Source organism: Proteus sp. NMG38-2, assembly GCF_020640995.1.
Classification (GTDB): domain Bacteria; phylum Pseudomonadota; class Gammaproteobacteria; order Enterobacterales; family Enterobacteriaceae; genus Proteus.
This window is the reverse complement of sequence record NZ_CP085481.1, coordinates 865,074-922,744: the sequence shown is the minus strand read 5'-3', so window position 1 is coordinate 922,744 and position 57,671 is coordinate 865,074. Positions and strand designations below refer to the sequence as shown.

52 protein-coding genes and 2 pseudogenes (2 of these 54 cut by a window edge) are annotated in these 57,671 nt (G+C 36.5%); 19 read left to right on the top strand and 35 right to left on the bottom strand.

The window, feature by feature from the left end; all coding sequences use genetic code 11:
• Positions 1-1,156: the 5' portion of a glutamine hydrolyzing CTP synthase gene (gene pyrG / locus LG402_RS04305; RefSeq protein WP_166540222.1), read on the bottom strand. Its footprint begins 482 nt before the window's first position; 1,156 of the gene's 1,638 nt are visible here — the first part of the coding sequence; it begins with the start codon at positions 1,154-1,156; its stop codon lies beyond the left edge, outside the window.
• A 511-nt stretch (positions 1,157-1,667) separates the two neighbouring features.
• Positions 1,668-2,465 carry a nucleoside triphosphate pyrophosphohydrolase gene (gene mazG, locus LG402_RS04300; RefSeq protein WP_166540223.1) on the bottom strand — a complete coding sequence of 266 codons (798 nt, stop codon included), beginning with the start codon at positions 2,463-2,465 and terminating at the stop codon, positions 1,668-1,670.
• Positions 2,466-2,525: 60 nt separating this feature from the next.
• Between mazG and LG402_RS04295 the strand changes: the two genes are divergently transcribed.
• The gene (locus tag LG402_RS04295; protein WP_166540224.1) at positions 2,526-3,092 is read left to right on the top strand and encodes a colicin-like pore-forming protein; all 567 of its coding nucleotides are present in this window, start codon (positions 2,526-2,528) and stop codon (positions 3,090-3,092) included.
• A 23-nt stretch (positions 3,093-3,115) separates the two neighbouring features.
• Here LG402_RS04295 and LG402_RS04290 read toward each other — a convergent pair whose 3' ends face one another.
• The 4 genes from LG402_RS04290 to dgt form a co-directional block, all read right to left on the bottom strand.
• Positions 3,116-3,454 (bottom strand): colicin E1 family microcin immunity protein, encoded by a 339-nt coding sequence (locus LG402_RS04290; RefSeq protein WP_103005062.1) that lies wholly within the window; start codon positions 3,452-3,454, stop codon positions 3,116-3,118.
• 149 nt (positions 3,455-3,603) lie between these two features.
• Positions 3,604-5,841 (bottom strand): GTP diphosphokinase, encoded by a 2,238-nt coding sequence (gene relA, locus LG402_RS04285; protein ID WP_227336489.1) that lies wholly within the window; start codon positions 5,839-5,841, stop codon positions 3,604-3,606.
• 47 nt (positions 5,842-5,888) lie between these two features.
• On the bottom strand, positions 5,889-7,238 hold the full coding sequence (gene rlmD, locus LG402_RS04280) for a 23S rRNA (uracil(1939)-C(5))-methyltransferase RlmD (RefSeq protein WP_227336488.1): 1,350 nt from the start codon (positions 7,236-7,238) through the stop codon (positions 5,889-5,891).
• A gap of 389 nt (positions 7,239-7,627) precedes the next feature.
• Positions 7,628-9,136: a dGTPase gene (dgt, locus tag LG402_RS04275; protein ID WP_166540227.1), complete on the bottom strand. Its 1,509-nt coding sequence runs from the start codon at positions 9,134-9,136 to the stop codon at positions 7,628-7,630.
• Between the two features lie 127 nt (positions 9,137-9,263).
• Here dgt and mtnN point away from each other — a divergent pair, with 127 nt between their 5' ends.
• Together mtnN and btuF are read left to right on the top strand one after the other, a co-directional pair.
• On the top strand, positions 9,264-9,959 hold the full coding sequence (gene mtnN / locus LG402_RS04270; protein ID WP_166540228.1) for a 5'-methylthioadenosine/S-adenosylhomocysteine nucleosidase: 696 nt from the start codon (positions 9,264-9,266) through the stop codon (positions 9,957-9,959).
• A gap of 104 nt (positions 9,960-10,063) precedes the next feature.
• The gene (btuF, locus tag LG402_RS04265) at positions 10,064-10,891 is read left to right on the top strand and encodes a vitamin B12 ABC transporter substrate-binding protein BtuF (RefSeq protein ID WP_227336487.1); all 828 of its coding nucleotides are present in this window, start codon (positions 10,064-10,066) and stop codon (positions 10,889-10,891) included.
• Between the two features lie 12 nt (positions 10,892-10,903).
• On the opposite strand, the pseudogene LG402_RS04260 reads toward btuF, so the two are convergent.
• The 25 genes and pseudogenes from LG402_RS04260 to erpA form a co-directional block, all read right to left on the bottom strand.
• Positions 10,904-11,047 (bottom strand): annotated as a pseudogene (locus tag LG402_RS04260) (PAAR domain-containing protein); the annotation flags it as partial.
• A 230-nt stretch (positions 11,048-11,277) separates the two neighbouring features.
• The gene (locus LG402_RS04255) at positions 11,278-11,535 is read right to left on the bottom strand and encodes a hypothetical protein (RefSeq protein ID WP_227336486.1); all 258 of its coding nucleotides are present in this window, start codon (positions 11,533-11,535) and stop codon (positions 11,278-11,280) included.
• On the bottom strand, positions 11,532-11,984 hold the full coding sequence (locus LG402_RS04250) for a hypothetical protein (protein WP_227336485.1): 453 nt from the start codon (positions 11,982-11,984) through the stop codon (positions 11,532-11,534). The genes LG402_RS04255 and LG402_RS04250 overlap by 4 nt, the downstream gene beginning before the upstream one ends.
• 213 nt (positions 11,985-12,197) lie before the next feature.
• Positions 12,198-13,160 (bottom strand): hypothetical protein, encoded by a 963-nt coding sequence (locus LG402_RS04245; RefSeq protein ID WP_227336484.1) that lies wholly within the window; start codon positions 13,158-13,160, stop codon positions 12,198-12,200.
• A complete protein-coding gene (locus LG402_RS04240) occupies positions 13,153-13,752 on the bottom strand; it encodes a hypothetical protein (RefSeq protein ID WP_227336483.1) in 600 nt (199 codons plus the stop codon). Before LG402_RS04240 ends, LG402_RS04245 begins: the two co-directional genes overlap by 8 nt.
• Positions 13,753-13,831: 79 nt before the next feature.
• A complete protein-coding gene (locus LG402_RS04235; protein WP_227336482.1) occupies positions 13,832-14,770 on the bottom strand; it encodes a hypothetical protein in 939 nt (312 codons plus the stop codon).
• A 45-nt stretch (positions 14,771-14,815) separates the two neighbouring features.
• Positions 14,816-15,742: a hypothetical protein gene (locus LG402_RS04230; protein ID WP_227336481.1), complete on the bottom strand. Its 927-nt coding sequence runs from the start codon at positions 15,740-15,742 to the stop codon at positions 14,816-14,818.
• A 23-nt stretch (positions 15,743-15,765) separates the two neighbouring features.
• Entirely contained in the window at positions 15,766-16,035 is a 270-nt protein-coding gene (locus LG402_RS04225; protein ID WP_227336480.1) for a PAAR domain-containing protein, read from the bottom strand.
• A gap of 49 nt (positions 16,036-16,084) precedes the next feature.
• A complete protein-coding gene (locus tag LG402_RS04220) occupies positions 16,085-17,032 on the bottom strand; it encodes a hypothetical protein (RefSeq protein ID WP_166539020.1) in 948 nt (315 codons plus the stop codon).
• 137 nt (positions 17,033-17,169) lie between these two features.
• Entirely contained in the window at positions 17,170-17,961 is a 792-nt protein-coding gene (locus LG402_RS04215) for a hypothetical protein (protein WP_167395470.1), read from the bottom strand.
• Positions 17,961-18,230: a PAAR domain-containing protein gene (locus LG402_RS04210; RefSeq protein ID WP_227336479.1), complete on the bottom strand. Its 270-nt coding sequence runs from the start codon at positions 18,228-18,230 to the stop codon at positions 17,961-17,963. Before LG402_RS04210 ends, LG402_RS04215 begins: the two co-directional genes overlap by 1 nt.
• The gene (locus LG402_RS04205) at positions 18,223-19,149 is read right to left on the bottom strand and encodes a hypothetical protein (protein ID WP_227336478.1); all 927 of its coding nucleotides are present in this window, start codon (positions 19,147-19,149) and stop codon (positions 18,223-18,225) included. The genes LG402_RS04210 and LG402_RS04205 overlap by 8 nt, the downstream gene beginning before the upstream one ends.
• A 23-nt stretch (positions 19,150-19,172) precedes the next feature.
• The gene (locus LG402_RS04200; protein ID WP_227336939.1) at positions 19,173-19,442 is read right to left on the bottom strand and encodes a PAAR domain-containing protein; all 270 of its coding nucleotides are present in this window, start codon (positions 19,440-19,442) and stop codon (positions 19,173-19,175) included.
• A gap of 24 nt (positions 19,443-19,466) precedes the next feature.
• A complete protein-coding gene (locus LG402_RS04195) occupies positions 19,467-20,258 on the bottom strand; it encodes a hypothetical protein (protein ID WP_227336477.1) in 792 nt (263 codons plus the stop codon).
• Positions 20,258-20,527 carry a PAAR domain-containing protein gene (locus LG402_RS04190; protein WP_227336475.1) on the bottom strand — a complete coding sequence of 90 codons (270 nt, stop codon included), beginning with the start codon at positions 20,525-20,527 and terminating at the stop codon, positions 20,258-20,260. Before LG402_RS04190 ends, LG402_RS04195 begins: the two co-directional genes overlap by 1 nt.
• Positions 20,520-21,446: a hypothetical protein gene (locus LG402_RS04185; protein WP_227336476.1), complete on the bottom strand. Its 927-nt coding sequence runs from the start codon at positions 21,444-21,446 to the stop codon at positions 20,520-20,522. Before LG402_RS04185 ends, LG402_RS04190 begins: the two co-directional genes overlap by 8 nt.
• Before the next feature lie 23 nt (positions 21,447-21,469).
• Positions 21,470-21,739 (bottom strand): PAAR domain-containing protein, encoded by a 270-nt coding sequence (locus LG402_RS04180; protein WP_109407908.1) that lies wholly within the window; start codon positions 21,737-21,739, stop codon positions 21,470-21,472.
• 25 nt (positions 21,740-21,764) lie between these two features.
• The gene (locus LG402_RS04175) at positions 21,765-22,556 is read right to left on the bottom strand and encodes a hypothetical protein (RefSeq protein WP_167395470.1); all 792 of its coding nucleotides are present in this window, start codon (positions 22,554-22,556) and stop codon (positions 21,765-21,767) included.
• Entirely contained in the window at positions 22,556-22,825 is a 270-nt protein-coding gene (locus LG402_RS04170; protein ID WP_227336475.1) for a PAAR domain-containing protein, read from the bottom strand. Before LG402_RS04170 ends, LG402_RS04175 begins: the two co-directional genes overlap by 1 nt.
• Complete coding sequence (locus tag LG402_RS04165; protein ID WP_227336474.1) at positions 22,818-23,744, bottom strand: hypothetical protein; 927 nt, start codon at positions 23,742-23,744, stop codon at positions 22,818-22,820. The genes LG402_RS04170 and LG402_RS04165 overlap by 8 nt, the downstream gene beginning before the upstream one ends.
• Positions 23,744-26,974 (bottom strand): toxin VasX, encoded by a 3,231-nt coding sequence (locus LG402_RS04160; protein WP_227336473.1) that lies wholly within the window; start codon positions 26,972-26,974, stop codon positions 23,744-23,746. Before LG402_RS04160 ends, LG402_RS04165 begins: the two co-directional genes overlap by 1 nt.
• Entirely contained in the window at positions 26,971-28,191 is a 1,221-nt protein-coding gene (locus LG402_RS04155; RefSeq protein WP_227336472.1) for a DUF4123 domain-containing protein, read from the bottom strand. Before LG402_RS04155 ends, LG402_RS04160 begins: the two co-directional genes overlap by 4 nt.
• Entirely contained in the window at positions 28,191-30,353 is a 2,163-nt protein-coding gene (locus LG402_RS04150) for a type VI secretion system Vgr family protein (RefSeq protein WP_227336471.1), read from the bottom strand. Before LG402_RS04150 ends, LG402_RS04155 begins: the two co-directional genes overlap by 1 nt.
• Positions 30,354-30,452: 99 nt before the next feature.
• A complete protein-coding gene (locus LG402_RS04145; protein WP_036933014.1) occupies positions 30,453-30,971 on the bottom strand; it encodes an Hcp family type VI secretion system effector in 519 nt (172 codons plus the stop codon).
• A gap of 730 nt (positions 30,972-31,701) precedes the next feature.
• Complete coding sequence (gene erpA, locus LG402_RS04140) at positions 31,702-32,046, bottom strand: iron-sulfur cluster insertion protein ErpA (protein WP_006534944.1); 345 nt, start codon at positions 32,044-32,046, stop codon at positions 31,702-31,704.
• A gap of 275 nt (positions 32,047-32,321) precedes the next feature.
• On the opposite strand from erpA, the gene hemL reads away from it, so the two are divergent.
• Positions 32,322-33,608 carry a glutamate-1-semialdehyde 2,1-aminomutase gene (hemL, locus tag LG402_RS04135; protein WP_166539540.1) on the top strand — a complete coding sequence of 429 codons (1,287 nt, stop codon included), beginning with the start codon at positions 32,322-32,324 and terminating at the stop codon, positions 33,606-33,608.
• 93 nt (positions 33,609-33,701) lie between these two features.
• On the opposite strand, the pseudogene mrcB reads toward hemL, so the two are convergent.
• Positions 33,702-36,020, bottom strand: a pseudogene (mrcB, locus tag LG402_RS04130) (bifunctional glycosyl transferase/transpeptidase); the annotation flags it as partial.
• Positions 36,021-36,136: 116 nt separating this feature from the next.
• Entirely contained in the window at positions 36,137-38,569 is a 2,433-nt protein-coding gene (gene hrpB, locus LG402_RS04125) for an ATP-dependent helicase HrpB (RefSeq protein WP_319800756.1), read from the bottom strand.
• Positions 38,570-38,654: 85 nt separating this feature from the next.
• On the opposite strand from hrpB, the gene sfsA reads away from it, so the two are divergent.
• From sfsA to fbpC, 14 genes are all read left to right on the top strand, one after another.
• Complete coding sequence (gene sfsA / locus LG402_RS04120; protein ID WP_227336468.1) at positions 38,655-39,365, top strand: DNA/RNA nuclease SfsA; 711 nt, start codon at positions 38,655-38,657, stop codon at positions 39,363-39,365.
• A gap of 196 nt (positions 39,366-39,561) precedes the next feature.
• Entirely contained in the window at positions 39,562-40,017 is a 456-nt protein-coding gene (gene dksA / locus LG402_RS04115; RefSeq protein WP_023580786.1) for an RNA polymerase-binding protein DksA, read from the top strand.
• A gap of 54 nt (positions 40,018-40,071) precedes the next feature.
• A complete protein-coding gene (gene gluQRS / locus LG402_RS04110; RefSeq protein ID WP_227336467.1) occupies positions 40,072-40,983 on the top strand; it encodes a tRNA glutamyl-Q(34) synthetase GluQRS in 912 nt (303 codons plus the stop codon).
• A 310-nt stretch (positions 40,984-41,293) separates the two neighbouring features.
• On the top strand, positions 41,294-42,631 hold the full coding sequence (pcnB, locus tag LG402_RS04105) for a polynucleotide adenylyltransferase PcnB (protein WP_264484599.1): 1,338 nt from the start codon (positions 41,294-41,296) through the stop codon (positions 42,629-42,631).
• Positions 42,624-43,118: a 2-amino-4-hydroxy-6-hydroxymethyldihydropteridine diphosphokinase gene (gene folK / locus LG402_RS04100; RefSeq protein WP_227336465.1), complete on the top strand. Its 495-nt coding sequence runs from the start codon at positions 42,624-42,626 to the stop codon at positions 43,116-43,118. The genes pcnB and folK overlap by 8 nt, the downstream gene beginning before the upstream one ends.
• Positions 43,119-43,480: 362 nt before the next feature.
• On the top strand, positions 43,481-44,272 hold the full coding sequence (gene panB, locus LG402_RS04095; RefSeq protein WP_227336464.1) for a 3-methyl-2-oxobutanoate hydroxymethyltransferase: 792 nt from the start codon (positions 43,481-43,483) through the stop codon (positions 44,270-44,272).
• Positions 44,273-44,315: 43 nt separating this feature from the next.
• Positions 44,316-45,167 carry a pantoate--beta-alanine ligase gene (panC, locus tag LG402_RS04090; RefSeq protein ID WP_227336463.1) on the top strand — a complete coding sequence of 284 codons (852 nt, stop codon included), beginning with the start codon at positions 44,316-44,318 and terminating at the stop codon, positions 45,165-45,167.
• 32 nt (positions 45,168-45,199) lie between these two features.
• Complete coding sequence (gene panD, locus LG402_RS04085) at positions 45,200-45,580, top strand: aspartate 1-decarboxylase (RefSeq protein WP_036932765.1); 381 nt, start codon at positions 45,200-45,202, stop codon at positions 45,578-45,580.
• A 226-nt stretch (positions 45,581-45,806) separates the two neighbouring features.
• On the top strand, positions 45,807-46,439 hold the full coding sequence (locus LG402_RS04080; RefSeq protein ID WP_166539533.1) for a response regulator transcription factor: 633 nt from the start codon (positions 45,807-45,809) through the stop codon (positions 46,437-46,439).
• A 1-nt stretch (position 46,440) separates the two neighbouring features.
• Positions 46,441-47,997 (top strand): MASE1 domain-containing protein, encoded by a 1,557-nt coding sequence (locus LG402_RS04075; RefSeq protein WP_166539532.1) that lies wholly within the window; start codon positions 46,441-46,443, stop codon positions 47,995-47,997.
• Between the two features lie 82 nt (positions 47,998-48,079).
• The gene (uhpC, locus tag LG402_RS04070) at positions 48,080-49,417 is read left to right on the top strand and encodes an MFS transporter family glucose-6-phosphate receptor UhpC (RefSeq protein WP_166539531.1); all 1,338 of its coding nucleotides are present in this window, start codon (positions 48,080-48,082) and stop codon (positions 49,415-49,417) included.
• 2 nt (positions 49,418-49,419) lie between these two features.
• On the top strand, positions 49,420-50,451 hold the full coding sequence (locus LG402_RS04065) for an ABC transporter substrate-binding protein (protein ID WP_109392034.1): 1,032 nt from the start codon (positions 49,420-49,422) through the stop codon (positions 50,449-50,451).
• Positions 50,452-50,525: 74 nt separating this feature from the next.
• Positions 50,526-52,604, top strand: coding sequence for an ABC transporter permease (locus LG402_RS04060; RefSeq protein WP_227336462.1), 2,079 nt, complete (start codon positions 50,526-50,528; stop codon positions 52,602-52,604).
• 15 nt (positions 52,605-52,619) lie between these two features.
• Positions 52,620-53,660 (top strand): ferric ABC transporter ATP-binding protein, encoded by a 1,041-nt coding sequence (gene fbpC, locus LG402_RS04055; RefSeq protein WP_166539529.1) that lies wholly within the window; start codon positions 52,620-52,622, stop codon positions 53,658-53,660.
• Positions 53,661-53,903: 243 nt separating this feature from the next.
• Here the strand turns inward: fbpC and LG402_RS04050 are convergent, their stop codons facing one another.
• Both LG402_RS04050 and dsdX read right to left on the bottom strand, forming a co-directional pair.
• A complete protein-coding gene (locus tag LG402_RS04050) occupies positions 53,904-55,232 on the bottom strand; it encodes a D-serine ammonia-lyase (RefSeq protein WP_109407931.1) in 1,329 nt (442 codons plus the stop codon).
• A gap of 12 nt (positions 55,233-55,244) precedes the next feature.
• Complete coding sequence (gene dsdX / locus LG402_RS04045; RefSeq protein WP_109407932.1) at positions 55,245-56,582, bottom strand: D-serine transporter DsdX; 1,338 nt, start codon at positions 56,580-56,582, stop codon at positions 55,245-55,247.
• Positions 56,583-56,805: 223 nt separating this feature from the next.
• Between dsdX and dsdC the strand changes: the two genes are divergently transcribed.
• Positions 56,806-57,671 carry the 5' portion of a DNA-binding transcriptional regulator DsdC gene (dsdC, locus tag LG402_RS04040; protein ID WP_109407933.1) on the top strand. 79 nt of this gene lie beyond the right edge of the window, so 866 of the gene's 945 nt are visible here — the first part of the coding sequence; the start codon lies at positions 56,806-56,808; the stop codon falls past the right edge of the window.

The following is a 57,671-nucleotide window of genomic DNA, read 5'->3' as shown; positions in this document are numbered from 1 at the left end:
TAGCAACCTGCATACCTAAGCAAATGCCTAAGTAAGGGATTTTATTTTCACGCGCATATTGAGCAGCCATAATCTTGCCCTCAATACCACGTTCACCAAAACCGCCCGGTACTAAAATTGCATCTAACCCTTTAAGCATTTCTACGCCACGGGTTTCAACATCTTGTGAATCAATTAGTTTGATATTTACAGTAACACGGCTTTTGAAACCACCATGTTTTAATGCTTCAATCACTGATTTATAGGCATCTGGTAATTCAACATATTTACCAACCATACCAATGGTGACTTCGCCTTCAGGATTAGCTTCTTCGTAAATAACTTGTTCCCACTCTGCAAGATTTGCAACTGGGCAATCCAAGCTGAATCGTTTACAGATATAATCATCTAATCCCTGTGATTTCAATAGTGCAGGGATTTTATAAATGGAATCGACGTCTTTTAATGAAATAACCGCTTTCTCTGGCACATTACAAAACAGTGCAATTTTGGCACGTTCGTTTGCAGGAATAACGCGGTCTGAACGACAAATCAACGCATCAGGTTGAATACCGATTGACAGTAGTTCTTTTACAGAATGCTGTGTTGGTTTAGTTTTCACTTCACCTGAAGCAGCTAAATAAGGCACTAATGTTAAATGCAGATAGAAGGTATGCTCACGACCCACTTCTGCTGCCATTTGGCGAATCGCTTCTAAGAATGGTAAAGATTCGATATCACCAACTGTCCCGCCGATTTCAACTAAAACGACATCATGGCCTTCACCGCCACGGATGATGCGTTCTTTGATTTCATTAGTGATATGAGGAATAACTTGAATTGTAGCCCCAAGATAGTCACCACGACGCTCTTTGCGTAACACTTCAGAGTATACGCGACCTGTCGTAAAGTTATTACGACGGGTCATTTTCGTGCGAATGAAGCGCTCATAGTGTCCTAAGTCGAGATCAGTTTCAGCACCATCGTCAGTGACGAAGACTTCCCCGTGCTGAATTGGGCTCATAGTACCTGGATCGACGTTGATATACGGATCCAACTTCATCATGGTGACATTGAGTCCACGGGCTTCGAGTATAGCCGCCAGAGAGGCTGCGGCAATGCCTTTACCCAGAGAGGATACGACCCCGCCGGTCACAAAAATATAATTCGTTTTCATGCTGAACCTGAAAGTTTAGGTGTATTAGGATGATGGATATAACTGGACGGGAACACAGTATACCCGAACCTTATTTTCGCTACAAACATTCTTAGTAGTATAAAGTTCTTTTTCATCACGCCACTTATCCGTTTAAACACGAAAAAACAGTAAAAATTCAATAAACTAAACCCGTGAAAATATTTCTCAAGCATTTTAGCTTAATCCTTTCAGCTAAGATACCACTTTTAGAAAAGAGATGCTTTATTTTTTTCACGACATTAAGTGTAGCAGGTTTATAGCGAGATCTTTTGCTTATGATCATGCTTTTAATTTTTTTGAGGTTAATCACATTTTTAATGCAATAGAATGTAACTGCAATATTTAAAATTACCTAAAAACAAAAAAACGAAATTACCTTTTATAATTTCTATCTTTAAGAGTTTTTATAAAAATAGCTGAAAAAACGAGATGTTACAGGCTATTTTTATCGCATTTTATGTCACGCTGGCGTTAATTTGCGTGTCACAATTCACTCAATCTGTTGTTTCTTTGCTTTCTGCCAACAGATCTCCATCTCTTCCAATGAAGCATTTTCTATGCCTACACCTTTTTCTGAGAGCGTTTTTTCAACAAAACGAAAACGTTGTTCAAATTTTCGGCAAGCACGATTTAAGGCTTGTTCTGGTTTTTGTTTTAAGTGCCGAGATAAATTTACAACTGAAAATAGTAAATCCCCCAATTCATCTTCGATTTTAGACGCATCTTGGGGCGTTTTTTTCACTTCAGCCATCACTTCATCGATTTCCTCAAACACTTTACCTAAAACAGGTTCAAGTTCATTCCAATCAAACCCAACAGAAGCACATCGCTTTTGAATTTTTTCTGCTTTCATTAAAGCAGGTAATGTAGTGGGAATATCATCTAATAATGAAAATTGTGCTTTTGCCTCACGCTCTTGCGCTTTAAGTTTTTCCCAGCGATGTTTTTCTGTTGATAAATTGTTTTCGCTTTCAGAGGCAAAAATATGAGGATGACGACGTTCTAACTTATTACTAATGGCGTCACAAACATCATTAAAATCAAATAACTTTTGCTCTTGCGCCATACGTGAATAAAAAACAACTTGATAAAGTAAGTCGCCTAACTCTTCTTTTAAATCAGCAAAATCTTTACGAGTAATAGCATCTAACACCTCATACGTTTCTTCTAAGGTATAAGGTGCGATAGTGTCAAAAGTCTGCACTTTATCCCATTCGCATCCCGTATCAGGATCACGTAACTGCGCCATAATTTCTAATAAACGAAAGATTTCACGATTTTCTGACATCATATTGCCTTTTAAATAAGAGTGAGCTTTATCCTGTTTAACACATTTTTAGATAAAAAAATGCCGAGAACAGTTGTCTCAGCATCTTATCATTTCAAGCTCAAGATCTTAAAAATAACTTTTTTGAAAGAAGTGTTTAATGCTTATGGTGATAAAGCAAGGAAATTAGCGGAATCTTTAGCACAACAAACCAGAGGAAAAACTATCCGTAACGTTGATGATGCGCTAAAAGCTTACGAAAAATACAAAGCGGATATCAATAGAAGAATTAATGCCAAAGATCGTAAAGCTATTGCAACCGCATTGGAATCGATCAAACTCGATGATATAGCTCAAAAATTAAAAAAATTTAGTAAAGGTATGTTTTTTGTAAGTAAAGCCCTTGACGTCAAAGATTTATGGATAGAGTTAATAAAAGCAACAGAGACAGATAATTGGCGTCCATTTTTTGTTAAAGCTGAGACTATATTTGCAGGAATGGCGGCTACATCTGTAGCAGGATTTACATTTAGTGTGCTTCTAGGTGGTCCCATAGGGATATTAGGATATGGATTGCTCATAGCAAGTATTGGAGCATTGATTGATAACGACTTAATTGAAAAAGCCAATAATTTGATTGGTATTTAATTAATACTTTAAAGGTTGTTTATTTAGAAAAGCAACCTTTTCACTAACACGAATAATATAAAAATTATTGTAATTGGTATAGATAATAAAAACACAATGAAACTATATAAAGCCAAGCCACCAGCTTTACCTGCTGTATCTGAAAATAGTCCTCGATTCCAAAATTCTTTGGTAGTAAATTGAAGAAAAAAACATTCAATCCCCCATTTAGCCAACGGATATAGTCCAATACCAGCAATACTAATTAACAACATCAGACTTTCATACTTCAACTCATATTCTAAGCAAGAGTATAAAAATAGAGCACCAATAAACCACCCCCAACACATATTTTTAATATAATATTGTTTAGTTATCTTCATATTTATCTACTAGATCCCTTTTATTTAAAACCATATTTATTTTAAATAAACCATAACAATTTAATTACTAACTAAATATACAGTTTTTCTGATTTTTAGATAAAAAAATGCCGAGAACAGTTGTCTCGGCATCTTATCATTTTCATATTTTAGTGAGAAAAGCGTTTCGCTTCTATCACATCAGGCAACTGATTAAGTTTTGCCAAAATACGACCTAATACTTGGAGATTATAAATCTCAATATTCATGTCAATTGTCGCAATTTGTTGCTTCACATCACTACGGCTACTGACACCTAGCACATTAACTTTTTCATTTGCTAAAATAGTGGTGATATCACGCAATAATCCACTACGATCATTAGCAACAACACGAACGACTAATGAATAACCACTAGAGTAATTTTCTCCCCATACCGCATCAACGATACGTTCTGGTGCATGAGAAAGCAGTTCAGCAAGTTGTTCACAGTCTGCTCGGTGAATCGAAATACCTCGGCCTTTAGTAATAAAACCAACAATATTGTCACCTGGAATAGGTTGGCAACAGCGTGCTATATGGTGCATTAAGTTACCCACGCCTTCGACAACAATACTTCCACCAGATCCTGTGGCTCTTGGTGCTGGCGTTTTGTTCTCGAGTGTTCGCAGCGCTTCTTTATCTTCGTCTTCCGCAGTAGCTTTATTCAATCTACTTTGAATAAAATTCACCAACTGGTTGATTCGAATATCACCAACACCAATACCTGCTAATACTTCATCAACACTATGAACGTTATAACGTGCAATCAGCAGTTTCTCTGCTTCTTTCATGTTGATATCCATATGTGCCAATTCGTTATCTAAAATTTGGCGACCTGCAAGAATATTTTTATCGCGATCTTGCTTACGGAACCAGTTATGAATTTTCGCACGCCCACGACTTGTAGTGACATAGCCTAAGTTAGGATTTAACCAATCACGACTTGGATTAGGGTGTTTTTGCGTGATAACTTCAATTTGATCACCCATCTGTAATTGATAGCTAAACGGCACAATACGTCCGCCAATTTTTGCCCCAATACAGCGGTGTCCCACATCACTATGAATATGATAAGCAAAATCAAGTGGTGTTGAGCCTGCTGGTAAATCAACTACATCACCTTTTGGTGTAAAGACGTAAACCCGATCATCAAAGACTTGGCTACGGACTTCATCCAACATTTCGCCAGAATCTGCCATCTCCTCTTGCCATGCAATCAGTTTACGTAACCATGCAATACGGTTTTCATAACTGCCTGTACCGCCTTTCGTCGCAGCACCAGTTGCACCTTCTTTATATTTCCAGTGCGCAGCCACACCTAATTCTGCATCTTCATGCATTTGGCGAGTACGTATTTGGATTTCAACTGTTTTGCCTTCAGGCCCTAACACAACAGTATGAATAGATTGATAGCCATTAGGTTTTGGATTTGCGACATAATCATCGAATTCATCAGGTAAATGACGGAAATGAGTATGCACAATCCCTAATGCCGCATAGCAATCTTGAAGCCGTTCCACGACGATACGTACCGCTCTCACATCAAATAACTCATCGAATGCGAGATTCTTTTTCTTCATTTTGCGCCAAATACTATAGATGTGTTTGGGACGTCCATAGATATCTACATCGACATTCTCTTCTTTCATATAACCGCGTACTGTACTGACAAAATTATCAATATACTGTTCGCGATCGATACGACGCTCATGAAGCAAGCTTGCTATTTTTTTATATTCATCAGGATGAAGATAGCGGAAACAAAAATCTTCTAATTCCCATTTTAATTGACCAATACCCAATCGGTTGGCTAATGGTGCATAAATATTAAAACACTCTTTAGCAGCCAGTACGCGCTCATCTTCAGTGGCATCTTTCACTTCTCGTAAATGGGCAATACGCTCTGAAAGTTTGATGACCACACAACGGAAATCTTCCACCATGGATAACAACATACGACGCACGTTATCCACCTGAACTGAGCTTGTTTCATTGGTATGTGTCGCTTTTAATTGGCGTATGGCGTCCATCTCCATAACACCACGCACTAAGCTCCAAATAGCATCACCAAAGTGTTCAGTTACGATTTCCTGATCAATAAGATTTTCTTCAACAAGCGGGAAAAGAAGCGCTGCCCTCATGCTGTCTTTATCCATGCTTAGTGTCGAAAGAAGCTCAACCATTTCAACACCACGCCATAATAACAGTTCGGCATCTTCACGCCCTTGAACAGTACGATGGCAGTATTCCCAGGTTTGCATGATTTCACTACCTGCATTGACATGGGTTAAGTTCAAGCTGTTGACCCATTTATCAACAGCAAACTCTCCTGCAGGTGTTAAGTGAGCACTTCTTACTGCAACCATATTCTCTCCCTACACGGTATAAATCTTATTTGCGACTTATTTACTGGCTAACTGTTCATTTTCAAATAAATTGACTTTCGACTAAACAGTGCCATTGATTCCAGATGACCTGTTTGTGGAAACATATCCAACATTTTTAAACCGGTTAACTGATATCCAGAATCTAATAATATCTTACTATCTCTGGCTAACGTGGTCGGATTACAGGAGACATACACGATTTTTTCTGCGGATAACTTCACAATATGTGACATTACCTCCAAAGCCCCTGCTCTTGCAGGATCTAACAACACTTTGTTAAATCCTTCTTTCGACCACGACATCGCAGAAAAATCGGCCGATAAATCTGCATGCCAAAAATGAGCATTACCTAATTGGTTTAGTTCTGCATTCTTTTTCGCCATTTCAACCAGCGCAGGTACACCTTCAATACCCACCACTTCACTGACACGTTTTGCGATAGGTAAAGTGAAGTTTCCCATACCACAAAACAGATCTAACACGCGATCTTCTGGTGATAAATCAAGCCATTCAATAGCTTGAGCAACCATCTTAGGATTTATTTCATCGTTTACTTGAATAAAATCAGTAGGTGCAAAACGTAAATTTAGACCTTCTATTTGATAGAAGGGTTCCTTCTCAATTGAAGTTAATCGTGCTATCTCGCTATTATCACCTGCAAGATACATCGTAACTTGATGAGTTTGAGAGAAATCACGCAAACTCTGTTTATCACTCTCTGGCAATGGTGATAAATGACGTAAAATCACCAACGGCCCATTATCAGCCAGCACCATTTCAACATGTCCTAAATCACGTACTGATGCTAATTGTTTAAGACATGCCCAAAGAGGAGACAATAAATCATTTAACTGAGGTTTTAATACTGGGCATTTTTTTATCATAACCAAATCATTAGAGCGTTCTTGGCGAAAGCCCATTACCAAGCCCTTTTCAGGCTGATAACGCAAACCCAATCTTGCCCTACGACGATAACCATATTCAGCGCCCGCAATAACAGGCTCTGCTGAAATCACCACACCCGTTTCACGTTTAATAAGATGCGATAACACACCTGCTTTTGTTGTACGTTGTAGCGCAATAGGTACATGTTGCTGCTGGCACCCACCACAACGCTCATAATATTCACAATGAGGCGTTATACGCTGTTCACTGGTAGTTAAACGCTTAATAACTTCGCCTTTAGCAAACTGGCGCTTTTCTTCTGTTAAACGAATACGAGCAGTTTCTTGTGGGAGTAATCCTTTTACAAAAATCGTTTTGCCCTCAGCATGAGCAATACCTTGACCATTTGCATCCAATGCACTGGCGGTCACTTCCAGAGTTGTCGCCTGTTTTTTCGCAGGACGTTTTTTAGGGGAATAAAACTGCACCATAGTATTAAATTAAGTATCAATGACGGATTAACAGTGAAATGACATCGTTTTAGAATACGCTGTATGTTTTTCAGCGTTACATGAATGACTATGCATTTCAGAAGAAAACATGGGAAGAGTATAACATCGAACAAGTTATTTACTTAACTGATATAAGCAATATTTTTGTTAAATTGAGAAAACTTTTAATGATAACAACCTAAGACATTCGTTTTATGGATTTTATATTGTTCTATAACTAACAAATATTATATATAACTTTTATATTGAATATATTTACAATTAATAACATTAATTTTCTGTTATTTTAATAAATCTTTATTATCTCTAAGAAAAGTCTAAAAATTATCACCAATCAATTAGATAGCATTTTTCTTAATGATTACAAATTAATCACAAACCATTAATTTTCTATATTCTTCATAAGCATAATGATCCGTCATTCCACTGATATAATCTTGAATTAATCTGGTACGATAATAAAACTCTAAAATTTTTCCTCTTTCAGTATTTATATCATTTAGCTTTTCTAACATTTCGTTATAAGCCAGTTTATGTTTAACAGAAAGCTTATGATATAAACGCGTCTCAATGACATATTTAGGATGTTCGTTATATTTATGCAATCTTAAAAAATCTTCAGTTGATAATAAAAGCAAGGGCTTATAGATATCGAGTAATCCACTGATCACGCGATATCCTTTCATTTCAAGCTCTTCAACTTCAGGATGGCTAAACACCCATTTTTTAGCAACACTTTTTAAGGTTGTTAATAAACGATGCTCGGCACTATTTCCTTCCAATAAAGCATGGTTAAAACTTCCTTCATAAACTTGAGGAAGATTTTTTATAAATCGATATGCCGTATAAGGGACTAATTTCCCTGTAATATAAACTCGTAAATACATAAAGAATTGATCTTGCATACTGCGTTTGGCTTCATTTTGATCGACTTTTTTATAAGCACGATTCACAGTAATATCAAATAAATCACCTTCGGTCACATCACCATTTTCACGCCATGCATCTCGTAAAAGCTGAACAAGACGGTTGATATCAAAAATCCCCTTTTCTACCGCATCATCTAAATCCGCAATGCAATACGAGATATCGTCGGCAGCTTCCATAATATATGTGAGAGGAAAGCGACAAAATTCCCCCATATCTAATTTTTCTTGTACTTCTTTTACGAATGCTAATTCGGACCAGTAATACCCCGGTTTCTTCATTAAATAGCTATATTCTTTAGGGACTTCACCTTGCCAATAAGCGGGACGGGTATATTTTAATACACAGCCAATTTGAGCATAAGTTAAATTCAATTTAAGAAGATGATGCGCCATTCGAATAGCTTGAGCATTACCCTCAAATTGACATAAATCTTGGCGTAAAGTTTGTCGCAATTCATTTAATTGCACTTTAGCTGAATACTGCATAGGGATAAACGGACAACTATCAAATTCGGCTGTCGCCTCTGGTGATAATACTTTTTGAAACCAATGCTTAATCGCAGCCTCACCAAAATGACCAAAAGGGGGATTACCAATATCGTGCATTAAGCACGCCATCTCAATTAAACTTTCAAGGCTATCGATGCGATCAATTAAGCCATACACTTCAAGCTTATTTTGTTTTTTTAATTCACCGATAATTTGTTTAGCGATATAACGACCAATTTGCTGAACTTCAAGAGAATGAGTAAGACGGCTACGTACTGCGGAATTTTGCTCTAAAGGAAAGACTTGTGTTTTCTGTTGTAAACGCCGAATAGCTGCTGAGTTAATAATACGGCCACGATCACTTTCAAATTGACGAGAAACCTGTATTTCATCGTTAATATCGATATCACTGCTGTTATATTTGCGTTGATAATTTAACTTCAGCTTAAAATCGATCATTTCTGTCCTCTTTCTGGTTTCGATGAAACGAATTCTCTATTCTTTGTGTTATATCGTGTTTTTCCGATAGATGCTAAACTCTATTTAAATTTCTATTTATTATTAACCTACAAGTGAGTATGACACAATGAGAGTTGGCGTAATAGGTGCAATGGAGCAAGAAGTCACACTTCTACGTGAGAAAATTGAAGATTGCCAAATCTTATCTCGTGGCGGTTGTGAAATTTATACAGGCACAATCAATGGTGTTGATGTTGCATTATTAAAATCAGGTATTGGTAAAGTTGCGGCTGCGATTGGTACAACCTTATTGCTTGAGCATTTTCGCCCTGATGTCGTTATCAATACTGGCTCTGCGGGTGGTTTAGACTCAAGATTAAATGTCGGTGATATCGTTGTTTCAACAGAAGTTCGCTATCACGATGCAGATGTGACTGCGTTTGGTTATGAACCAGGTCAAATGGCACAATGCCCTCCTGCTTTTATTGCAGATCCTAAACTTATTAGCATTGCAGAAGAGTGTATTGAATCGCTAAAATTAAATGCTGTTCGTGGTTTAATTTGTAGTGGTGATGCATTTATTAATGGTGCAGAGCCTTTAGCGCGCATTCGTCGTACATTCCCAGATGTTGCTGCCGTAGAAATGGAATCCACTGCGATTGGTCATGTTTGCCATCAATTCAGCACACCATTCGTTGTGGTTCGTGCTATTTCTGATGTAGCTGATAAAGAATCGCATTTAAGCTTTGATGAGTTTTTATCTGTTGCTGCAGAACAATCAAGCTTAATGGTGACAGCGATGTTGGATAAATTAAAAGACTAATTAAGTCGAGATAATCCTAATATCGTTTTATCAAAACCCCACCTTTATTTTTTGTTTATTCTAAGATAAAAAATAGGTGGGTATTTTTTATTATCGGAAAAGTAATGCGTTTATTTATCAATCTTGGATTATTACTCTGTTCATTATTTTGGCTAAACTTTGCTATTGCTACCACGCCTGCTGATCGTGTTATTACGTTATCGCCATCAGCCACTGAAATGGCTTACGCCGCAGGTATGGGTGATAATATTGTCGGAGTTAGTGCTTACTCTGATTATCCAGAGGCTGCTAAAAATATTGAACAAGTCGCTAATTGGCAGGGTATTAATATCGAACGCATTCTATTATTAAAACCTGATTTAGTGATTGCATGGCAAGGCGGTAATCCACAACGCCCATTAGATCAGTTAAAAGCTTTGGGTATTCCTATCATTTATTCTGATCCACAAAGTATTGAGGAAATCGCAGACGATCTCGTTACTCTTTCCAGCTATAGCCATCATCCTGATATTGCGATAAGAAATGCACAACAATTACGCCAGCAATATCAAATATTACAGCAACAATATGCATCAACTATATCGAATCAACCCAACAAAAAAGTGTTTATTCAATTTGGGATGCAGCCGTTATTTACTACATCAAACAGTACATTACAAAGCCATATTACCGAACTTTGTGGCGGTGAAAATATCTTCGCTAATAGCCCTGTGGCATGGCCTCAAGTAAGTCGTGAGCAAGTACTTACAAAGCAACCTGATTTAATTATATTCAGTGGTAAAGCAGATCAAATACCTACAGTACGAGCATTTTGGCAACCTCAGCTTACTGTACCGATTATTGCTATTGATGAAGACAGTTTTAGCCGACCTGCACCGCGTATTATTAATGCGGCACAGCAAATTTGTGAAGCAATAGCAACGAACCATTAGCAAAATAATTAATTACTCAATAGCCACTAATACACAACCCTTTAAACAACCGCATTGCACTTTATGCCCTTCTAATGCGACGGGGGTAGTGTTTATTTTCATCATGGAATCCCCCTCAATAATTTTGCCTTTTTGCTGACAAGCAGGGCAATAAACTTCGCCATCAAAAATATTCAAATAATCTTTATTTAATGAACTTACTTTTTAAATATTTACTCATTTCTTTCTCTATTAATTTTAATGGTGTTTCATAATGAATAATATATCCATCATCATTAAATTGGATCACTTTATTTTTATCAATTAAAATAAAGAAAACATTTCCATTGAAAAAACAAACTCCATTCTCATTAAAGTAACCCCTAACATAGTTATAAATAGAAGTTTCATTTATTTTTAGTGTTTTTTTTATAATATAAATCATCAATTAGAATAAAAATATATTTACCTCCCCTCTCAGGGAGAGAAAACTCTTTTAAAATTGATAGATCATCAAGCGTTTCCCGATTATTTATAACTTTCTTAATATTAAATGTATTTTCTTCTGCATAGAAGATAAATTCAAAAACAGTTATATCCATTCCTAACATGGAGAGTATTTCTTTATTTATACTTTCAATAAGTAAAATTTCTTGAATTTTCATAAGATTAACTTTTTATTTTTATAATTGTTTTCAAAATTATAATGTAAATCATTATAAGCGATTGGACCAAATTGAGGCATATTCTCAGCTATATATTGATCCACAGAGTAAGTTGTTTTATTTATTTTTTTCATTTTCTCTTTTTTATCTTGTACATACTTAGTTAAAATACAGTAGTTTATGCCTTTACAATATTCTCTTTTTTTTGAAATTAAAACCCAATCGACATCGCCTTGATAACTACTTATAGCTTGAGTTAACATTTCTATAATTTTTGTATTTTTATTTTTAAATCTAAAACTTGTAAACGGAGGATAAGATGAATGATCTATTATTTCGAGTTTATTACTTATTAATATATATGGATATCTGTGTTGAAATTTCTTCCATTCAAGCTCATCCAGTTTAGATATAAATTTTAATAATATTGATCCATCATTGACACCCATTATATTTTTGTTTTCCTTTAACAACATACTTAAATAAAAATATTAATATAGTTTATTTATATTACAATAATCCAATACTAATTTATGCTCATCTTCAAGGAATTCTATTGCTTCCATATAGAATTCCTGAAGAATGTTGTCCTTAATTATCTGTTTGCTTTTTGCTGTCAGTATCATTTTATAACAAAAGCCTTCGTTTAATTTTAATTAAGACTAAAATAATGTATGAATGACTTTTAGCTCTGGGTTTATTTTAATTAAATCATCTGTAATTTGATGATAAATTTCAGGCATAGTCTCTAACCAACCCACCATATCAGGTCGATGGTCGATAGCCATCGGAGTTTTTAATAATGGATGTTCGATTATGGGGGTACTTAAGCCATGACGAGCACGAAAATTTTTCACGGCTTGATATTCAAAAGGCCAAGCAATGAGTATTTCCATATCAACTTCATAACCTGTTGCACTTTGCTCATTTTCATTATTTCGAAATAATGCTGACCACTGAATATGCTTGTCGCATAATTCTATTAACCATGGGATTAGAATTTCATCATTTTCACAATAGAGAGCCTCTTGGCAAAAGCGTTGATAAAAAGGATCAATCGGAATGCCCGCACTTTCCCAATCAATAGTTTCCTTTTTTTCACTGGCTAACATTTCAATCGCCAATACGCCTAATTTTTGAGGGCGTGTATACATAGGGAGCGAGTTTGCCATTTTACCTGATTGAATATTTTCTATTATTTTATCGTAACAAATTTCACTGGGCTTAAAATAATTACAGGCAAAATTCATTAATAAGATTTCACCTTGCGAAGCAAGATTTAAAAAACTTTTTTTCCTATTAAAACAATTAAAATAATTAAAATAATTAAAATAATCCAGAATAAAACATATATTCTTATGATAAAAAAATCTCTCAAAAGAATATGGTACTTTATTTATATTTTTATACAATTGATATATATATATATTGGATATAGTTTCAGAATCGAAGTTTAAAGCTGACATATAATCAATATATTTATCTTCATTATTTTTATTTGATTTTAATTTTTCAATATTTACATTAAGATCTTCATTAATTAACTCTTCAATATCAGAGACATCTCTAATTGTTTTACTAACAATCTTTTCAATATATTTTATAACTTTACTAGCTCTATTCACCGTTAAGCCTCTCTATTATATAGAATTGATTATACTTATTGTTATTAGAAACATTAAATTTATTATCAATACCGACCGTCAATTTAAACCCAACTAAATTTACTTTATTAATATCTTTATATATATCAAGTAAAATATCTCTTTCTTTTTTTCCTAAATTATACTCATTATCACCGTGTTTAAAAGAGTTTTGAGCTAATAAAGAATGTTTACTTATATTACCTATATAGTCTTTTTGGAAATCACTAGCTTTTCCTCCTGTGGGCGTTGAATTAGCACCAAATTTCTCTTTCATCACTGTTTTGATTTCAAAAGTCACCCAATCTGGCGGAGGTGGAGTCGGTTCTATCTTACAAATCAGATCTATTCCTTGTCCTTTTTTATTTTGTAATGCTATCATTTTTTCAGGATCAAAGCTTTTACCATATAAAAGGTTTGATATATCTGTATTGCCATTTTTAATCCTAGATTCTTTGTTAGCAAGTGGTGCCTTCCCACTTCTGGTTTTTAAAAATAGCTTATCAAATAAGGTTCCCTTTTTAATCTCATTAATAACGTGGCTTTCACCTACATACCCAACAAAGTGAGCCAACTTTAATGATGCGACGCCATCATAAAAAAGATTGGACTGTAATATCTTATTAAGATCATGATGTGATTTTAAATTAATACTAAAATAATGTATGAATGACTTTTAGCTCTGGGTTTATTTTAATTAAATCATCTGTAATTTGATGATAAATTTCAGGCATAGTCTCTAACCAACCCACCATATCAGGACGATGATCAATAGCCATCGGTGTTTTTAATAATGGATGCTCGATTATGGGAGTACTTAAGCCATGACGAGCACGAAAATTTTTCACGGCTTGATATTCAAAAGGCCAAGCAATGAGTATTTCCATATCAATTTCATAGCCTGTTGCACTTTTCTCATTAACATAATCACTAAATAATGCCGACCATTGAATATGCTTATCGCATAATTCCATCAGCCATGGGATTAAAATTTCATCATTTTCACAATAGAGAGCCTCTTGGCAAAAGCGTTGATAAAAAGGATCAATCGGAATGTCCGCACTTTCCCAATCAATAGTTTCCTTTTTTTCACTGGCTAACATTTCAATCGCTAATACGCCTAATTTTTGAGGTCGCGTATACATAGGAAGTGAGTTTGCCATTTTACCTGATTGAATATTTTCTATTATTTTATCGTAACAAATTTCACTGGGCTTAAAATAATTACAAGCAAAATTCATTAATAAGATTTCACCTTGTTCTGCAAGATCAAAAAAATTCTTATCTCTTTCAAATTGATCAAAATAATCTGATACAAAGCATAGATTTTTATGATATAGAAAACGTTCTAGAGAATAAGAAATCTCATTTTTCCTTCTATAAGTTTGAATGATGTAAATAAGGGCAATACCCGATGAATTAAAGTTAATAGTAGATATATAATCAATATACCTATCTTTATTATTTGAATCTAACTCACTAATAATTTCATAAAAGTCTTCATTAATAAGGTTGTTAATACCAATCACATCACGAATAGTTTCACTGACTATTTTTTCAACATATTTTATAGCTTTATTAGCTCTATTCATTTTAAATCCTTCTATATATTTATCATTTTTCTTTAGTCAAATGTGCTACGTATTTTTTACTTTCTTTTTATCGATCTCAGCTAAAATACGACTTATTTGTTGCTCAAAATCAGCAGGGAGTGGATTTTTATTAAACCAAACAAGCGGTTTTCTTCGACTATAATTAGTCTGACTAATTGCATCTCGACCTTCTTTCATGAACGTATTAATAAAAGTCACAAAATGCTTATTTTCAGCCGTTCTACTCACTAAAAGACCTGTTGAGTATGAAATATTGGGTTTAAAATAACCTTCTATTAATTTTCCTGTTTTTTTATCAAGACAATAAAGTTTTAAGAACATTAATGTATCTGCATAACCAAATTCAGCATTACAATAACGTGTCACTAATAACTGTCTGGAATTCCAGACATAAAGAATTTGCCGTTTTCTATCTACTTTTAATACCACCCAAGGCATATAAAAAATAATCAGCCCCATTAGTATCATTCCAATTAATGGCATAGAAAATAATGCAAGATCTTGATAGATGGCATTTTTTGTTCCTTGATAAAAATCACCAGAATAATACGCTTTTAGGTAATCCCAATAAGTAACTTTTTGGTTAAAATATGGCTTGTATGCATCATATATTTCTTTCCAACTATTGCTAACTACAGAATATTCTTTATCATAATCTTTCTCATATATTTTCACACTTTCTTCAAATCTTATTGTTCCATAATAAATTTTTTCATATTTATCATGTAATAAATAAATAAGACTAAAAAAAAGCACAATAAAAATAGGAATAGCCATATTCTTGATAATATTTCTATTAGGAGAATCAATTTCACATTTATCTTCAGTTAACTCATTTAAAAAATCAAAGTCTTTTAACTTAACACTTGAGTTATAATTATCATTATCTGCCTTAAAAAGATTCATTTCTATCTTATGAGGATGATTTGTACCACTAAATAAACTTGCCATTATCTTTCCATAAAAATGATTAATTACTCAATAGCCACCAATACACAACCCTTTAAACAACCGCATTGCACTTTATGCCCCTCTAACGCGACGGGAGTATTGTTTATTTTCATCATAGTATCCCCCTCGATTATTTTGCCTTTTTGCTGACAAGCAGGGCAATAGACTTCATCACCTAAACAGGCAATTTCATATGTTTGCTTTGCTAATAAAGAACCGTTTAACACGGTTCCTTTAGTATTAGTAGTATCATTTTTTAAAATGATTTTTCGTCCTTGAATTGTGCTACGCATGTTTATATATCCTTTTATAAACTATTAACAGTAAACTTAGCTAAAAAATCTAAATAGAATGCTTAATTGCTTCCGATAATTTATCTTCGATTTCTTTACAAGGTGGCAGCTCTTTATCAACCAAAACAACTTGTTGTTCTATTTGTTTATCAAGATCTTTGGGAATAGGCGCTTCTCTAAAAATAGAATATTTTTTTCTTGTGTACTTGCCTTCAATCAAAGGTGCTAATCCATAAAATAAATATTTGGTAATATATCCTAATCCCCATGCTTTATCATTACTACTTCCGCCTCCTAAAAAACTAAACACCGTTAAGTTTGGATAATATTTATGTTCTATCAACTTATTATTTTCATCAACTCGATATAAAATAAGTGCTAATGTTGGTTTCATATCTGCAAAATTAATTTGAGAATACTTAGCAACATAAACATTCATTTTCATGTCCCAAGTATAAAATAATTGTTTTTCTCGATCGCATATTAGATAAGGTCGATTTCTAGCAATAAAACCAAAATAGATCATTGGTAAAGAACATAATAATGGAGCTAATAGTAAAAACAAATCTAAAATAATGCTTTTCTCTCTTATAAATGAATTGCTATAGTAATAATAGTCCCAATAATTTATAAAAGAAAGTTTTCCATTCTGAATATATTTTTTTTCTAATTCATCATTATCCCTATGCTGGGGTAATATAAATATATTATTCTTATTATCTTTCTTATCTAATATTCTAAGGAAAAGAGATTCTGTATTTTTCCAAGGATCAATATAAATTGTTTTAACACCATAGCTAAAAGCCCAAAGTAAGCCGATAACAAAAGGGATCGCTAACATAGTCCTGCCATTAGAAAAAGCATGGCGTATGACTAATCGTAAATTATCTATTTTTTCCACAAAATCAAGCGCACCAGCTTGATATTGAGTCATTTTTGGTGTTTCTGTTTGTAATAGTGATTCACAATGATCACTGAGTTTATGTTTTTGTTCCATCGGGATATCAATCTATATTAATTATCAATAAAGAACCGCTTAATACGGTTCCTTTAGTATTGGTAGTATCATTTTTTAAAATGATTTTTCGTCCTTGAATTGTGCTACGCATGTTTTCAACATTTTAATTTATAGAATCATGATTGAATTAGAGATAATAACTTTTTATAATTTGGTTTTGACTCATTATTAACTTCTTTTGTACTATCAGAGTAATAAAATGTTCGTTGGATACCTTTTGTTTTACGCTCTGCAGGATATTCAGAATAAACGGTCACATCAGTATGTATAATTGGCCTCCAAGTAATTTCTTTAGCACCACGTGATTTATAATAAAAATATAGTTTTTCTCCATATAGCCACAAAATATTTCCTTTATCATTTTCATATTGTTTATTGACCCAAGGAAAATAATGAGAAGAAATATAAAAATCACCTTCTTTATTAATAGGTTTTTCGCCTATTCTTTGAGGCTGATTATTATCAAATATAATAATAACTCCAGCACCTACTACATCAATGATACTATTAGAAAAATATTCATTGTTTTTTAAATTTAGATTTAAAGTAATGTTACTTAATTGCCAATCACATTTCCCACCTCCTCTATAAGGGATTACTGCACTATATAATGAACTATTACCTTCTTTTTCTAACAAAACCATTTCACTATTAAAACCAGAAACAGTATATGTAGGTACTTCATTATTATTATATGTTTTTCGGCAAAGGTTTGAACGATACATAACCTTCATTGGTGAAAGCTCAGCGACATCGGGTACGTCGACGGTAATTTTTACTGTTCTACCATTTTCAGGAGGGGAGAATGTCCTGTCTATTTGGGGCGTTAATATATTGCATCCAGTTAAAAGTAAACCCATCACCGCGATAGATAAAAGAAATAGCTTATCGATAACGTATTTATTCATTATTCTATTGCCACTAATACACAGCCCTTTAAACAACCGCATTGCACTTTATGCCCTTCTAATGCGACGGGGATATTGTTTATTTTCATCATAGTATCCCCTTCTATTATTTTGCCTTTTTGCTGACAAACAGAGCAATAAACTTCATCGCCTAAACAGGCAATTTCATGTGTTTGCTTTGCTAATAAAGAACCGCTTAATACGGTTCCTTTAGTATTGGTGATATCATTTTTTAAGATGATTCTTCGTCCTTGGATTGTGCTACGCATTTTTTACTTTCTTTTTATCGATTTCGGCTAAAATACAGCTTACTTGTTGTTCAAAATCAGCAGGGAGTGGGTTTTTATTAAACCAAAATAGCGGTTTTCTTCGACTATAATTAGTCTGGCTAATTGCATCTCGACCATCTTTCATGAACGTATTAATAAAAGTCACAAAATGCTTATTTTCAGCCGTTCTACTCACTAAAAGACCGGTTGAGTATGAAATATTGGGTTTAAAATAACCTTCTATTAATTGTCCTGTTTTTTTATCAAGACAATAAAGTTTTAAGAACATTAATGTACCTGCATAACCAAATTCAGCATCACAATAACGTGTCACTAATAACTGTCTGGAATTCCAGACATAAAGAATTTGCCGTTTTCTATCTACTTTTAATACCACCCAAGGCATATAAAAAATAATTAGCCCCATTAATATCATTCCAATTAATGGCATGGAAAATAACGCAAACTCTTGATAAATAGCATTTTTTGTTCCTTGATAAAAATCACCAGAATAATATGCTTTTAGGTAATCCCAATAAGCAACCTCTCGATTAAAATAAGGATAATATTTATCATAAACTTTTTTCCGTTTTTCACTGAGATTTAAATATTCTTTGTTGTAATTCTTTTCAAAAATAGCAACTGTTTGTTGAAAATCTTCTCTTCCATAGTAAATACTTTCAGCTTTATTATATATCAAATAAAAAAAACTAAAAAAAAGCACAATAAAAATAGGAATAGCTATATTCTTGATAAGATTTCGATTAGGTGAATCAATTTCACATTCATCTTCAGTCAATTCGTTTAAAAACTCAAAGTCTTTTAATTTAATATTGGAATTATAATTATCATTATCTCTCTTAAAAAAATTCATTTCTATTTTATGAGGATTATTTGTACCACTAAATAAACTTGCCATTATCTTTCCATAAAAATGATTAATTACTCAATAGCTACTAATACACAACCCTTTAAACAACCGCATTGCACTTTATGTCCTTCTAACGCGACAGGGATATTGTTTATTTTCATCATAGTATCCCCTTCTATTATTTTGCCTTTTTGCTGACAAGCAGGGCAATAGACTTCATCACCTAAACAGGCAATTTCATGTGTTTGCTTTGCTAATAAAGAACCGCTTAATACGGTTCCTTTTGTATTGTTGGTATCATTTTTTAATATAATTTTTCGTCCTTGAATTATGCTACATATTTTTTCTATTTTTAATTTTAAAAATTATTCTTTAATTAAGGAAAGTAATTTTTTATAATCTGGCTTTCCATCTCTATTTGATTTTTTTGTGCCATCTGGATAAGAATATATTGTACTTATGCCTTCAGTTCTACGCTCTGCTGGGTATTCAGAGTAAACGACTATATCGCTATGAATGATGGGTTTCCAGGTGATTTTCTGAGCATCGCGAGATTTATAATAAAGATAAAGCTCTTCGCCATATAACCATAAGCTAATGTTCTTATCATTTTTAAAAGGTGTATCAATCCAAGGAAAATAATCAGATATAATATCAAAATCACCTTTTTTATTAACAGGTTTCTTTCCTATTCGTTGAGGTTGATTATTATCAAAAATGATAATAACACCACTTCCTACTATCTTGTTAATATCTTTATAAAAATTATCATTATGTTTTAATGCCATTCTTAACGTGACATTACTTAATTGCCAATCACATTTCCCACCTCCTCTATAAGGGATTTCTGCACTATATAATGAGCTATTACCTTCTTTTCCTAACAAAACTATCTCACTATTAAAACCAGAAACAGTATATGTAGGCACTTCATTATTATTATATGTTTTTCGGCAAAGATTTGAACGGTACATAACCTTCATCGGTGAAAGTTCCGCAACATCGGGTACGTCGACGGTAATTTTTACTGTTCTACCATTTTCAGGAGGGGAGAATGTCCTGTCTATTTGGGGTGTTAATATATTACAGCCAGTTAAAAGTAACCCCATCACCGCGATAGATAAAAGAAATAGCTTATCGATAACGTATTTATTCATTATTCTATTGCCACTAATACACAACCCTTTAAACAACCACATTGCACTTTATGCCCCTCTAATGCGACGGGAATAGTGTTTATTTTCATCATAGTATCCCCTTCTATTATTTTGCCTTTTTGCTGACAAGCAGGGCAATAGACTTCATCACCAAGGCAAGCTATTTCATAAAGTTGTTTCACTAATAAAGAACCGCTTAATACGGTTCCTTTTGTATTGGTGGTATCATTTTTTAAAATGATTTTTCGTCCTTGGATTGTGCTACGCATTTTTAGCTTTCTTTTTATCGATTTCGGCTAAAATACAGCTTACTTGCTGCTCAAAATCAGCAGGCAGTGGATTTTTATTAAACCAAAATAGCGGTTTTCTTCGACTATAATTAGTCTGGCTAATTGCATCTCGACCTTCTTTCATGAACGTATTAATAAAAGTCACAAAATGCTTATTTTCAGCCGTTCTACTCACTAAAAGACCTGTTGAGTATGAAATATTGGGTTTAAAATAGCCTTCTATTAATTTTCCTGTTTTTTTATCAAGACAATAAAGTTTTAAGAACATTAATGTACCCGCATAACCAAATTCCGCATCACAATAACGCGTTACTAATAACTGTTTGGAATTCCAGACATAAAGAATTTGCCGTTTTCTATCTACTTTTAATACCACCCAAGGCATATAGAAAATAATCAGCCCCATTAATATCATTCCAATTAATGGCATAGAAAATAATGCAAGATCTTGATAGATGGCATTTTTTGTTCCTTGATAAAAATCACCAGAATAATACGCTTTTAGGTAATCCCAATAAGTAACTTTTTGGTTAAAATATGGCTTGTATGCATCATATATTTCTTTCCAACTATTGCTAACTACAGAATATTCTTTATCATAATCTTTCTCATATATTTTCACACTTTCTTCAAATCTTATTGTTCCATAATAAATTCGTTCACATTTATCATGTAATAAGTAAATAAAACTAAAAAAAAGTACAATAAAAATGGGAATAGCCATATTCTTGATAATATTTCTATTAGGAGAATCAATTTCACATTCATCTTCATTCAATTCATTTAAAAAATCAAAGTCTTTTAACTTAACACTTGAGTTATAATTATCATTATCTTCCTTAAAAAGATTCATTTCTATCTTATGAGGATTATTTGTACCACTAAATAAATTTGTCATTATATTCCCATAAAAATAATTAGTTATTCAATAGCCACCAATATACAACCCGTTAAACAGCCGCATTGCACTTTATGCCCTTCTAACGCGACTGGAATATTGCTTATTTTCATCATGGAATCCCCTTCAATTATCTTGCCTTTTTGCTGACAAGCAGGGCAATAGACTTCATCGCCTAAACAGGCAATTTCATGTGTTTGTTTTGCTAATAAAGAACCGCTTAATACGGTTCCTTTAGTATTGGTAGTATCATTTTTTAAAATGATTTTTCGTCCTTGAATTGTGCTACGCATGTTTTCAACATTTTAATTTATAGAATCATGATTGAATTAGAGATAATAACTTTTTATAATTTGGTTTTGACTCATTATTAACTTCTTTTGTACTATCAGAGTAATAAAATGTTCGTTGGATACCTTTTGTTTTACGCTCTGCAGGATATTCAGAATAAACGGTCACATCAGTATGTATAATTGGTCTCCAAGTAATTTCTTTAGCACCACGTGATTTATAATAAAAATATAGTTTTTCTCCATATAGCCACAAAATATTTCCTTTATCATTTTCATATTGTTTATTGACCCAAGGAAAATAATGAGAAGAAATATAAAAATCACCTTCTTTATTAATAGGTTTTTCGCCTATTCTTTGAGGCTGATTATTATCAAATATAATAATAACTCCAGCACCTACTACATCAATGATACTATTAGAAAAATATTCATTGTTTTTTAAATTTAGATTTAAAGTAATGTTACTTAATTGCCAATCACATTTCCCACCTCCTCTATAAGGGATTACTGCACTATATAATGAACTATTACCTTCTTTTTCTAACAAAACCATTTCACTATTAAAACCAGAAACAGTATATGTAGGTACTTCATTATTATTATATGTTTTTCGGCAAAGGTTTGAACGATACATAACCTTCATTGGTGAAAGCTCAGCGACATCGGGTACGTCGACGGTAATTTTTACTGTTCTACCATTTTCAGGAGGGGAGAATGTCCTGTCTATTTGGGGTGTTAATATATTACAGCCAGTTAAAAGTAACCCCATCACCGCGATAGATAAAAGAAATAGCTTATCGATAACGTATTTATTCATTATTCTATTGCCACTAATACACAACCCTTTAAACAACCACATTGCACTTTATGCCCCTCTAATGCGACGGGAATAGTGTTTATTTTCATCATAGTATCCCCTTCTATTATTTTGCCTTTTTGCTGACAAGCAGGGCAATAGACTTCATCACCAAGGCAAGCTATTTCATAAAGTTGTTTCACTAATAAAGAACCGCTTAATACGGTTCCTTTTGTATTGGTGGTATCATTTTTTAAAATGATTTTTCGTCCTTGGATTGTGCTACGCATTTTTAGCTTTCTTTTTATCGATTTCGGCTAAAATACAGCTTACTTGCTGCTCAAAATCAGCAGGCAGTGGATTTTTATTAAACCAAAATAGCGGTTTTCTTCGACTATAATTAGTCTGGCTAATTGCATCTCGACCTTCTTTCATGAACGTATTAATAAAAGTCACAAAATGCTTATTTTCAGCCGTTCTACTCACTAAAAGACCTGTTGAGTATGAAATATTGGGTTTAAAATAACCTTCTATTAATTTTCCTGTTTTTTTATCAAGACAATAAAGTTTTAAGAACATTAATGTACCTGCATAACCAAATTCAGCATTACAATAACGTGTCACTAATAACTGTCTGGAATTCCAGACATAAAGAATTTGCCGTTTTCTATCTACTTTTAATACCACCCAAGGCATATAAAAAATAATCAGCCCCATTAGTATCATTCCAATTAATGGCATAGAAAATAATGCAATATCTTGATAGATGGCATTTTTAGTTCCTTGATAAAAATCACCAGAATAATACGCTTTCAGGTAATCCCAATAAGTAATTTTTTGGTTAAAATATGGCTTGTATTTATTAAATACAATTACCCAATCTTCACTTAATTCTAAGTTATTCTTATTATATTTATTCTCAACCAAAATAACATCATCAATAAACCCCCTCTTCCCATAATAAATTTTTTCATATTTATCATGTAATAAATAAATAAGACTAAAAAAAAGCACAATAAAAATAGGAATAGCCATATTCTTGATAATATTTCTATTAGGAGAATCAATTTCACATTTATCTTCAGTTAACTCATTTAAAAAATCAAAGTCTTTTAACTTAACACTTGAGTTATAATTATCATTATCTGCCTTAAAAAGATTCATTTCTATCTTATGAGGATGATTTGTACCAATAAATAAACTTGCCATTAATTTACCTTATCATTAATAAAACCAATTAATTCCTTGTTAAGTTCAAAATCTTTATATCTCCTTGGAGAGATAATATTTTTCCCCTCATCAACCTTATAATACCAATAAATTGATGGAATAGACTCTGTTGGATTATAAATATCATATTTATATTCAACATTAAAAGTAACAATAAAATTACCATCTTTATCAAAGCTATTTTTTTCTATAGAACTAGCTACTGCAGTTTCTAGTGACTTTTTAAAAATCTCATTATACTTTTTATTATTTGACAAATAATATCTTCTAGAATTAAATTCCATAAAAAAAGAAAGATCTTTATAATACTCAGAAAAATGATACTTCTCTGAATCATAGTCATCTGCATTAGAAATATAAATATTTTCAACTAGCTTGTATTCTATATCAGAAATACCAAATTTAAAATTTGGCAATATAAATTTATAAGATAAATTACGTTTATAATAATTATTATTAGAAACAATATTTTTCATTTCCATTTTAATTTTAGGAGAGAAAAAAAGATTATAGAACTCTTGTAATTCTATTTGAAAATAATGATAATTTTTATCAAAATTATTTATGAATTTCTCCAATTGTAAACTAATATCATTCCTCTTACTATTTTCATCTTTTTTACCATAAGCAATATATTGATTACCTTTACCCCAAAAACAATTTTGTAATAATTTCTCCAATGCTCCCCATTCATATTTTTTACTATAAATATAACTTCCAATGAGTCCTAATATGCCAATAATAATTAAAGGCCACCCAATAGGATTTAAAATAGCCAGAACTCCAGCTTCAGCACCTAAAGCCATTATACCTAAAGATAATGCCAGTGAGCTAAAAGCTTCTGTAACTTTAGCCCAAGCAAACCCATCATTACCTATTGTAAAAGCTGAATTAGATTCAAATAATGGAAGTGCAAAACCAAGAATTATTACAGCCCATGAAATTCCTTTTAAGGCAACCTTACTAAATCGAGCATTAACTTCAGGTAATGTCATTCTTTTTAAAAATATACTATATCTAGGATTCATAACAAGGCTTGCATATTTTTGCATAGTACTTTGAATATCAAAAATAGCTTGTATACTTGCAAATAAATGATATCCCATTTGCAATGAATATATACTTCGTGCTTGTAAAGCTAATGGATTATTTTTTTCAAATTCAGTTGGATATTTAGTTGTAGCAAGCCCAATAATTCCACTAACAAGCCAAAAAACATCTTTTGCAATAAGAGCTGTTGCACTTACATCATAAAAATTAAAATTTGAATTTTTATTTGACTTTGAATTCTTGTTTGTGTTTATTTTTTCTGATATCCATTTAAAATTTGGCAAATTTATTACTACATTATTACCGGCACCTTTAATTCTTTCTTTCCAATTAAACATTTTATCCATTATTTTTTTATTATTTATTGAAACCGAAGGTTGTTGTTTTAACTTGTTTATTAATTTATTAAATTGCTCCCCAGTCATTTCACTAAAATTAGTGTAACTTACATAAATACCAAAGTAGGATAAAATTACAGGAAGGATCTTATTGGCTATTATATCTACTCCTTTTAAACTGATCCCTCTTGAATGAGTAGAAATATTCTTTAATTTATTATGAGTATGTGTAAAAGCATAACCTAATGAATCCCAAAAAATAAAAATTGCAGATTTTACTACTGGAAGTATTTTTTCACTTAACTTCTCATTACTTTTATCTCTAACCTTATCTTGAGATAAGATATAAAATATCACTTTTGCAAAGCCTGCTAGAAAATCATCATCTTCCTTGAAGGAATATAATGAATCAAGTAATTCTTTTCCTGCTTTTGAACTATGTAATGGATGTAATAATGTAGAATGAAGTTCACAATAGCTAACAAGATCTCTTAAAAAATCACTATGCCAAACATTACTTTCTTCTAGTTGTTCTTTTATTAAAAAAACATGATCTACATAGTTTTGAATTCCGCCTATTTTAGGTGCTATCATAGAACTCGTTAGAAATTCTTGATAGAGATTAACAATGTTTAATTGGATTTTTTGAAAATCTAAATAGCAATTTTCAATTTGTGCCGTATATTTATTTAAATCATCAAATTTTATACTTTTCTCAAGGATTTCTTTTAGCTCTTTCCCTGCTTCAGGAGACATACTTTCACTTTTTGTCTGTTCATCAAGTTTCTTAATAAATGTTCCTATTGTATTAGGATAACTCCAATGCCCTTGAAATAAAGTATAAATACCAGTAACAAAGAGATAAAGTGATAATATATCTTTTTGATAACCAACAGGATCATAAAGAATTACTAGAGTAGCATTTTCATTCTCATCTAATGTTTTCTGAAGTTGATTAACAAGCTTCTTTGAATTTTGAGTAACACTTATATTACCTGTTACTTCTGAAAAGTACTCACCTGGTAGATCCCGTTTTATTTTCTTAGCTTCATCAATAAATATTTCAAATTTTTTCTCCTCATTTTTATAGTCCTCGATAAGTGCAGAAATATTTTCTTCCGTTGGTTTAATACAATAATCATTTTTTTCTAAAGATATCAAGTTAATGAATTGCATGAAAGATTTTCTATATTTTTTATTTTTGATAATCTTTTTTAAGATATAAGGAGATAGTTCTATATCACTAAATAAAAAAGATGCATTAATGACATCTTTTTTTATTGTCAAATAAGGATATTGTTTTTTATCTTCGCTGGTAATTAATTCACCTGATTTTTCATCGATAAAAACAGTATTCTTAATGAATTTTTCTTCCGCTACTCCATTTTTTTTCGCAGATAAACCTTCAGAACTATCATCCCCCTCATTATATAATTTTTCATTATAAGAATAATTTATTTGATGTTCAAAAATAATTAAATTACCAATCTTATTATTTCTTGTTGGAAACGATCCCTCTTCAAAAATATAGATCCAGCCTTGTCGTAATAAACGAGCTGAAAATCCTCGATTCTCATCAACACTACTTGCATTAAGTAATGTATCTATAGGAGGTGGTAATGCAGCTTTTGCGTTTTCATTACCATATAAATTCGAATACGCATACCTTACTGGGTACACTGCTCTATGATCATCTTCACATGGGCATACAACTGCATCTGCTTGTAAATTACGAGGACTCATTTCATTTATTTTTTGAACAACATCAGCTGTATTAGTCGTTTTTTCAGTTTCTGTTGTAATTTTATTTTTTTCCGTCATGAGTTCACTCCTTGATTATTTGAACAATATGTATAACGATGATAGCTAAAAAGAACTTGATTATGTTTATAAGGCATTGCATATTCAGTCGCCTCTTTCCATTTTTGAAAATCATCGCGACTGATATAACGAGCCAATAAAGTGTATAAAATAGCTTGTGTCTGTGTGATATCTTCTAAAAAACTTTGATTAGCTAATTTTAGACAATAGTTATCTAATTCAATCACATTATTTTCATTAGCATCTGGCGAAAATTGAATAATTAACTGTTTTGCTTTTGTTATATTCTGTATTAATGTTAGGTTTGAATAATATCTATACAACCTCTCATTAATAAATAATGATTCTCTTACCCCATCATCATTCAAATAGTGAGGATCAAATGTAATTTTAACACCATCAATATATTCTTTATTATAACCATAGAACGCATTGATACCACTAACAACATTAAGAAGTTGTCCTTCCTTTAATGATTCAATAAAAGGAATAAAATGTGTAACATCATAAAATCGGAAAAAATTCCACGTATTTAACTTTTGGTTATATAAATAAGTTAATTTTCTTAATTGACGATGTAATTCAAAAAATGGTTTAGTACTATTTAAAAATAGTCCTAATGTTCCTTTATTTGGCATACACATATAGTCATCTAATAATTGTTGCCCTGCTTTATTAGATAAAACTTGTACTAAATAGGGTGCATTATCTTCTAAACTGGTTTGAGTCTCTCCTTGATAAAGAGGTTGCCAAGGTAAACAAGAGCCATATAACATAGGAATAAGTGATCGCCCTGTTTGACGTAGATATTCTCCGCTATCAATCACTAAATATAATGTACAACCATTAATAAACTCAGGAGAACCTGACTGATAATAAATATCGCCTTTTTCCGAAGGAAGTGGATTTGTTAGGTTTTTTTCATCAATAAGAATAGCATTTATATGTTCACTATTTTGTTTACGCAATTGACGAATTAAAGGTAATTCAAGTTTATTACTTCTTTTAATAAACGTTATTGCAGGAACAATATCATCATATATTGCGGCACTGTACTGATCTTTATACTGGCTAAAATAATGGCGCATTTCATTAATAGCTTGATCTTCACTTTCCCCTAATAATGTCATATAGCCACAGAACTCTTCACCCTCTCTAGTATAGTGGCATTGCGCTACCCAATAATTTTGATAGATTTCATTTATTGTCGAAGTCATTATGGCGTATCCTGCTTTAACGCTTTTGCTCGACAATCTTCCGATAACGGAAGCCCTTCATTTACAGCAGCTTCCAATGAAGGTACAACTTCAGGAGCTCCGCCTACAATAGAAACATTCCCTCTTAGCGTAATATTTCCAGTAATAGTGACACCTTGAGCATCCAGTTGAATGCTTCCTGATTTCCCTTTAATTATCATCGTTTCGCTGGCTTGTAGAGTATGTACTTTAGTATGAGAATGAATACCACCAGCAACTGTTAATTTATAATCATTTTGTATATCACACTGTTTATTTTCACCTACTTCTTGAAAATGACTGGCATGGATCACTTCTTTCCAATGATTATCAATCCGAGTAATGCGATCTTTACCAATTTGCTCGAATTGATTGACACCCACGTTAAGGGTTTGCTCATTAACTATACGAATAAATTCATTATGACAAACCTCATGTTTGCGATCATTTGCAACTTCATGAGATTCATTTTTACCAATATATTGAAATTTATTATGGTTAATATGCGTATTTTGATCCCTCTGCGCATGTAAATACACTTCTTCGCGTCCGCCGGCATCCTCAAATCGCAGTTCATTAAATCCTGTGCCTTTATGCGTCTTGGTACGAAATGTGGTTTGGGTTTTTTCTTTGGGTAAATCCAATGGTGGGGCATTGCGACCGTTATAGGTGCAACCGGTGATAATTGGTCTATCAATATCGCCATTTAAATAAGACACAATCACCTCTTGCCCAATGCGAGGGATCGCCATAAAACCGAAGCCATCACCATTCCAACCCTGTGCCACTCGCAACCAACACGAACCACTATGATCAGGCTTTCCGCGTCTATCCCAATGAAAGTAAACTTTTACCGCGCCTTGTTCATTGGTGTAAATTTCCTCACCTTCTGGACCAACGACTGTCGCCAATTCATCACCATCCGCCAGCGGTTTATAATGAAAAGGCGGTCGCCATTCCTGCGTGCCGGGAATAAAAGTGACATTATTTGAAAGTTGAGTTCCCTCACCACCACCGTTATCCGCAGAGGGCTGTACGCCATGATGCGAAACACTGATCACCTGCCAACGCGAATTCATACGCACACTTGGGTGATTGGTTAAGGTAAACACTTTGCCCGGCATTAACGCAAAACAGTTAGTGCTTGCTGAGCCTGTTTGACGATAATTTTGAGATTGCTCATAGCGCAATTGATTTAGCGGCTGCGCTTCTGCCTCTTCTTGAAAACGGCCATAGCTTTCAAAAACAGGGTGTTGTTGATGGACGTCACCCGTTGTGTTTTGTGATAACGGGTAAGAAGGACGTATTGGGTTATAATCTTTGTCAATACGCACATCACTGCATAAACGTTCGGTATAGCGCCATGTGGTGGCAGTGGTATCCGTAATATCGGTTTCTGCTTGTGGGTTATAGGTTAGCGTGATCCCCGCCGTCATCCCTAAATGATTGTCGCTATAAAATAATTTTGGCCCTTCTTCAAACCAAAAATTGATCCCTTCTTCAAACGCTAAACGACACCAGAAGGCATAAGCGGATTCGCGCTTTTGCGTGATATAGCGGCGAGTTTGATGCAGTTCGGGTTGATAGAGCTGGTTGTCATATTTGATATGCGCTTCATCTAGCAATTGCTGAAGAATTTGAGGTACCGTTTTATGTTGGAAAATACGGCTATCTTGATTAAGCGTCATCACCCACATTTCAGGGCGAATAACAAATTGATACCACGTTTTAACGCCGTCGGTGTTGCCTTGTTCAGCACTCGCCAGTAAGCCTTGAACCGTGCGGATTGTTTTACCGTCACGACTGACAGTTAATGATGAAGCCACACCTAATTGGTTGGCAAAATCAATATCACGTTGCTCACTCACCGCGTGTATCGAAAGCGTGAAAAGCTCTGATAATCCTTCGTTTAAATCAAACTGAGTGACTTGAAAAGTGCTTTTAGGTAAATCGCCAATTTGGCAAGTAAACACTAACCCTGTATGAAGTAATCCCTTTCCTAGGGTGTCGAGTAATTCGCTGTATTTTTTAATGCGAGCTTGCTGTTCAGAGAATGTCATCCCTATTTCAAAAGGGCGAGATGATGCCGGATCATCTAATACCAAACGAGGTTTAGGGGTATTGTTAGCGTCATTCGTTGACATAAAAGCTCCCATTTAAATGTGACAAACACGCAATAAAAAAGACAAAAAATGCAGAGAACAATGGGCTCATGACAGAGCCCATAAATAAAGTGTGAAGAATTAACCTTCGAGTGGCGCACGCCAGTCGTCAGAGCCTGATGTCCCTGCAACGGTGTGTTCCCAATCAATTTTGCGATAAGAAAGAGACACTTCGATCAGTTGAGTGAAGTCAGACTTAGTCGGATCTTGGCAATGTGGCATTTGGCAATCGATATTCACGATGGTGGCATCAGTTAATGTGGTGGTGAAGAAATGCTCTTGCTTCCCTTCAACCGAGGTGCGATACCATTTTAATGTGATTTTTGGCAACATTTCGCCCGAGGCTAATGCGTTATACAGCAGAGGAACCGCTTTGTTTAACGCCACCGTAAAACGGAAAGGTTTATGCGCACGTTGACCTGAAGGCTGACCTGATTGTGGGTCAGTGGGCACAGTCACTACATGAGAGAATGCTTGCACCAGCATTTCATCTTCGTGGCCTTGAACATAAATATTTCCTACTGATTCAGCCGTAAATGCACCCGCAGTAATATTGCCTTGGGTTTTTCCTTCAATGGAGATATAGCATGGAGTTGGCATGGCAAGTCCTTAATTAACTATCAGTTATTGTTTCTCAACAAAACTATTATTGTTGATGTCCTTTTCAAAAAATCAGCCAGTGCGCACCGCGATTTGATTAGAGTAGCTTAAGTAATTTTAAGGGGAAGTAAAGGGGGTGACGGAAAAGAAGGACGTTGTATCCTCGTAGGATAAGTGACTTAGCGTAAAATAATTGTTCACACGTTATTTACTGCTTTCGTTTCTTAAAATAAGTGTATTTACTTATACAATTACCTTTCGTAAATGTCCGAAATCTCGCTAAAGCCAGTCAGTTCTAATGTACATGGATTTTTAATATGTAACAAAGTGTGTATTTTGTTTCAATTTGTAACAATGTTGATTTATAAGGAAAAAATAACCCTATTTTCAAAATAATAAGCAAACTACGATTTTTATTCTCAAAGGACAAAAAATCCGCACCTAAAATTTAGCGTATCGCAGAAGATATATTTAAATAGAGGAAAAAATATCACCCATAGAGTGATTTTATGAAATAAGCTCAGAAAGAATAAATAACGAAAAGAAGAGAAGAGAAGAGAAGATAAGAAAAGAGTAACCAATAAACTCTCACAAACAAAAGTCGTGAGCGAGCAAGCAGTGCAACAAGGCAGACAGCGCACAGTAAGCGGAGCATACATTAGTATGTGAGCATTACGAGCACTGCTCTAACGCCGTGGCACTACTGCACAGCCACGACGCCAAAGAAGGATCAGATACTGAAAGAGGAACCGCAACCACACGTACTCTTAGCATTAGGATTCGTCACAATAAAACGCGACCCCTCCAATCCCTCAGTATAATCCACACAGCCGCCCACTAAATACTGCAAACTCATCGGATCAACCACTAAGGCAACGCCTTGTTTTTCTATGGTCATATCACCTTCATTCATTGCATCATCAAAGGTAAAACCATACTGGAATCCGCTACAACCGCCGCCCGTGATATAAACACGTAAACGCAGATTTGGATTTTCTTCATCCGCAATCAAATCTTTTACTTTATTTGCAGCCGCGTCAGTAAATTGTAACGGCAGAGCCATATCATCACTCATTGTTCACTCCAGACTGGGTATTCCAGCAAAAAAACAGCCAGCAAAAATTTATATTTCTTGCTGATATAATGTGATGATTATCTAATACCTGCTCATAACCTTCAAGTTTGTTGTGGACAAAATACACTTTTTGCTACCTATCGCTTTTTACGATAAATCACGCACCCACAATAACAGTGATAAATCAAAATGTTGTTGTCGTGTATTTGGCTTCATCTGCGCGGTGCTTTAGAATACGCCTTAATCTTACGCTCACCCATCATTAGGAGTCTGACATGAGCAAGTCTGAAACGCTTTATAATCTCGCACAACAAGTGATCCCCGGCGGTGTCAACTCACCTGTTAGAGCATTTAACGGTGTAGGTGGAACCCCTCTTTTTATTGAACGTGCTAATGGTGCGTATATTTATGATGTTGATGGACGAGCTTACCTTGACTATGTCGGCTCATGGGGACCGATGGTTTTAGGTCACAACCACCCTTCCATTCGTCATGCTGTTACTGACGCGGTACAAAAAGGCCTAAGCTTTGGCGCACCAACGGCTGCTGAAGTTGAAATGGCAAACCTAGTCACTGAACTGGTACCTTCTATGGACATGGTTCGCATGGTGAACTCAGGTACAGAAGCGACAATGAGCGCTATTCGCCTTGCTCGTGGTTACACGGGTCGTGACAAAATCATTAAATTTGAAGGTTGCTACCACGGTCATGCAGATTGCCTATTAGTTAAAGCGGGCTCTGGCGCGCTAACGATGGGACAACCAAATTCACCAGGTGTACCCGCTGATTTTGTAAAACACACCTTAACCTGTACTTACAACGATTTAAATTCTGTACGCCAAGCATTTGAAAATTACCCTGAAGAAGTCGCTTGTATCATTGTTGAGCCTGTTGCGGGCAATATGAACTGCGTACCACCAAAAGCAGACTTCTTACCGGGCTTACGTGCATTATGTGATGAGTTTGGTGCATTGCTGATTATTGATGAAGTTATGACAGGTTTTCGCGTGGCATTAGGTGGCGCACAAGCTTATTACGATGTTGATCCTGACTTAACATGCTTAGGTAAAATCATTGGTGGTGGTATGCCAGTGGGTGCATTTGGTGGACATATGGAAGTGATGTCTAAACTCGCACCAATTGGTCCTGTTTATCAAGCAGGTACTTTATCAGGCAACCCAATTGCGATGGCGGCAGGTCTCGCGTGTTTACACGAAGTATCACAACCGGGTGTTCATCAAACATTAAATGAACTAACAACGATGCTGGCTGATGGTTTACTTGAAAAAGCACAACAAGCGGGCATCCCAATGGTTATCAATCATGTGGGCGGTATGTTTGGTCTGTTCTTTACAGATGCAAAAGAAGTCACTTGCTATCAAGATGTGATGAATTGCGATGTTGAACGCTTTAAACAATTCTTCCATTTAATGCTAGAAAAACGCATCTACCTTGCACCTTCTGCATTTGAAGCTGGCTTTATGTCTATTGCTCATACCAAAGAAGATATTCAACGCACTATTGAGGCAGCGGAATATGCTTTTGCTCAGATGAAGGGCTAATATTCGATTCATTTTTTAATAAAAATAAGATGCGAATAAACAAAAAACGGCACTTATGTGCCGTTTTTTATTTTAGCTAATCTATGTGATTACTTACTCAGAAAATAGATCTTGTAACCATTTTGGTGCGCCACTTTCATCAGTATCTTGCTGAATAGGTGTACACAATCCATCTGGATTTGCTGTCCATACAGGTAGTGTACGAACACCACCACCATAACAAGCAAAGTTACCTTGAGCATCAACAGACATCTCTGCGATATCTTCTGGCACTGGTGGATTTAATTTCAGCGGTGCTTGATTCTCTAAATAATTACGATACAGCAACAATGCCCCTGTTGAACCCGTTAAGTTTGTTGGGCCATTATTATCACGCCCCATCCATGCGATGGTGACTTCTTTGCCATCAATTCCCGCAAACCAGCTATCACGCAAATCGTTAGTGGTACCGGTTTTACCTGCAAGGTTGTAATTACCAAATTTTGGTTTTAATACGCGCCATGCTGTCCCTGAATTAACCACTTGTTGCATACCAAATAACGTCATATAAGCCGCTTGAGGCGAAACCGTCGTTTCAGCTTGAGGATAACTTTGGTAAAGCACAGTACCATCTTGAGTAATAACCGAACGTAATGACGATATTTTTGCTCTGTTACCTAAACTACCAATTGTTTGGAAAGTTTGAGCGACTTCCATTGGTGTTAAGTTTAACGCCCCAAGAAGCATCGCTGGTACTTTTTCCAGATTCTCCGCAGGTGCTCCCAAGTTAATCCATGTTTTGATCACATGGTCTAATCCCACTTCTAAACCAAGATTTACTGTAGGTATATTACGTGAGGTTGCTAACGCATCCACCAGCATTAATTTGCCTTTATAACCACGATCGTAGTTACGAGGTTGCCAAGGTTTGCCTCCTGGAATAGGCACAGAAATAGGTTCATCCGCAAGCCATGTATTTAAGCGAAAACGTTCTGGCTCACTTAATGCCGTTAAGTAGGTAGCAGGTTTAGCTAAAGAACCAATTGAACGACGAGCTGATAATGCACGGTTAAAGCCTGCATATTGTGGTTGAGATCCCCCCACTAAAGCTCGAACTTCACCACTTAAGCGATCCACAACAACCATCGCCCCTTCAAGATCGTCAATTTTACGAACTTTACGGATATCCGCGACACCCACTTCAACCGCTTTTTCAGCCGCATCTTGTGAGACTGGATCTAATGTGGTGAAAATTTTTGTACCTGATAAATCTTTTACTTTATCGCCTAAAGTTGTTTGTAACTCTTGGCGAACCAGTTGCATAAATGCAGGTTGAGGTGTTAACGCTTCACTGCGAGGTTTTACACCTAAAGGACGTGCACTTAATACGTTATAAAGCTCTTGGTCGATTATTTCTTGGGTTTGCAGTAGTTTTAATACCACATTACGACGCTCTAATGCTGCCTTTGGATTACGCCATGGATTATAAGCAGATGCACCTTTTACCATACCCACTAAAAGTGCTTGCTGATCAAGGCTTAATTCATCAACGGGGCGACCAAAATAGTAGAGGCTAGCTAAAGGAAAACCTCTAATTTGTTCATCACCACTTTGTCCTAAAAAGACTTCATTAAGATACAGCTCAAGAATGCGATCTTTGCTATAACTCGCATCCATAATAATTGCCATATAGGCTTCATTTAGCTTTCTTTTTAACGTTCTTTCGTTAGTCAAAAACAGGTTTTTCACTAGCTGTTGCGTTAAAGTACTACCGCCTTGAACCGCTTTACCCGCAGTAAAGTTTGCTAATACCGCACGGCCAATAGAATAAAAGCTGATACCGTCATGCTCATAGAAACGACGATCTTCTGTTGCAATTAATGTATCCACTAATAATTGTGGGAATTTATCTCTTGCTAAGAATAAACGTTGTTCACCATTGGCAGATTGCATCATGGTAATTAATTTAGGATCGAGACGGAAAAAACCAAACTGACGCTGATTTCCCATATTTGTAATGCTAACGAGAGAATTTTGCTCAAAAGTCAACTTAGCCAAAATTTGCTCTTCACGGCCATCAGGGAAATCAAAAGGTCGGCGCAACATCTCAATCGTGTTGCCTCTTACTACAAATTCGCCGGGACGTGTGATTTTGTTGACATTACGATATTGCATGCCTTCAAGTAAGCTCACCATCTCTTTTTGGCTATAATTCATGCCCGGCTCTAAGTTAACGGTGCGTCCGTAAACAGCCGCTGGCAATTCCCAAACATTGCCATCAAGGCGCTCTTTGATTTGAGAATGTAAATAAACACCATAAATGCCCATTAAAACCGCAACTACAACCGTAATTTTGACAAATAACCAAAACCAAAAACGACCTCTTTTGGCTTGTTTTGCTGGTCTTTTCTTTCTACTCATGAACTGTATCTCTCATTAAAACCCCTTTATCACGGGATAAAGAAGCCTAACATTGTCGCTATTTTTCTGTGTGATCACACAAGAAAGCTCTCAAATATAAATAACACTAGGGTAAAACTTACATTTATTTATTGGCTATATTTTTTTACTCGCCGTGTAGGTGCAGTATTCGCGGGTGAATCAGGCCACAAATGTTTTGGATAACGCCCTTTCATCTCTTTTTGCACCTCTTTATAACTTCCAACCCAAAACGTTGCTAAGTCTTGTGTTTTTTGAATAGGTCGATGAGCTGGCGATAATAACTCCATTACAACGGGTAATTGACCATTCGCTACAATAGGGCTTTGTTGTTCGCCATAAACCTCTTGAATGCGGATAGCGATCACAGGAGGTAACTCCAAATCATAGTTGATAATCACTTTTGTGCCTGTTGGCGCCAAATAATGCGTTGGAAATAAACTTTGTAGCAACTGATTTTCATGCCACGTTAATTGGTTTTTAATAATTGTATTAATATCAATTTGTTGTAATGCTTTTAATGTCTGAATTTCACCCAACTCGGGCAATAGCCATGTATCTAAAGTTTCAAGTAATACAGATCCATCTAAATCAGGTAATAAGGCTTCTGGACACCATTTTTTCGCTAAAGAAAGCCGTATAAAAAGCTGTTGAGTCTCTTCATTAAGTGCCAAAGCATTTAAACCGTTATCTCTCAGCCAATTCAATAATGCTTGTTGCATTTGTTGTTTATTGGGTTTGTCTAATTGACGCTGGCTTAAGGTTAGTCGCCCTAATTGACGTTGTTGCCAAGTGATTAACGTACCGCGTTTTTCATCCCATTCAACCGTGGTATTCTCTTCAATAAGTTCAGAAAAGGTCGTTGATATTTCATCGATATCAATCGGTAGTGCTAATAAAATACGCACATCGGCATAATGCGCATTTTGTAGTAATAATGGTGCTAAGATCCACGGTGTATCACTCATTGAGTGCGAATGTTCCATCATGGCACCTTGCCCATTTGCTAAACGAAAACGACCTTTATTATCACGATTTTTAGCAATCCTATCAGGAAATCCAACCGCTAATAATAAACCTAACAATTCAGGGCAAAACGCCCCTTTCCGATGTTGAGAAAGCTGTTTTTCACGTCGTGTCCAGAAGGTGTTTTTTGGTTGAGCAATCCACTCCAGATTAATTTCTTGTCCTCGGGGTGGCTCTTCTAAGATTGCACATAAGCGTGCTGCCGTCGCCAGATGATTGTCGCTTTGCTCACTCGCGTAATCTAAAATCGCTGCTAATCGAGGTTCTATTCCCCATTGCGCCATACGCAAACCACGCGGTGTTAATCCATCATACTTATCAATGGCGCCTAAACGATACAATAAATCTTTAGCTGCATTCAATGCTTGTGACGAAGGTGTATCTAGCCAGTTCAACTGGTTAATATCGCGACATCCCCATTGCAATACGGAAAGCCATAATGAGGATAAATCGCTACTTAAAATTTCGGGTACTTGATGAGAGGCAATTCGTTGTGATTGTTCTTGGCTCATTAAATGCCAGCAAATTCCAGTTTCAAGGCGACCCGCACGCCCTGCTCTTTGTGTTTGTGATGATTGACTAATTCGCTGGCGTAGCAAGCTGGTGACACCACTTTTTAAATCAAACTGAGCGCGTTTCTCAATCGTACTATCCAATACAAGGCGAATACCTTCAATTGTTAAGCTGGTTTCTGCGATATTGGTCGCAAGTACCACTTTTCGATAACCTCTTTCTGTAGGTTCAATCGCTTTTTGCTGCTCTGCTAATGACAACGCCCCATACAGTGGAAATAGCAGCACATGTTTATCCACTTTATCTTTTAGTATTTCAGTAACACGCATAATCTCTGCGCTACCCGGCAAGAATATCAACATGGAGCCAGTTTCTTGCGCCAATAACCGCAAAGCCATGGTGGCAATTTCTTGTTCAAAAGGTTGATGCGTATTGATAGGAGAATAAACTCTTTCGACTGGGTAACTGCGCCCTTGAGCGCTGATCATTGGTGCTTTAGGTAATAATGTCGTGAGTTTTTGATTATCTAAGGTTGCTGACATAATCAAAACACGCAAATCATCGCGTAATCCCATTTGAACATCGAGTAATAGAGCTAGAGCTAAATCAGCCTGTAAACTGCGTTCATGAAACTCATCTAATATCACAAGGCTTACGCCTGTCAGTTCTGGATCTTGCTGTAACATGCGGTTTAATACACCTTCTGTTACCACTTCAAGTCGAGTGTGCTGGCTCACCTTGCTTTCTGCTTTCATACGATAACCTATCGTATGACCCACATCTTCATTAAGCTGACTTGCTAAACGATAAGCAATGCTTTTAGCGGCAATTCGTCTTGGCTCTAATAAAATTATTTTGCCGTCAAAAAAATTTTGCTCAAGTAAATAGAGAGGAAGCGCTGTTGATTTACCTGCACCTGTTGGCGCATGAAGTAAGACTTGTGGGAATTGTTTTAACGCAGTAACGATATTTTCCGTTACCTCAAAGATTGGCAATAAATGCACACAGGCTCCATGACTCATTAACTTTCTCGGCTTGGCATTGTAGCATTAGCGCTTTATTAAAGATCGTATTTTCATCGGAGTTGTCATGAAATTTGAGCAACCGCTACAATCTGCCACTTTACTAAAACGGTATAAGCGTTTTTTAGCAGACGTTGTTACCCCAAATGGGGAAGAATTCACGCTTCATTGCGCCAACACAGGAGCAATGACAGGATGTGCGACTCCCGGTGATACGGTTTGGTATTCCACATCTTCAAATGCAAAAAGAAAATACCCCCACAGTTGGGAGCTTACACAGACTCAAACTGATGATTGGATTTGTGTAAATACATTAAGAGCGAACGGTATTGTTGCAGATGCCATTGAAGCGGGTGATATTCCAGAATTATCTGAATATGAAGAGATAAAACGAGAAGTCAAATATGGGAATGAGAATAGCCGTATTGACATTTTACTTAAATCAAATCATAAAGTTGACTGCTATATTGAAGTGAAGTCAGTCACATTGTTAGATAACGGAATGGGTTATTTTCCTGATGCAAAAACTCAACGCGGCCAGAAACATCTTCGAGAGTTGACGGCTATCGCAAAATTGGGTTTAAGGGCTGTCTTATTCTACGCAGTTCCCCATACTGGCATTACGGAAGTGACTGTTGCTAAAGAGATTGACCCTGACTATGCTTCATTGCTAAAAGAAGCGCATGACGCAGGGGTTGAAATCTTGTGTTATCGCATCAATATTAGTGAATACAATTTAACAATTGGACAGCAATTACCTTTTATTTCAAATAGTTAATTGATTTTCATGGCTTTAGTTAATCATTTTTTAACTAAAAAGGGACATTTACTTGCGTGCCTTCACACCATGAGAAAACTTATTAAAGGAATAATTGCTATCCTCGCGGGCATCTGCTATTTATAGCGCCCTATTTTTTCCCCTTCCTGTTTTGAAGGTGGGGATTATTCAGAAATGCGTATGTAGGAGAAGCATTATGCAAGAAGGGCAAAAGCGTAAAACATCGTCCATGAGCATTCTCGCTATTGCTGGCGTTGAGCCATATCAGGAAAAAGCGGGCGAAGAGTACATGAACGAAGCCCAATTAGCGCATTTTAAGCTAATACTTGAATCTTGGCGCAATCAGCTCAGGGATGAAGTCAACCGCACCGTTACTCATATGCAAGATGAGGCGGCAAACTTCCCCGATCCCGTTGACCGTGCTGCACAAGAAGAAGAATTCAGTCTTGAGCTGCGTAACCGTGATCGTGAACGTAAACTCATTAAGAAAATCGAGAAAACACTGAAAAAAGTTGAAGATGATGACTTCGGCTTCTGTGAATCTTGTGGCGTTGAAATCGGCATCCGCCGTTTAGAAGCTCGCCCTACCGCCGATTTATGTATCGACTGTAAAACATTAGCTGAAATCCGTGAAAAGCAGATGGCTGGCTAATTGATGAGCCAACGCCTCAACCTGATACGTTGAGGCGTTTATCTGAATCTTTCGATGCACGAGATTACAGACTATATTGGGCGTTTTGCGCCATCACCAACGGGTCAACTTCATTTTGGCTCATTGGTTACTGCACTTGGTAGTTATCTTCAAGCTCGCGCACACCACGGGCGTTGGCTCCTTCGCATCGATGATATTGACCCTCTTAGAGAACCCCCCGGCACGGCATCCTTAATTATTCGCACATTAGAGCGTTATGGATTGTTTTGGGATGGTGATATCCTTTATCAATCACAACGCCATGATGCTTATCATGAAATACTGTCTGCACTTTGGCGAGAAGGTGTCTGCTACCACTGCCAGTGTAGCCGCCATCGTTTACATGATTTGGGTGGTGTATATGATAATCATTGTCGTCACCACGCTCCATTAGCGAATAGCGATACACCTTTTGATAAAAACAGTGCATGGCGATTGATCCAGCAGCACCCTGTTTATCATTTTGAAGATATGATCCAAGGTACTTATTATTCTAAAAGTACATCTATCGTACTAGAAGATATGATTATTCACAGAAAAAATAACTTATTTGCGTATAATCTAGTGACGGTGATTGATGATAGTTATCAAGGTGTGACCGAAGTGGTGAGAGGTGCTGATCTACTTGATCCCACATTGCGACAAATCAGTTTACATAAACAACTGAATTTACCTATTCCGCGTTATGCTCATTTGCCTTTAGCAATAAATCATGACGGTAATAAATTATCGAAGCAAAATCACGCGCATGCGTTGCCAGATTCGGATCCAAGGCCCGTCATTATCGATGCTTTACAATTTCTTAATCAGCCGATTATTGCTGGCTGGCAGGATTATTCGTTAGCATCATTGTTAGAGATTGCGACTGCACAGTGGTCACCTTCTGAGATTTTAAAACAAAATCATCAGCAACAAGGATACGAATAAACCACACAAAGCATTCTCAAAAAATGTTCAGTAGGCTATGATTAGCCGCTTAATTTTTTTAATTATTAGAATTTATTATTCGAGGTGTCATATTTTTAATCGAGTAGCACATTTCTGCCGTAATCTGCTAGGGCGACAAACAACGTCATCAGACACACAACCGGTAGCAAGTGAAAGGCCAGTCACAACTGCATCTGACCGACCAATACAAGAAACACAGAAACCTGTGCGTCGGCGTCCTGCTATATCCGCAGACCGTCCCCGTAAGAAAAAGAGTAATAAAGAAAAGGCGAACGGGAGTGATTTGCCAATGACAGTGATCCCAAGAGATCAACACCCAATTTCACGTAAAGACATCAGTGACAATACATTAAAAGTGCTTTATCGCCTAAATAATTCTGGTTTTCAGGCTTATTTAGTCGGTGGTGGTGTCCGTGACTTATTACTGGGAAAAAAACCAAAAGATTTTGATATTGCCACAAATGCAACCCCTGAGGATGTACGTCGATTATTCCGCAACAGTCGTTTAGTCGGTCGTCGTTTCCGCCTTGCACATATCATGTTTGGCCCTGAAGTGATTGAAGTGGCTACTTTCCGTGGCTCTCATGAAGATCATGAAATTTCAGACAACAACCAATCACAGCAAGCACAAAGCGGCATGTTACTGCGCGACAATATTTTTGGCTCCATTGAAGAAGATGCCATTCGTCGTGACTTTACATTAAACAGCCTTTATTACGGTGTTGATGATTTTGCTGTACGTGATTACGTTGGCGGTTTAGCGGATCTTAAAGCAGGCATTATTCGTTTAATTGGCGATCCTGAAACGCGTTATCGCGAAGATCCCGTCAGAATGCTTAGAGCCATTCGCTTTGCCAGCAAATTGGATATGCAAATTGCGCCTGAAACCGCAGAGCCAATTAGCAGACTCGCCCCTTTATTACGTAATATTCCATCGGCTCGCCTTTTTGAAGAGTCACTAAAATTATTACAAACAGGGCAAGGCTATAAAACATACAAACTCATGTGTCGCCATCAGTTGCTTGAGCCGTTGTTCCCGCTAATAGCATCAAAAATGACAGAACAACATGATACGCCGATGGAGAGAATGCTGGATCAAGTTCTCAAAAATACAGACTATCGTATTAATAAAGATATGCGTGTTAATCCGGCATTCTTATTTGCGGCAATGTTGTGGTATCCATTAATCGAACATGCAGAGAAATTAGTCCAAGAAAGTGGTCTTTCTTACTATGATTCTTTCGCTATGGCGATGAATGATATTTTAGATGAACAATGTCGTACGATTGCAATTCCAAAACGTATTACCACCATGATGCGTGATATCTGGCAATTACAGCAACGTTTACCTAAACGCCAAGGTCGTCGTGCCAATAAACTGCTTGAGCACCCTAAATTCCGTGCAGCGTTCGACTTACTGGAATTACGTGCCAATGTACAACGTAATCCAGAACTTGAAGCGTTAGCGAGTTGGTGGGCAGATTTCCAAGCCTCTAACAATACACAACAACGCTCAATGGTCTCAGAATTAGGTCAAGCACCGGTTCGTAGACGCCCTCGTCCACGTAAGCGTCCTCGCCACCCAAGTGCAAAGCCAGCATCAAGACAAGAGAACAATAATGAGTAAACAGACAAAACGTGTTTATATCATTTTAGGTAGCAATTTGAATTCACCTGAAGATCAGGTAAATTCAGCAATTAAAGCAATCAGTGAGATCCCACAAACCACACTGATTGCTCAATCTTCCTGGTATCGTACTCGCCCTATGGGGCCACAAGATCAACCAGATTTTCTTAATGTTGCCGTTGCTGTCGATACAACTTTGGCGCCAGAAACCTTGCTTGATAACACTCAAGCGATTGAATTAGCACAAGGTCGAGTTAGAAAAGAAGGTAACCGCTGGGGCCCTAGAACGCTAGATCTCGATATCATGTTATTTGGTGATGACGTGATCCAAACTGAGCGTTTAACCGTGCCTCATTACGGGCTAAAAGTCCGTGAATTTATGCTCTACCCATTAGCTGAATTAGCACCAGACCTTCGCTTTCCTGATGGTGAGTTATTAGCAGCTAGATTAGCTTTAGTGCCTGAAAATGGCATGGAAAAGTGGTGATACCACGTAAATCCTCTATTAAAGCTAAAGGTTGATACTGTAAAAAATAAACACGGTATCAGCCTCTATCTCACGGCTACACATTCACTGTATTATAACCCCATCTTTATGACCTCCTCGCTATTTGAGTGATTGTCGCTTTATCCCTACCAATAACCAATTGATATATATAACTTTATCTTATTAATTATTCTTTTTTATTGCTCACTTAATTACTTTTTCTTCGTTTTTAGCCCTTAAATGCTACAATCGAAAGCGGCTTTATATTGATGATTTAAAAATCTTCTTAATAAACAAATAATTATGTGAAGCATTTTATTTTATCTGCACACAAAAAACCAACAATGATGGAGTTTGTTATAATGAAACCCACAACGCTTTCAACACTAAATCGCTATAAGCAAGAAAAGAAAAAATTCGCTACGATCACCGCTTATGATGCAAGTTTTGCTCGCCTTTTCGCACAAGAGGGTATTCAGGCCATGCTTATTGGTGATTCATTGGGAATGACGCTACAAGGCCATAGCAGTACATTACCGGTTACGGTTGAACAAATCGCTTATCACACACGTTGTGTTAGAGCTGGTGTGCCGAACGCTTTTTTAATTGCTGATATGCCATTTATGTCTTATTCAACCCCAGAACAAGCTTGCCTTACTGCTGGTATTTTGATGCAAGCAGGTGCGAATATGGTAAAAATCGAAGGAGGAAGTTGGCTAATTCCTACTGTTAAAATGCTGACAGAACGTGCAGTTCCCGTCTGTGTTCATTTAGGATTAACACCTCAATCTGTTAACGTATTTGGTGGCTATAAAGTTCAAGGAAGAGAGAGCGATGCGGCAGAGCAATTAAAGCAAGATGCTATCGCTCTTGAAGAGGCTGGTGCGCAACTGACTGTATTAGAATGTGTTCCAGTGGCTCTCGCAAAAGCGATTACAGACGCGCTAACGATGCCAGTTATTGGTATCGGTGCTGGGAATGTTACTGATGGACAAATTCTTGTTATGCATGATTTATTAGGCCTGACACCTCAAGCACCTAAGTTCTCAAAAGATTTTTTACAAGAGGCCGGCTCACTAAAAGGAGCTGTTAGCCTTTATGTTCAGCAAGTAGAACAAGGCCTATTTCCACAAGAACAACATTCATTTAACTGATTTATCATTTCAATTTATAAACATCGTTTAAAGGAGTCACGCCGTGCTAATTATTGAAACTACGCTTATCTTACGCAGAGAAATCAAGCGATTAAAGCAAGAAGGTAAACGCATTGCATTGGTTCCAACAATGGGTAATCTTCATGAAGGCCACCTGAAATTAATTGAAGAAGCCCGTCTTCATGCAGATGTGGTTATCACATCTATTTTTGTTAACCCACTTCAATTTGATAGAGAAGCGGACTTAGCAAATTATCCTCGCACCTTACAAGAAGATTGCGAATTACTCCGCGATAAAAATGTCGATATTATTTTCGCTCCTTCAGCGAAAGAGATGTATCCACATGGCATGGAAAACCAAACAACGGTTGATGTGCCTGTACTTTCTACAGTATTGGAGGGTGCAAGCCGTCCTGGTCATTTCCGTGGTGTTACAACGGTTGTTAGTAAGCTCTTTAATCTTGTACAACCTGATATTGCGATGTTTGGTGAAAAAGATTTCCAACAACTGCAAATTATCAAGAAGATGGTAAGTGATTTATGTATGGATATCAGCATCATTCCTGTTGCTATTGTACGTGACAAAAATGGGTTAGCGCTAAGTTCACGTAATCGCCTATTATCTGACAAAGAAAAACAGCAAGCCCCTGCACTTTATCAAGCAATGCAAGAAATTGCTGAACAATTAAAGTCAGGCAACCATGATGTTAATCAGCTACTTCAAAATGCAAAAAATACCTTAGAGCAACAAGGTTTTCGTGCTGATGAGTGTTTTATTTGTGATGCAGATACACTCACGCCATTAACGGAAGAAAGTCGCCACGCGGTTATTTTAATGGCTGTATGGCTAGGTAATACTCGCCTTATTGATAACCTGCAGGTTAATCTTATTTAATACTCATCATTAGAAAAATAGGAAACACAACAATGCTACGCACTATGTTACAAGGCAAACTTCATCGCGTAAAAGTGACACAAGCCGATCTTCATTATGAAGGCTCTTGCGCGATTGATCAGGATTTTATGGATGCCGCTGGTATTCTGGAAAATGAAGCGATTGATATTTATAACGTAGATAATGGTGAACGCTTTTCAACTTACGCAATTTGTGCGGAAAGAGGCTCACGAATTATTTCAGTCAATGGTGCAGCTGCGCGTAAAGCCGCCGTTGGCGATCGCTTAATTATTTGCTCTTATGTGCAAATTCCTGATAGTGATGCGCGTAGCCATAAACCCAATATTGCGTATTTTGAAGACAACAATGAAATGAAGCGCATAGCCAAAGCTGTGCCGGTTCAAGTTGCTTAATTAATAAAATATTACCCATTTCCCATAGGCAGAGGTTCCCTGCTTATGGGAAACAAGAACAATAAACAACCTATTGTTATTATCTGCTTGTCACGATTCACCTTGTGAAAAACGAGATATAAGATTCAAAACCGGGTTTCTTCTCCGTTTTTCCTCGCTTATCTTCCTGTAGCTTGTTATAAATCAGATAAGTATTATCTGACTACTCTCTGACTAATAAAAAATTATGATAAAAGTTGCTTTAGTAGATGATCACATTGTTGTGCGCTCTGGTTTTGCACAACTCCTCATGCTAGAACCCGATATTCACATTGTGGGTGAGTATTCTAATGGGCAAGAAGCATGGCCTTATTTAGCGCATGATGATATTGATGTTGCCGTCATGGATCTCTCTATGCCGGGTGAAAGTGGTTTACAACTACAAAGCCGTTTAAAACAAAAACGTCCGGATTTTCGCACGATCATTTTAAGTATTTATGATACCCCAGCCTTTGTTCAAAGCGCACTTGATTCAGGTGCTCGTGGTTATTTAACAAAGCGTTGTGGCCCCGAAGAATTAGTGCAAGCAGTACGCGCTGTACATCAAGGTGGCTGTTATCTTTGCTCTGATGCTATGAAAGCATTACGACATACCCCTGAGAAAGAAGATGCTTTGCATACATTAACGCCCCGGGAAAGAGAAATTTTCAACCTTTTAGTCCAAGGCGTTAATGTCAAAACAATTGCTGTACAACTTAATCTTAGCCATAAAACTGTACACGTTCATCGTGCTAATGTACTGGGTAAATTAGACTGTGAAACAACCATCGATTTAGTCCACTTCGCCTTAAAAAATCAGTTGATCACAGGATCGCTGTAATATGAAAAGAGGACTGCGTTTTCTTCTTCAATCCCTCTTTTTATTACTCACCTACTCTTTACTTTGGCTATCACTTTGGGTGATTGGTTTCTATTTAAGTAAAAATGGGCAACAAGCTGCCCTTTTCTTACCGCAAGGTCTGCGATTAGCCTTGATTATTTTACTTTGGCGGCGCTTTTGGCTACCGATGTTATTCGCTGAATGGGGGCTTTATTACTGGCTAACGCAAGAGCAATTAATTACCCATGCTATTATTTATCTTTCTCCATTATTAAGCCTAATTATCGCCTTAGAAGTTCAACGTATTTGGTGGCGGTATCCACTCTACTGGCAACGCTTAACCTTGTTAATTGGCGCTGTTGGCTTTAATAGTCTGTTACAAGCCTTTATTCTTGGCTTTTTTATTAATACCACCAGCGGAATTTTTCTGACCTCAGTCACCGGTGGCATATTACTCGCACCTTTTGTTTTTTTACTTTATGAATATCTTCGTGAATTACAAAGTCGAGCGTTAATTTCTGATGGAACACCTGATCCTCCGTTAAGAACATCATTATTAATGTGGGGATTTCTATTTTGCCTTATTGGATTAAGCGCACAGTTTTTTTTAACACCAGAAATAGAGCGCTTATTAGTTATTCTCGTTTTTATTCCTAACGTCTTTATGGCCTACCGTTATGGTTGGCAAGGTGGCGTATTATCGGCATTACTCGGAAGTTTAATTATTACCTTTGCTCGCCAAGTAAACGGCGCATTTAATGACTTACGTGAATTAGAAATGTTCTTAACCACTCAAGCTATTATTGGTATTGGTTTAGGGATAGCAATAAGTCGCCAACAGCAATTAGCCCATAATTTACGTCATTATCGATTACGCCTAGAGCAAGAACTTCAAGCCAGACGTGAATTGATGGAGCAATTGGTTCATACCGAAGAAGATGTGAAAAAAGCGATTGCACGCGAGTTACATGATGAAATTGGACAAAATATTACCGCAATCCAAATTCAATCAATGCTAATGAAGAAAACAGCCAATAACGATAAAACGCGACAAACTGGTGAACAAATAGAACGTCTGGCATTACAAATTCATCAATCTACACGTCAACTACTCCGGCAATTGCGTCCCCCTGTTTTAGAAGAAATGTCTCTTGAAAAAGCCCTGCACCATTTAATCAACGAATTTGCCTTCAATGACAATGGCATCACCTGTAATTTTAATTATTCATTAGATAAAGAGCCTGAAAACGAAACTATAATTTTTACCCTCTATCGTTTGGTACAAGAGTTATTAAATAATATTAGTAAACATGCCAATGCAACCTATATTGAAGTTTCGTTAACCCAAAGCAAAAACCGTCTACGACTGATCATTAGCGATAATGGCATTGGTATGCTCCCCACATCATTATCAACACAACAAAGTAGCGGTTTTGGATTACGTGGCATTGAAGAACGCATTCGCGCTTTAGGCGGAGAATGGGAAGTGATAAATCATCACGGTACGAAAATAATTGTTAACTTACCCACAAATTCAAAAGAAAACAGTGAAAACTAAGAATAAGTCTTAGTCATCTACAACCTTATCTCATTCTTTTTCGCGACATTTTTTTTACATTTGCAACATCAAAGAGGATGTTATGTCAGGTAAAAATTCGGCATCAATAAATAAGACCTATAACTTTTGGCGCAAAAACTTAATGCTGTCGATGATTATCGGTTATGCCACTTTCTATCTCACACGTAAAAGCGTCAACTTTGTTATGCCCGTTATGCAGGTTGAATTGAATTTAGATAAAGGAGATATCGGTTGGATAGCCAGCCTTTTTTATCTCACTTACGGCTTATCTAAATTTGTTTCCGGTATTTTCCATGATAAATGGGGATACCGCTGGTTTATGGGTGTGGGATTAGTGATGACAGGCATTATGAATATTATTTTTGCCTATTGCCTTTCGTTTCCTGCACTGCTTTTGGTCTGGGCACTAAATGGTTTCTTTCAAGGATTTGGCTGGCCTCCTTGTGCAAGGTTATTAACACACTGGTATTCACGCAATGAACGTGGTTTCTGGTGGGGATTATGGAATATCTCAATCAACCTTGGCGGGATGAGTCTTCCCATTTTAACTGCGTGGCTAGCGACGCATTATAGTTGGCAAGTCGCACTGCTTGTTCCCGGTATTATCGGCATTATCATCGGGCTGTGGCTGTGTGTGCGATTAAAAGGTACTCCCGCAGAGGAAGGGCTTCCTACAGTGGGCGTGTGGCGACGAGATGTTTTTGAATTACGTCAAGAGCAGGCTTCTCCCCCTAAACCCATGCTAACTATTTTGAAAGAGAGCATTTTATTTAACCGAATGATTTGGTTACTGGGTTTTTCCTATATTTTGGTTTATCTCATACGTATGGCGATTAACGATTGGGGAAATATCTGGTTATCAGAAACACATGGCGCCAACTTATTAAGTGCTAATGCCATTCTCTCTTTGTTTGAAGTGGGGGGTTTATTAGGGGCGCTATGTTCAGGTTGGGGCTCGGATCTCTTATTCCGAGGCCAACGAGCACCAATGATATTGCTGTTTTCACTCGGACTTTTTACCGCAGTGGCAGCGCTTTGGTTAATTCCAATTCATCATTATGCACTACTCGCAGCCTGTTTTTTTAGTATCGGTTTCTTCGTGTTCGGACCACAGATGTTAATCGGGCTTGCTGCAACAGAATATTGCCATAAAAACGCAGCAGGCACGGTAACTGGCTACTTGGGATTGTATGCTTACTTAGGAGCTGCAATGGCAGGTTGGCCATTAAGTCAGGTCATGGCGCATTATGGTTGGACTGGGATGTTTGCATTATTAACCAGTGCTGCGGCCTTAATGGGACTACTGCTAATGCCATTGTTGATTGCTGATGTCAGCAAACAAGAGCATTTAGTAGGCCCTCTTTCATTTTCCGATGACGACACATTTAAAAGGTTCTGAACATGAAATTGAAAACCCTCTCTACACTTGTTGCTGCAGGTCTGGCACTTTCTGCTGTTAGCTTATCAACCCACGCTGCAGGTCGCTTAGTGGTTTACTGTAGTGCGACAAATGCAATGTGTGAAGCTGAAACAAAAGCCTTTGCCGAAAAATATGATGTTAAAACAACTTTCGTTCGTAATGGTTCGGGAAGTACTTTAGCTAAAATTGAAGCTGAAAAACGTAACCCACAAGCTGATGTTTGGTATGGTGGAACGATGGACCCTCACTCTCAAGCAGGTGAAATGGATCTGTTAGAACCTTATGTTTCACCAAATCTTGATCAGATAATGCCGCAGTTTCGTGATCCAGCTAAACGCAAAGGTAACTACTCTTCTGCGGTTTATGTCGGTATCTTAGGCTTCGGCGTAAATAAAGATCGCTTAAAAGAAAAAGGGATTGCTATTCCAACTTGTTGGAAAGATTTAATCAAACCTGAGTATAAAGGTGAAATTCAAATCGCCGATCCACAAAGTTCAGGAACTGCTTATACCGCACTGGCAACCTTTGACCAGTTATGGGGCACTGAACAAGCCTTTGATTATCTGAAGAAAATCAATACTAATATCTCTCAATACACCAAATCAGGTATTGCCCCAGCGCGAAATGCAGCTCGTGGTGAAGCCGCCATTGGTATTGGTTTCTTACATGATTACTCATTAGAAGTTGAAAATGGTGCACCGCTTGAATTGATTTCACCTTGTGAAGGTACAGGCTATGAAATCGGTGGTGTCAGTATCATCAAAAATGCCCGTAATATGGATAATGCTAAATTATTCGTAGATTGGACACTCTCAAAAGAAGCGCAAGAAATTAGTTGGAAAGAAGGTAAATCTTACCAAATCCTAACGAATACCTCTGCAGAGTCTTCACCAATGGCACTGAAATTATCAGACTTAAAACTCATCAACTACGACATGGATAAATATGGCGATAGTGAAGTGCGTAAAGAGTTGATTAATAAGTGGGTAACCGAAGTAAAAATGGGTAAATAGCTCATTAACAGAGCGAGATAATCTCTCGCTCTCTTTTTCACATAATAATAAATACATTTACTCTCGGGGGATTTATGTCTCACACACTCGCTTTACCTGAAAAAAAGAGGCGGGATCCCATATTTTTATGGATCCTAATTGCTTGGATGGCTTTTGCGTTACTGCCGTCATGGAGCCTTGATTACGGTCTTTTAGATTCTACAGCAGATGAATTAATCACCTCTTACGGTTGGAGTAGTATCAATATCAGTTGGCTCTGGTTTGTATTACCAAGTTTACTGCTCTTTCGTTCATTAAACGAACCTAAGCGTGAGGTTCGTTCTCGCCACTATTTTGATGCAAGTTTTGCCTTACTTTGTGCTGTTATTACGATAGTTAGTGCAACGCTTGAAGGACGAGGTTTAGGTTACTCTGCGATCATCCTCTTTATTTCTCTGGGAATGATCATGAAAACCGCCTTAACACGCTTGGAATGGCTTGGTGGTGATAGCTTTGTTATTGGTTCTTTGATAGCCGTTGTTGCACTGATTGGCGCTTTTATTATCTTTCCTAGTATCGCTATTTTTATTCCGATGTTTAAAGATAGCGCAGGCAATTTCGCTCCATTTGAATTTATTGCTATCTTAAGCCAAGCTCATATTGTACAAGTGATGCTCAACTCCATAATGCTCTCTATTGCTGTGGGGATAGGTTGTACTTTCTTTGGTTTAATTCTAGCAATTTATACATCTCGTATTGCGGTGCGATCAGCCATTATTGGTCGAGTCTTTTCTATCTTACCTATCGTAACACCTCCTTTTGTTGTCGGTTTAGGGGTCACACTTATGATGGGGCGCTCTGGTTATGTGACAGAGTTTCTTGCCACTTATACAGGGCTTGAAAATACCAACTGGTTATACGGCTTTACAGGGATTTGGTTGGCCCAAGTTCTCGCCTTTACCCCAATGTCGTTTATGATTTTAGACGGTGCCATTAAAACCATTCATCCTTCATTAGAAGAAGCGTCTTACACCTTAAGAGCCAACCGTTATCAAACCTTCTTTAACGTCTTTATGCCGTTACTTAAGCCCGCGTTAGCCAATGCATTTTTAATTGTGATTGTGCAATCTCTTGCTGACTTCAGTAACCCATTGGTTTTAGGGGGTAACTTTGACGTTATCGCCACACAGATTTATTTCTATATCACAGGTTCTCAATTAGATTATCAATCAGCCAGTACATTAGGTGCGTCACTGTTAGTTTTCTCACTATTAGTGTTCTGCGTACAGTATATGTGGATTGGTAAACGCTCTTACGTCACCGTATCAGGAAAATCCTATCGTGGTGATGTTCAACCTTTGCCATCGTCTTTGATTGCATTTGTAACAACTGTTCTTGGCATTTGGGTTGTGTTTAATATCTTCTTATATGGCAGTATTTTCTACGGTAGCTTTACCGTTAACTGGGGTGTTGATTACACCTTAACCCTTGATAACTTTATCAAGTTATTTGGTCAAGGAATGAGTGACGGTGCATGGCCTTCATTGTTGGATACCTTGTTATATGCAGGTATTGCTGCGCCTATTACAGCCATTCTTGGATTGTTAATCGCCTATATCGTCGTGCGCCAAGACTTTAAAGGTAAGAAAAGTATTGAGTTCACAACAATGCTTTGTTTCGCTGTACCAGGGACTGTTGCGGGTGTCTCTTATATTCTTGCGTTTAACGACTCACCGTTCTATTTAACAGGTACTGCGGCGATTGTGATTATCTCTATGACAATGCGTAATGTGCCAGTAGGGATACGTGCAGGTATTGCGGGATTAGGCCAAATTGATAAATCGCTGGATGAAGCCTCTTTAAGCTTAAGAGCAAATTCAATGAGAACGATTTTCTATGTGCTATTACCGTTATTGCGCCCAGCTATTTTGTCTGCGCTGATTTATAGCTTTGTGCGTGCAATTACCACAGTCAGTGCCATTGTTTTCCTTGTTACACCAGATACACGTGTTGCAACTGCTTATATTTTAAACCGTGTTGAAGATGGTGAATACGGTGTCGCAATTGCCTACGGCTCGATTTTAATCGTCGTCATGTTGGCAATTATTTTCTTATTTGACTATTTGATTGGCGAAGCCCGTGTTTCACGCTCTAAAGCCAAAAATGCACAGTAATACGGAGTATAAATCATGACACAACAACATTTCGTTGAACTGAAAAATGTTATTAAGCGTTTTGGCTCTAACACAGTTATTGAAGATCTCAGCTTGTCTATTCCACAAGGAAAAATGGTTTCATTATTAGGACCTTCTGGCTGTGGTAAAACAACCGTTTTACGTTTAGTTGCTGGGTTAGAAAAACCGACAGAAGGTAAGATCTTTATTGATGGTGAAGATGTCACTGAACGCTCAATTCAACAACGTGATATCTGTATGGTGTTTCAGTCTTATGCCCTTTTCCCTCATATGTCATTAGGGGAAAACATTGGTTATGGCTTAAAAATGCTTGGGCGCCCTAAAGCAGAAATAAAACAACGAGTGACTGAAGCCTTAGAGCTGGTGGATTTAGCCGGCTTTGAAGATCGTTTTGTTGACCAAATTTCAGGCGGCCAACAACAACGAGTTGCATTAGCTCGCGCCTTAATTTTAAAACCGAAAGTACTGCTTTTTGATGAACCTCTGAGTAACCTTGATGCTAATTTACGTCGTAGCATGAGAGAGAAAATTCGTGAATTACAACAACAGTTTAATATCACTTCTCTTTACGTAACCCATGATCAAAGTGAAGCATTTGCGGTTTCTGATATGGTATTGGTGATGAATAAAGGCAAGATAATGCAATTAGGCTCACCACAAACTCTTTATCGCCAACCGGCTTCTGAATTTATGGCCAGCTTTATGGGAGATGCAAACTTATTCCCAGCAACATTAGGCCCTGATTATGTTGATATCTTCCAATATCGTCTACCAAAGCCAGATACATTTAACACCACTAAAACAGACGTTAGAGTTGGAGTTAGACCAGAGGCTATCACCTTATCTCAACAAGGCGATGCCTGCCAGCAATGTAAAATCGTGCATGTGGCTTATATGGGGCCTCAGTATGAGGTAACCGTCGAATGGCAAAATCAGACTTTGCTATTACAAGTCAATGCCACACAGCTTCAACCAAATGTCGGTGATAGTTATTACCTCCAAATTCATCCTTATGGCATGTTTATTTTAGAATAAACATAATATTGAATAGCATAAAAATAAGCGAGGCACCCAATGGGTGCCTCTTTTTTTATGATTATAATACTACGACATTTTCCCCTGGTGTGACATCCTGGTGTGAATGTTTGATGTAACACTTGGTTTAATCCATTGTTACTATATTATTGTTTTATATAATAATTATTGGATACTCGCACTACTCCCTTTTATTTTATATGGAACGATAAAAAACAAACCTTATCGTCCCGGATCTACGCTCTATTTTCCTTGAGCGAGATATTTTTGCATTTCATCTGCAGGAACCATACCACCACCTGTAGCCCATACTAAATGCGTTGCATTTTGCATTTTTTGACTGTCTAGTGATAAACCTTGCAGATAATCTTTAGCTTGAGTGACATGTACAGCTCCTGCCATTCCAGCTAATGCCGAAGGTTCTAACTTAATTCCTTCTTCTTTATTTAACAGACTTAGCAAGTCATAAAGCTCTTGATCATCAATAGTGTAATAACCATCAATTAAGCGCTCCATTGCACGCCCCACGAAGCCTGATGCGCGACCAACAGCCAGACCATCAGCAGCAGTCACGTTGTCGATACCAATTTCTTGTACTGAAATACCTTCATGTAACTGGGTATAAACCCCCAATAACATACAAGGTGAATGTGTTGGCTCAGCAAATAAACAGTGCACAGCATCACCAAATGCCAGCTTTAGCCCAAACGCAACACCACCAGGACCACCACCAACACCACAAGGCAGATAAACAAACAGAGGATGTTCACTATCAACACGAACACCTTGTTCTTCAAATTGACGTTTCAAACGTAATCCGGCAACGGCATAACCCAAGAATAAGGTTTTTGAGTTTTCATCATCAATAAAGAAACAGTTAGGATCTTTTTCTGCTTGTTTACGACCTTCTTCTACAGCAATACTGTAATCTTGTTCATATTCAACAACATTAACGCCATGGGAACGTAATTTGTCTTTTTTCCACTGACGTGCATCAGCAGACATATGAACGCTTACACTAAAGCCTAATTTCGCACTCATGATCCCAATAGACATACCTAAGTTGCCTGTTGAACCAACTGCGATACTGTATTGGCTAAAGAATTTACGGAATTCATCAGAGAATAATTTTTCATAATTATCATCTGTACTCAGTAATCCTGCGTTTATTGCCAATTTCTCCGCGTGCGTTAATACTTCATAAATTCCACCTCGCGCTTTAATTGAACCTGAAATCGGTAAATGGCTATCCTTTTTCAAACGCAACTGACCGCTAATGGTTGTGTTATAACGCTTTTCAAGAGCAACTTTCATCTTAGGAATATCAACCACTTCTGATTCGATAATTCCTTGAGTAACCGCTGTTTCTGGAAATGCTTTAGCTAAATAAGGTGCAAAACGTTGTAACCGTGCTTGTGCATCAATTACGTCATCTTGCGTTAAACCAACATATGGAAGTCCCTGGTCAGTGGTGGTCACTTTTGGGTTAAACCAAACCACTTCTTTTAAGTCCACTAAGTCACGAACTAGTGGAAAATTACTTATTAGTTTATTTATATCTATATGGCTCATAGTCGTTCTCTTTTATATGACAAAAGAAAGCATAAATGTACCGCCTAATGCGACAAAGGAGGCAATAAAGGTCGCGACACTGTAAAAACGAAAAGTTTCACTTAAAGTTGCATTACAATACTGTTTCACTAACCAAAACAGTGAGTCTGTGACGATGGTACAACCAATAGCACCTGAACCAATCGCTAAGGTAATAATTTCAGGGCTAATGTCTGGGTATAAAGGCATTAATGGTGCAACAATTGCAGTAGCCCCCATCATTGCAACCGTTGCAGAACCAACAGCAGCATGAAGAATAATGGCGACCAACCAAGCCAATAAAATAGGATGCATGTCCAAGTTAGAAAGAATTAATGCTAAAGATTCACTTAAACCACTGCCTTTTAGGATGCCATTAAAAGCACCACCAGCACCAATGATTAATAAGATATTGGCAATAGAGCTAAAACTATCTTCTGTTTTCTTCAATAAGATATTCATGCCCATATTACGGCGAATACCTAAAACATAATAAGCGACAAAAGCAGCAATAAACATCGCAGTAATTGGGTTACCAATAAACTGTAATGCAGTATAAAGCGAAGTACCTTTTGTCATATTTAATTCTGCAGCTGTTTTTATCAACATCAGAACAATTGGCAATAATACTGTAAAAAGAGTAGCGCCGAGTGAAGGTAAATCTTTTTCTTCACGAACTTCCATATCTGAAAATTCTTCAGGTACGGTTTTAAACGGCAAACGCTCACCTAATACTTTTAAGAATAACGGGCCACCGACTAATGAAGCAGCTAAACCAACAGCAAGACCTGCAACAATCACGGTTCCCATATCTGCGCCCAATTCATTAGTAACAAACAGTGCGGCTGGATGAGGAGGAACAATGCAATGAACAGCCATTAATGCTGTACATAAAGGGATGGCTAATTTTAATAATGATGTATTTGTTTTTTTCGCAATAGAGAAAGCAAGTGGAATAAGCAATACCACACCAACTTCAACAAAAAGTGTAATACCACAAATAAGACCAACTAATACCATAATAACGTCTGGAGATAACCAACGACACTTTTGCAATGTAATACCGATGCGTTCTGCGGCACCTGATATTTCCATCATTTTACCAAGAATAGTACCTAAACCGATAATTGCTGCTAAAAATCCGAGTGTACCGCCAATACCATTTTCAATCGCATTCACCATTTCTAAAGGGTTCATCTTCATAGCAGTACCGACAAAGAAGCTGGCCAACAGTAAGGCTAGAAACGGATGAAACTTAAGTTTTATTATAGTAAAAACAATGAGCAAGATACTAATTATAAGAGTACCTAGTACCCATAATGTTGAATCCATATATCCATCCCAAATCTTTTATTTATTGTTAAACATATTGAATATTAATCATTCGGCACTTACAAATGATGAAAATTTACACTAAGATGAATTCAATTAACTCAAATAAGTGATCTCAAGCACAAATAATCACATTTTGATGAGTGATAGCATGGTATTTCATCTTAACATTACCTTGATTGTTAACTAACGTTACTATCAACAATAAAATGAGAATAAAAGAATGTTTGAATCTTCTAGCGTGATTTTAAGAAATAAACGATTATCCAGTTATCAATTAGCCAGACTTCACACTTTTGAAGCAACCGGTCGTCACCTTTCATTTGCTTTAGCAGCAGAGGAGCTGTCATTAACTCCCAGTGCTATTAGCCATCGTATTAATACACTAGAAGAAGAATTAGGTATTAAGCTATTTGACCGCTTTCATCGCCGAATTGAACTAACAGAAGAAGGTGAACGCATTTATTGGGCACTTAAAAAAACGTTAGAAGACATTAACCAAGAAATTTTAGATATCCATAACCAAGAAATATCTGGTGTGCTTACCGTTTATTCACGTCCTTCCATTGCTCAATGTTGGTTAGTTCCTCGTATTTCAGATTTTACTGAACGTTACCCATCCATTGAATTAAATCTGCTCACAGGAAATGATGATATTAATTTTCGAGGCTATGGTATTGATCTCGCAATCTATTTTGATGATAAACAACTACAAAATCTTTATTGCGAAGACTTAATTTCAGAATCGATTATTCCGGTATGCAGTCCTGAATACGCCAAAAAACATGAGCTTATAAACAATATTCATCATCTCTCTAATTGCACATTGCTACATGATAGACAAGCATGGAGTAACAACTCTGATTTTGATGAATGGCGAGCTTGGAGCGAATATATGGGGCTTTCACTTTTCCCTAATCGCAGTAATATCTGTTTTGACCGTTCTGATCTTGCTGTGATTGCTGCCGTTAATCACTCGGGTGTCGCAATGGGAAGAAAGCGTTTAGTGCAGAAACAGCTGGCCAATAAAGAATTAATTATCCCTTTTGATAATAGCGAACTTTTTTGTGCTCAGCGTTATTACCTTGT

Excerpts from the sequence above, each read along its gene's own strand:
- LG402_RS04075 (WP_166539532.1), top strand. The coding sequence starts at position 46,441 with ATGAAAAGAGGACTGCGTTTTCTTCTTCAATCCCTCTTTTTATTACTC.
- panB (WP_227336464.1), top strand. The coding sequence starts at position 43,481 with ATGAAACCCACAACGCTTTCAACACTAAATCGCTATAAGCAAGAAAAG.
- LG402_RS04175 (WP_167395470.1), bottom strand. The coding sequence starts at position 22,556 with ATGAATAAATACGTTATCGATAAGCTATTTCTTTTATCTATCGCGGTG.
- folK (WP_227336465.1), top strand. The coding sequence starts at position 42,624 with ATGAGTAAACAGACAAAACGTGTTTATATCATTTTAGGTAGCAATTTG.
- sfsA (WP_227336468.1), top strand. The coding sequence starts at position 38,655 with ATGAAATTTGAGCAACCGCTACAATCTGCCACTTTACTAAAACGGTAT.
- mazG (WP_166540223.1), bottom strand. The coding sequence starts at position 2,465 with ATGTCAGAAAATCGTGAAATCTTTCGTTTATTAGAAATTATGGCGCAG.
- LG402_RS04050 (WP_109407931.1), bottom strand. The coding sequence starts at position 55,232 with ATGAGCCATATAGATATAAATAAACTAATAAGTAATTTTCCACTAGTT.
- dksA (WP_023580786.1), top strand. The coding sequence starts at position 39,562 with ATGCAAGAAGGGCAAAAGCGTAAAACATCGTCCATGAGCATTCTCGCT.
- LG402_RS04060 (WP_227336462.1), top strand. The coding sequence starts at position 50,526 with ATGTCTCACACACTCGCTTTACCTGAAAAAAAGAGGCGGGATCCCATA.
- LG402_RS04220 (WP_166539020.1), bottom strand. The coding sequence starts at position 17,032 with ATGGAACAAAAACATAAACTCAGTGATCATTGTGAATCACTATTACAA.
- LG402_RS04170 (WP_227336475.1), bottom strand. The coding sequence starts at position 22,825 with ATGCGTAGCACAATCCAAGGACGAAAAATCATTTTAAAAAATGATACC.
- LG402_RS04225 (WP_227336480.1), bottom strand. The coding sequence starts at position 16,035 with ATGCGTAGCACAATTCAAGGACGAAAAATCATTTTAAAAAATGATACT.
- LG402_RS04230 (WP_227336481.1), bottom strand. The coding sequence starts at position 15,742 with ATGGCAAGTTTATTTAGTGGTACAAATCATCCTCATAAGATAGAAATG.
- LG402_RS04185 (WP_227336476.1), bottom strand. The coding sequence starts at position 21,446 with ATGACAAATTTATTTAGTGGTACAAATAATCCTCATAAGATAGAAATG.
- LG402_RS04065 (WP_109392034.1), top strand. The coding sequence starts at position 49,420 with ATGAAATTGAAAACCCTCTCTACACTTGTTGCTGCAGGTCTGGCACTT.
- gluQRS (WP_227336467.1), top strand. The coding sequence starts at position 40,072 with ATGCACGAGATTACAGACTATATTGGGCGTTTTGCGCCATCACCAACG.
- erpA (WP_006534944.1), bottom strand. The coding sequence starts at position 32,046 with ATGAGTGATGATATGGCTCTGCCGTTACAATTTACTGACGCGGCTGCA.
- panD (WP_036932765.1), top strand. The coding sequence starts at position 45,200 with ATGCTACGCACTATGTTACAAGGCAAACTTCATCGCGTAAAAGTGACA.
- hemL (WP_166539540.1), top strand. The coding sequence starts at position 32,322 with ATGAGCAAGTCTGAAACGCTTTATAATCTCGCACAACAAGTGATCCCC.
- LG402_RS04255 (WP_227336486.1), bottom strand. The coding sequence starts at position 11,535 with ATGAAAATTCAAGAAATTTTACTTATTGAAAGTATAAATAAAGAAATA.
- LG402_RS04195 (WP_227336477.1), bottom strand. The coding sequence starts at position 20,258 with ATGAATAAATACGTTATCGATAAGCTATTTCTTTTATCTATCGCGGTG.
- LG402_RS04215 (WP_167395470.1), bottom strand. The coding sequence starts at position 17,961 with ATGAATAAATACGTTATCGATAAGCTATTTCTTTTATCTATCGCGGTG.
- fbpC (WP_166539529.1), top strand. The coding sequence starts at position 52,620 with ATGACACAACAACATTTCGTTGAACTGAAAAATGTTATTAAGCGTTTT.
- btuF (WP_227336487.1), top strand. The coding sequence starts at position 10,064 with ATGCGTTTATTTATCAATCTTGGATTATTACTCTGTTCATTATTTTGG.
- LG402_RS04145 (WP_036933014.1), bottom strand. The coding sequence starts at position 30,971 with ATGCCAACTCCATGCTATATCTCCATTGAAGGAAAAACCCAAGGCAAT.
- rlmD (WP_227336488.1), bottom strand. The coding sequence starts at position 7,238 with ATGGTGCAGTTTTATTCCCCTAAAAAACGTCCTGCGAAAAAACAGGCG.
- dsdX (WP_109407932.1), bottom strand. The coding sequence starts at position 56,582 with ATGGATTCAACATTATGGGTACTAGGTACTCTTATAATTAGTATCTTG.
- LG402_RS04235 (WP_227336482.1), bottom strand. The coding sequence starts at position 14,770 with ATGAATAGAGCTAATAAAGCTATAAAATATGTTGAAAAAATAGTCAGT.
- relA (WP_227336489.1), bottom strand. The coding sequence starts at position 5,841 with ATGGTTGCAGTAAGAAGTGCTCACTTAACACCTGCAGGAGAGTTTGCT.
- LG402_RS04190 (WP_227336475.1), bottom strand. The coding sequence starts at position 20,527 with ATGCGTAGCACAATCCAAGGACGAAAAATCATTTTAAAAAATGATACC.
- dgt (WP_166540227.1), bottom strand. The coding sequence starts at position 9,136 with ATGATCGATTTTAAGCTGAAGTTAAATTATCAACGCAAATATAACAGC.
- LG402_RS04210 (WP_227336479.1), bottom strand. The coding sequence starts at position 18,230 with ATGCGTAGCACAATCCAAGGACGAAGAATCATCTTAAAAAATGATATC.
- pcnB (WP_264484599.1), top strand. The coding sequence starts at position 41,294 with ATGACAGTGATCCCAAGAGATCAACACCCAATTTCACGTAAAGACATC.
- LG402_RS04205 (WP_227336478.1), bottom strand. The coding sequence starts at position 19,149 with ATGGCAAGTTTATTTAGTGGTACAAATAATCCTCATAAAATAGAAATG.
- mtnN (WP_166540228.1), top strand. The coding sequence starts at position 9,264 with ATGAGAGTTGGCGTAATAGGTGCAATGGAGCAAGAAGTCACACTTCTA.
- LG402_RS04155 (WP_227336472.1), bottom strand. The coding sequence starts at position 28,191 with ATGACTTCGACAATAAATGAAATCTATCAAAATTATTGGGTAGCGCAA.
- LG402_RS04180 (WP_109407908.1), bottom strand. The coding sequence starts at position 21,739 with ATGCGTAGCACAATTCAAGGACGAAAAATCATTTTAAAAAATGATACT.
- LG402_RS04290 (WP_103005062.1), bottom strand. The coding sequence starts at position 3,454 with ATGAAGATAACTAAACAATATTATATTAAAAATATGTGTTGGGGGTGG.
- LG402_RS04295 (WP_166540224.1), top strand. The coding sequence starts at position 2,526 with ATGCCGAGAACAGTTGTCTCAGCATCTTATCATTTCAAGCTCAAGATC.
- LG402_RS04160 (WP_227336473.1), bottom strand. The coding sequence starts at position 26,974 with ATGACGGAAAAAAATAAAATTACAACAGAAACTGAAAAAACGACTAAT.
- uhpC (WP_166539531.1), top strand. The coding sequence starts at position 48,080 with ATGTCAGGTAAAAATTCGGCATCAATAAATAAGACCTATAACTTTTGG.
- LG402_RS04080 (WP_166539533.1), top strand. The coding sequence starts at position 45,807 with ATGATAAAAGTTGCTTTAGTAGATGATCACATTGTTGTGCGCTCTGGT.
- LG402_RS04250 (WP_227336485.1), bottom strand. The coding sequence starts at position 11,984 with ATGGGTGTCAATGATGGATCAATATTATTAAAATTTATATCTAAACTG.
- LG402_RS04165 (WP_227336474.1), bottom strand. The coding sequence starts at position 23,744 with ATGGCAAGTTTATTTATTGGTACAAATCATCCTCATAAGATAGAAATG.
- LG402_RS04150 (WP_227336471.1), bottom strand. The coding sequence starts at position 30,353 with ATGTCAACGAATGACGCTAACAATACCCCTAAACCTCGTTTGGTATTA.